51 protein-coding genes, 3 pseudogenes and 2 riboswitches (1 of these 56 running past the window's edge) are annotated in these 55,919 nt (G+C 70.6%); of the genes and pseudogenes, 20 read left to right on the top strand and 34 right to left on the bottom strand.

Annotated features, from left to right (window positions below; translation table 11 throughout):
- From ACWGI6_RS30925 to ACWGI6_RS30915, 3 genes are all read right to left on the bottom strand, one after another.
- Nucleotides 1–407 carry the 5' portion of a hypothetical protein gene (locus ACWGI6_RS30925; RefSeq protein ID WP_453270563.1) on the bottom strand. Its footprint begins 247 nt before the window's first position, so only the first 407 of its 654 coding nucleotides appear in the window; the start codon lies at nt 405–407; its stop codon lies off the left edge, out of view.
- 117 nt (nt 408–524) lie between these two features.
- Nucleotides 525–2,783 carry an MMPL family transporter gene (locus tag ACWGI6_RS30920; protein ID WP_453270562.1) on the bottom strand — a complete coding sequence of 753 codons (2,259 nt, stop codon included), beginning with the start codon at nt 2,781–2,783 and terminating at the stop codon, nt 525–527.
- Nucleotides 2,784–3,020: 237 nt separating this feature from the next.
- Nucleotides 3,021–5,132 (bottom strand): phosphocholine-specific phospholipase C, encoded by a 2,112-nt coding sequence (locus ACWGI6_RS30915; protein WP_453270561.1) that lies wholly within the window; start codon nt 5,130–5,132, stop codon nt 3,021–3,023.
- Nucleotides 5,133–5,272: 140 nt separating this feature from the next.
- Here ACWGI6_RS30915 and ACWGI6_RS30910 point away from each other — a divergent pair, with 140 nt between their 5' ends.
- On the top strand, nt 5,273–5,482 hold the full coding sequence (locus ACWGI6_RS30910; protein WP_453270560.1) for a hypothetical protein: 210 nt from the start codon (nt 5,273–5,275) through the stop codon (nt 5,480–5,482).
- An 80-nt stretch (nt 5,483–5,562) separates the two neighbouring features.
- Nucleotides 5,563–7,275, top strand: a complete 1,713-nt coding sequence (locus ACWGI6_RS30905) for a chitinase (RefSeq protein ID WP_453270559.1) — start codon at nt 5,563–5,565, stop codon at nt 7,273–7,275.
- Here ACWGI6_RS30905 and ACWGI6_RS30900 read toward each other — a convergent pair.
- On the bottom strand, nt 7,260–7,697 hold the full coding sequence (locus ACWGI6_RS30900; protein ID WP_453270558.1) for an ATP-binding protein: 438 nt from the start codon (nt 7,695–7,697) through the stop codon (nt 7,260–7,262). The two genes, ACWGI6_RS30905 and ACWGI6_RS30900, sit on opposite strands and share 16 nt — an antisense overlap.
- 113 nt (nt 7,698–7,810) lie before the next feature.
- Between ACWGI6_RS30900 and ACWGI6_RS30895 the strand changes: the two genes are divergently transcribed.
- From ACWGI6_RS30895 to ACWGI6_RS30885, 3 genes are read left to right on the top strand one after another with little or no spacing between them, the layout of a single operon-like run.
- Entirely contained in the window at nt 7,811–8,635 is an 825-nt protein-coding gene (locus ACWGI6_RS30895) for a helix-turn-helix domain-containing protein (RefSeq protein ID WP_453270557.1), read from the top strand.
- Entirely contained in the window at nt 8,632–8,895 is a 264-nt protein-coding gene (locus tag ACWGI6_RS30890; protein ID WP_453270556.1) for a DUF397 domain-containing protein, read from the top strand. Before ACWGI6_RS30895 ends, ACWGI6_RS30890 begins: the two co-directional genes overlap by 4 nt.
- A gap of 17 nt (nt 8,896–8,912) precedes the next feature.
- Nucleotides 8,913–9,917, top strand: coding sequence for an aldo/keto reductase (locus ACWGI6_RS30885; RefSeq protein ID WP_453270555.1), 1,005 nt, complete (start codon nt 8,913–8,915; stop codon nt 9,915–9,917).
- A 17-nt stretch (nt 9,918–9,934) separates the two neighbouring features.
- On the opposite strand, the gene ACWGI6_RS30880 is transcribed toward ACWGI6_RS30885, so the two are convergent.
- Nucleotides 9,935–10,099 carry a hypothetical protein gene (locus ACWGI6_RS30880; RefSeq protein ID WP_453270554.1) on the bottom strand — a complete coding sequence of 55 codons (165 nt, stop codon included), beginning with the start codon at nt 10,097–10,099 and terminating at the stop codon, nt 9,935–9,937.
- Nucleotides 10,100–10,334: 235 nt separating this feature from the next.
- Here ACWGI6_RS30880 and ACWGI6_RS30875 point away from each other — a divergent pair, with 235 nt between their 5' ends.
- Nucleotides 10,335–11,180: a COG4705 family protein gene (locus tag ACWGI6_RS30875; RefSeq protein WP_453270553.1), complete on the top strand. Its 846-nt coding sequence runs from the start codon at nt 10,335–10,337 to the stop codon at nt 11,178–11,180.
- A 61-nt stretch (nt 11,181–11,241) separates the two neighbouring features.
- Here the strand turns inward: ACWGI6_RS30875 and ACWGI6_RS30870 are convergent, their stop codons facing one another.
- From ACWGI6_RS30870 to ACWGI6_RS30825, 10 genes are all read right to left on the bottom strand, one after another.
- Nucleotides 11,242–12,144, bottom strand: coding sequence for an LLM class F420-dependent oxidoreductase (locus ACWGI6_RS30870; protein WP_453270552.1), 903 nt, complete (start codon nt 12,142–12,144; stop codon nt 11,242–11,244).
- 173 nt (nt 12,145–12,317) lie between these two features.
- Complete coding sequence (gene gatB, locus ACWGI6_RS30865; RefSeq protein WP_453270551.1) at nt 12,318–13,826, bottom strand: Asp-tRNA(Asn)/Glu-tRNA(Gln) amidotransferase subunit GatB; 1,509 nt, start codon at nt 13,824–13,826, stop codon at nt 12,318–12,320.
- A 16-nt stretch (nt 13,827–13,842) separates the two neighbouring features.
- The gene (locus tag ACWGI6_RS30860; RefSeq protein ID WP_030087700.1) at nt 13,843–14,076 is read right to left on the bottom strand and encodes a hypothetical protein; all 234 of its coding nucleotides are present in this window, start codon (nt 14,074–14,076) and stop codon (nt 13,843–13,845) included.
- A gap of 5 nt (nt 14,077–14,081) precedes the next feature.
- Nucleotides 14,082–15,575, bottom strand: a complete 1,494-nt coding sequence (gatA, locus tag ACWGI6_RS30855; protein ID WP_453270550.1) for an Asp-tRNA(Asn)/Glu-tRNA(Gln) amidotransferase subunit GatA — start codon at nt 15,573–15,575, stop codon at nt 14,082–14,084.
- A 98-nt stretch (nt 15,576–15,673) separates the two neighbouring features.
- Nucleotides 15,674–15,970 carry an Asp-tRNA(Asn)/Glu-tRNA(Gln) amidotransferase subunit GatC gene (gene gatC / locus ACWGI6_RS30850; protein WP_006602950.1) on the bottom strand — a complete coding sequence of 99 codons (297 nt, stop codon included), beginning with the start codon at nt 15,968–15,970 and terminating at the stop codon, nt 15,674–15,676.
- A gap of 197 nt (nt 15,971–16,167) precedes the next feature.
- On the bottom strand, nt 16,168–16,506 hold the full coding sequence (locus ACWGI6_RS30845) for a hypothetical protein (protein ID WP_453270549.1): 339 nt from the start codon (nt 16,504–16,506) through the stop codon (nt 16,168–16,170).
- 59 nt (nt 16,507–16,565) lie between these two features.
- Nucleotides 16,566–18,674 carry a putative bifunctional diguanylate cyclase/phosphodiesterase gene (locus tag ACWGI6_RS30840; protein ID WP_453270548.1) on the bottom strand — a complete coding sequence of 703 codons (2,109 nt, stop codon included), beginning with the start codon at nt 18,672–18,674 and terminating at the stop codon, nt 16,566–16,568.
- A 156-nt stretch (nt 18,675–18,830) separates the two neighbouring features.
- On the bottom strand, nt 18,831–21,047 hold the full coding sequence (gene ligA / locus ACWGI6_RS30835) for an NAD-dependent DNA ligase LigA (RefSeq protein WP_453270547.1): 2,217 nt from the start codon (nt 21,045–21,047) through the stop codon (nt 18,831–18,833).
- Nucleotides 21,048–21,078: 31 nt separating this feature from the next.
- Nucleotides 21,079–22,035, bottom strand: coding sequence for a methionine synthase (locus ACWGI6_RS30830; protein WP_453270581.1), 957 nt, complete (start codon nt 22,033–22,035; stop codon nt 21,079–21,081).
- Nucleotides 22,036–22,310: 275 nt separating this feature from the next.
- A complete protein-coding gene (locus ACWGI6_RS30825) occupies nt 22,311–23,732 on the bottom strand; it encodes an MFS transporter (RefSeq protein WP_453270546.1) in 1,422 nt (473 codons plus the stop codon).
- Nucleotides 23,733–24,242: 510 nt separating this feature from the next.
- Here ACWGI6_RS30825 and ACWGI6_RS30820 point away from each other — a divergent pair.
- From ACWGI6_RS30820 to ACWGI6_RS30800, 5 genes and pseudogenes are all read left to right on the top strand, one after another.
- Nucleotides 24,243–24,605, top strand: coding sequence for a MarR family winged helix-turn-helix transcriptional regulator (locus ACWGI6_RS30820; RefSeq protein ID WP_308407322.1), 363 nt, complete (start codon nt 24,243–24,245; stop codon nt 24,603–24,605).
- A complete protein-coding gene (locus tag ACWGI6_RS30815; protein ID WP_453270545.1) occupies nt 24,602–26,035 on the top strand; it encodes an MFS transporter in 1,434 nt (477 codons plus the stop codon). Before ACWGI6_RS30820 ends, ACWGI6_RS30815 begins: the two co-directional genes overlap by 4 nt.
- A 33-nt stretch (nt 26,036–26,068) precedes the next feature.
- Nucleotides 26,069–26,362 carry a DUF1330 domain-containing protein gene (locus ACWGI6_RS30810; protein WP_059130497.1) on the top strand — a complete coding sequence of 98 codons (294 nt, stop codon included), beginning with the start codon at nt 26,069–26,071 and terminating at the stop codon, nt 26,360–26,362.
- A gap of 123 nt (nt 26,363–26,485) precedes the next feature.
- Nucleotides 26,486–26,842 (top strand): annotated as a pseudogene (locus ACWGI6_RS30805) (transposase); the annotation flags it as partial.
- Between the two features lie 190 nt (nt 26,843–27,032).
- Nucleotides 27,033–27,736, top strand: a pseudogene (locus ACWGI6_RS30800) (Tn3 family transposase); the annotation flags it as partial.
- 19 nt (nt 27,737–27,755) lie between these two features.
- On the opposite strand, the gene ACWGI6_RS30795 reads toward ACWGI6_RS30800, so the two are convergent.
- The 6 genes from ACWGI6_RS30795 to ACWGI6_RS30770 all read right to left on the bottom strand — a co-directional run bounded on the left by ACWGI6_RS30795 (nt 27,756) and on the right by ACWGI6_RS30770 (nt 33,923).
- Nucleotides 27,756–28,481: a dienelactone hydrolase family protein gene (locus ACWGI6_RS30795; protein ID WP_453270544.1), complete on the bottom strand. Its 726-nt coding sequence runs from the start codon at nt 28,479–28,481 to the stop codon at nt 27,756–27,758.
- Nucleotides 28,482–29,225: 744 nt separating this feature from the next.
- Nucleotides 29,226–29,603: a MarR family winged helix-turn-helix transcriptional regulator gene (locus tag ACWGI6_RS30790; RefSeq protein ID WP_393907253.1), complete on the bottom strand. Its 378-nt coding sequence runs from the start codon at nt 29,601–29,603 to the stop codon at nt 29,226–29,228.
- Between the two features lie 148 nt (nt 29,604–29,751).
- A complete protein-coding gene (locus ACWGI6_RS30785; RefSeq protein WP_453270543.1) occupies nt 29,752–30,441 on the bottom strand; it encodes an SDR family oxidoreductase in 690 nt (229 codons plus the stop codon).
- Between the two features lie 46 nt (nt 30,442–30,487).
- A complete protein-coding gene (locus ACWGI6_RS30780) occupies nt 30,488–31,030 on the bottom strand; it encodes an LOG family protein (protein ID WP_393907131.1) in 543 nt (180 codons plus the stop codon).
- Between the two features lie 135 nt (nt 31,031–31,165).
- Nucleotides 31,166–32,542: an NADP-specific glutamate dehydrogenase gene (gdhA, locus tag ACWGI6_RS30775; RefSeq protein ID WP_453270542.1), complete on the bottom strand. Its 1,377-nt coding sequence runs from the start codon at nt 32,540–32,542 to the stop codon at nt 31,166–31,168.
- A 655-nt stretch (nt 32,543–33,197) separates the two neighbouring features.
- Nucleotides 33,198–33,923 carry a VC0807 family protein gene (locus ACWGI6_RS30770; RefSeq protein ID WP_453270580.1) on the bottom strand — a complete coding sequence of 242 codons (726 nt, stop codon included), beginning with the start codon at nt 33,921–33,923 and terminating at the stop codon, nt 33,198–33,200.
- Between the two features lie 381 nt (nt 33,924–34,304).
- On the opposite strand from ACWGI6_RS30770, the gene ACWGI6_RS30765 reads away from it, so the two are divergent.
- The 3 genes from ACWGI6_RS30765 (at nt 34,305) to ACWGI6_RS30755 (ending at nt 36,186) form a co-directional block, all read left to right on the top strand.
- Nucleotides 34,305–34,910, top strand: coding sequence for a TlpA family protein disulfide reductase (locus tag ACWGI6_RS30765; protein ID WP_453270541.1), 606 nt, complete (start codon nt 34,305–34,307; stop codon nt 34,908–34,910).
- A gap of 116 nt (nt 34,911–35,026) precedes the next feature.
- Nucleotides 35,027–35,599, top strand: a complete 573-nt coding sequence (locus ACWGI6_RS30760; protein WP_453270540.1) for a DUF3515 family protein — start codon at nt 35,027–35,029, stop codon at nt 35,597–35,599.
- 113 nt (nt 35,600–35,712) lie between these two features.
- Entirely contained in the window at nt 35,713–36,186 is a 474-nt protein-coding gene (locus tag ACWGI6_RS30755; RefSeq protein WP_453270539.1) for a carboxymuconolactone decarboxylase family protein, read from the top strand.
- A 57-nt stretch (nt 36,187–36,243) separates the two neighbouring features.
- On the opposite strand, the gene mnmA is transcribed toward ACWGI6_RS30755, so the two are convergent.
- A complete protein-coding gene (mnmA, locus tag ACWGI6_RS30750) occupies nt 36,244–37,419 on the bottom strand; it encodes a tRNA 2-thiouridine(34) synthase MnmA (protein WP_453270538.1) in 1,176 nt (391 codons plus the stop codon).
- Between the two features lie 45 nt (nt 37,420–37,464).
- Between mnmA and ACWGI6_RS30745 the strand changes: the two genes are divergently transcribed.
- On the top strand, nt 37,465–38,298 hold the full coding sequence (locus ACWGI6_RS30745; RefSeq protein WP_453270537.1) for an N-acetylmuramoyl-L-alanine amidase: 834 nt from the start codon (nt 37,465–37,467) through the stop codon (nt 38,296–38,298).
- On the opposite strand, the gene ACWGI6_RS30740 is transcribed toward ACWGI6_RS30745, so the two are convergent.
- Entirely contained in the window at nt 38,295–39,464 is a 1,170-nt protein-coding gene (locus ACWGI6_RS30740) for a cysteine desulfurase family protein (protein WP_453270579.1), read from the bottom strand. The genes ACWGI6_RS30745 and ACWGI6_RS30740 overlap by 4 nt on opposite strands.
- A gap of 271 nt (nt 39,465–39,735) precedes the next feature.
- On the opposite strand from ACWGI6_RS30740, the gene ACWGI6_RS30735 reads away from it, so the two are divergent.
- Complete coding sequence (locus ACWGI6_RS30735) at nt 39,736–40,545, top strand: alpha/beta fold hydrolase (protein WP_453270536.1); 810 nt, start codon at nt 39,736–39,738, stop codon at nt 40,543–40,545.
- Here ACWGI6_RS30735 and ACWGI6_RS30730 read toward each other — a convergent pair.
- The gene (locus ACWGI6_RS30730) at nt 40,542–41,345 is read right to left on the bottom strand and encodes a hypothetical protein (protein WP_453270535.1); all 804 of its coding nucleotides are present in this window, start codon (nt 41,343–41,345) and stop codon (nt 40,542–40,544) included. The genes ACWGI6_RS30735 and ACWGI6_RS30730 overlap by 4 nt on opposite strands.
- A 55-nt stretch (nt 41,346–41,400) precedes the next feature.
- Entirely contained in the window at nt 41,401–42,249 is an 849-nt protein-coding gene (locus ACWGI6_RS30725) for a thioesterase family protein (RefSeq protein ID WP_393907113.1), read from the bottom strand.
- Nucleotides 42,250–42,344: 95 nt separating this feature from the next.
- On the opposite strand from ACWGI6_RS30725, the gene ACWGI6_RS30720 reads away from it, so the two are divergent.
- Nucleotides 42,345–42,980, top strand: a complete 636-nt coding sequence (locus ACWGI6_RS30720) for a trimeric intracellular cation channel family protein (RefSeq protein ID WP_453270534.1) — start codon at nt 42,345–42,347, stop codon at nt 42,978–42,980.
- Between the two features lie 17 nt (nt 42,981–42,997).
- Here ACWGI6_RS30720 and ACWGI6_RS30715 read toward each other — a convergent pair whose 3' ends face one another.
- From ACWGI6_RS30715 to ACWGI6_RS30675, 9 genes are all read right to left on the bottom strand, one after another.
- Nucleotides 42,998–44,407, bottom strand: a complete 1,410-nt coding sequence (locus ACWGI6_RS30715; RefSeq protein ID WP_453270533.1) for a M1 family metallopeptidase — start codon at nt 44,405–44,407, stop codon at nt 42,998–43,000.
- A gap of 109 nt (nt 44,408–44,516) precedes the next feature.
- Nucleotides 44,517–45,620, bottom strand: coding sequence for an ABC transporter ATP-binding protein (locus ACWGI6_RS30710; protein WP_453270578.1), 1,104 nt, complete (start codon nt 45,618–45,620; stop codon nt 44,517–44,519).
- Between the two features lie 29 nt (nt 45,621–45,649).
- Nucleotides 45,650–46,756, bottom strand: coding sequence for an ABC transporter ATP-binding protein (locus ACWGI6_RS30705; RefSeq protein ID WP_453270532.1), 1,107 nt, complete (start codon nt 46,754–46,756; stop codon nt 45,650–45,652).
- Entirely contained in the window at nt 46,753–47,763 is a 1,011-nt protein-coding gene (locus ACWGI6_RS30700; RefSeq protein ID WP_453270531.1) for an ABC transporter permease, read from the bottom strand. Before ACWGI6_RS30700 ends, ACWGI6_RS30705 begins: the two co-directional genes overlap by 4 nt.
- Before the next feature lie 79 nt (nt 47,764–47,842).
- Nucleotides 47,843–49,594 (bottom strand): ABC transporter substrate-binding protein, encoded by a 1,752-nt coding sequence (locus tag ACWGI6_RS30695; RefSeq protein WP_453270530.1) that lies wholly within the window; start codon nt 49,592–49,594, stop codon nt 47,843–47,845.
- A gap of 117 nt (nt 49,595–49,711) precedes the next feature.
- Nucleotides 49,712–50,710, bottom strand: coding sequence for an ABC transporter permease (locus tag ACWGI6_RS30690; RefSeq protein WP_453270529.1), 999 nt, complete (start codon nt 50,708–50,710; stop codon nt 49,712–49,714).
- A 406-nt stretch (nt 50,711–51,116) separates the two neighbouring features.
- Nucleotides 51,117–51,917: an enhanced serine sensitivity protein SseB C-terminal domain-containing protein gene (locus tag ACWGI6_RS30685; RefSeq protein WP_453270528.1), complete on the bottom strand. Its 801-nt coding sequence runs from the start codon at nt 51,915–51,917 to the stop codon at nt 51,117–51,119.
- Between the two features lie 61 nt (nt 51,918–51,978).
- A complete protein-coding gene (locus ACWGI6_RS30680; protein WP_453270527.1) occupies nt 51,979–52,776 on the bottom strand; it encodes an enhanced serine sensitivity protein SseB in 798 nt (265 codons plus the stop codon).
- A 92-nt stretch (nt 52,777–52,868) separates the two neighbouring features.
- Nucleotides 52,869–53,555: an AAA family ATPase gene (locus tag ACWGI6_RS30675; protein ID WP_453270526.1), complete on the bottom strand. Its 687-nt coding sequence runs from the start codon at nt 53,553–53,555 to the stop codon at nt 52,869–52,871.
- 259 nt (nt 53,556–53,814) lie between these two features.
- A riboswitch (glycine riboswitch) is annotated at nt 53,815–53,910 on the top strand.
- Nucleotides 53,911–54,028: riboswitch (glycine riboswitch) on the top strand. It abuts the riboswitch before it with no gap.
- Between the two features lie 34 nt (nt 54,029–54,062).
- Here ACWGI6_RS30675 and gcvT point away from each other — a divergent pair.
- The 3 genes and pseudogenes from gcvT to ACWGI6_RS30660 form a co-directional block, all read left to right on the top strand.
- A complete protein-coding gene (gene gcvT / locus ACWGI6_RS30670; RefSeq protein ID WP_453270525.1) occupies nt 54,063–55,190 on the top strand; it encodes a glycine cleavage system aminomethyltransferase GcvT in 1,128 nt (375 codons plus the stop codon).
- Between the two features lie 127 nt (nt 55,191–55,317).
- Nucleotides 55,318–55,695 (top strand): glycine cleavage system protein GcvH, encoded by a 378-nt coding sequence (gene gcvH / locus ACWGI6_RS30665; protein ID WP_453270524.1) that lies wholly within the window; start codon nt 55,318–55,320, stop codon nt 55,693–55,695.
- Between the two features lie 98 nt (nt 55,696–55,793).
- Nucleotides 55,794–55,919 (top strand): annotated as a pseudogene (locus tag ACWGI6_RS30660) (serine hydroxymethyltransferase); the annotation flags it as partial.

Raw genomic sequence — 55,919 nt, 5'->3', positions numbered from 1 at the left:
GAGATCTGGTCGGCGGCCTGAGCCTTGCCCGACTGGACCTTGATCTGACCCATCAGGTTCGACCGCTCGGCCAGCGTGGTGCCGAGCCAGGTGCCGGTGACGGACGCGAGGCCGAGCCCCGCGGCGACGACGGCACCGGCGCCGGCGGCGATCCCGGCGGCGGAGTGGTCGGGGGTGTGTGCTTCGTGGTCGAGATCGTCGGCGCCGTCGTCCGCTTCGAGGTCACTGGCCTCGTCCTGCGCGGCGAGGGCGGCGTTGTCATCGGCCTGCTCGTCGACCTTGGCACCGGCCTTGCCGGCCGCCTCGGCCTCGGTCGTCTCCGGGATCGCAGCAGTCTCCTTGGCCCCCTGCGCCGGCACGGTCTTCTCGTCGTCGGTTCGGTTCTCGGTCGTCCTGGTCGTTCCCATGGTCGCGACCGTAGGGGCCCCGGATGAGAGTCGGATGAGAATCCCGGCGGCGGGCCTGCCGCAGTCGGCGACACGCCGACCTCGGGCACCCCGCGGGGGCCCGTCCGGCACCGGGTCCTACACCCCCACCAGCGGTTTCTCCCCGCCCTGCGGACCGGGCAGCTCCACCGCAGCGCCCGGCTCCGGCGGCGGCTCGATGCTGATCCGGGGCAGCCACCGGTCGAGCCAGGACGGCAGCCACCAGTTGGCGCCGCCCAGCAGATGCATCAGTGCGGGGACCAGGAGCGTACGGAGCACAAAGGCGTCCAGGGCGACGGCACAGGCCAGGCCGATGCCGAACATCGCGATGGTCCGGTCCCCGCTGAGGACGAAGGCCGCGAACACCGCGATCATGATGACCGCCGCCGAGTTGATCACCCGGCTGGTCTCGGCGAGGCCGACCCGTACCGCCCGGCAGTTGTTGTGCGTCAGCTGCCACTCCTCGTACATCCGGGAGACCAGGAACACCTGGTAGTCCATGGACAGGCCGAAGAGCACCGACACCATGATGACCGGCAGGAACGGTTCGATCGGGCCTGCGTTGCCCAGCCCCAGCAGCTCGCTGCCCCAGCCCCACTGGAAGACCGCGACGACTATCCCGAAGGACGAGGCGACGGCCGCGAGATTCATCAGTGCGGCCTTGAGCGGGATGCCGACGCTGCGGAAGGCGAGCAGCAGCAGGACCGAGCCGAGCGCGATGACGACGCCGATGAAGAGCGGCAGTTTGCCGACGATGACGGACGCGAAGTCGTCATAGCCGGCGGTGATGCCGCCGACCTGCACCCGCAGCGTGCTCGCGCCCCCGGCCGCGGGCAGCACGTCCGTACGCAGGTGTTCCACCAGGTCGGAGGTCTGCCGGGACTGCGGTGGGGTGGTGGGTACGACGGTGATCACGCCGATGCTGTGGCTGCCGTCGAACTCGGGGGCGCTGACCTGGGCGATGCCGGGCGTGTCCCGCAGCCGCTGCGGCAGCTTGTCGAAGGCGATCCGGTCCTTGGCGCCGTCCAGGGTGCCGACGAGCGTCAGCGGGCCGTTGAATCCGGGCCCGAATCCGCTTCCGCTTCCGTCGCCAGGCCCGCCGCCCGCCAGCAGGTCGTAGGCCTTGCGGGTGGTCGAGGTGGCCGGGTTGTTGCCCTGGTCGGAGGTGCCCAGATGCAGTCCGGAGGTCGGCAGTGCCAGGACGACCATGACGGCCGCCGCGGCCACCCCCAGCAGCTTGGGGTGCCGCTCGACGAACCCGGACCAGCGGGCGGCGACGCCGGTGGGCCGCTCGGGCCGGGGTCCGTGCTCGGCCAGCCGCCGGCGCTCGCGACGGCTCAGCGCCCGCATCCCGATCAGCCCGAGCAGCGCGGGCAGCAGGGTGACGGCGGCGGCCACGGTCAGGACGACGGTGAGCGAGGCGGCGAGGGCGACGCCGTTGAGGAAGCTCAGCCGCAGGACCAGCATGCCCAGCAGCGCGATACAGACGGTGGCCCCGGCGAAGACGACCGCGCGCCCGGACACCGAGACGGCGCGGACGGCGGCCTCGTCGACCGGCAGCCCCGCGCGCAGCCCCTTGCGGTGCCGGGTGACGATGAACAGCGCATAGTCGATGCCGACGCCGAGGCCGATCAGCATGCCGAGCATCGGGGCGAAGTCGGCGACGGTCATGGCGTGGCTGAGCAGGGTGATGCCGGCCGAGGCGGTGCCGACGGCGGCCAGCGCGGTGACGATCGGCAGGAAGGTCGCGGCGAGCGACCCGAAGGCGAGGAAGAGCACCACGGCCGCGGCGCCGAGCCCGATGATTTCCGGGAGCTGGGCGCGCGGCGCCTCGGTCAGCGCGATCCCCGCCCCGCCGAGCTCGACCTGGAGGCCGCCGCCGGAGGCGCGCTGCGCGGTGTCGACGACCTTGCGGACCTGGGCGGGGTCCAGCTCGTCGGTGGCGCGGTCGAAGAGCACGGAGGCGTAGGCGGTGTGCCCGTCCTTGCTGATCTGCCGCCCGCCCTGTCCACCGGACGGGCGCGCGCCGTGGCCACCGTAGGGGCTTTGCACCTCGGAGACGCCGGGCAGCTCGGCGATCTTCTCCAGGGTGTGCGTCATCGTCTTGCGGACCGCGGCGGAACGCGCCGTTCCGGAGTCCGTGTGCCACACGATGCTGTCGCTGTCCCCGGACTGTCCCGGAAAGGCCTGGGCGAGCAGGGCCGAGGCCCGCCCGGATTCGGTCCCGGGCACCTCGTAGTTGTTCGAGTACGCGGACCCCGTCACCCCCGCGGCGGTGGCGACCCCCGCGAACGCGGCGAGCCAGAGAACGATCACCACGATGCGGCGCCTGAGACACCACCGAGCCAGAGCGGTCACGGACCTCGTCTGCTTCCCGGGTTGTGCGTCGATATCTCCCGGGGGCGGGTGGTGCCGAGCGCGGATGTACGGGGGACGGACAGGCCCGCCGCATGCCCGTGAGGGAACGGCGGGCCCCCTTGTTGGGTGCAGGGTGTCAGCCCGGAGAGATCCTTTGAGGTGTTTGTGGACTTCCCCACAAAGAGTCGGGAATAGGGAACTCGTCCCTGGTCCCGGCCCCGCCCCGTGCGCCGTGTCTCAGCCGGTGACCGACTCCTTGCCGTTCTCCACATGTCCCATCAGCCGGCGGTGGAACGATGGGTCCTCGGCGACCGAGAGACCGAGGTCGTACCAGCCGTGCGCGTCCCCGGCCGGATGGGCGACGGTGCGGATGCCGCCGGCCTTCACCTTCAGCGTGCGCGGCGCGCCGTCCGCGTACGCCAGCGGCTCAAGGGTGAAGGTCAGCCCGGTGCGGCTGTGGTTGGTGACGGTCAGATGGAGCTCCTGCCGCCCGGCGTCGATCCGTGTGCTGATCCGGACGGCCGCGGCGGCGCCCCGCCCCGTCCCGGCGAACTCCCGCCGGAAGCCGTTCGGCCCGGTCACCGTGAAGCGGTATGCACCACCCTTGACCGGTACCTCCCACTCCCCCTTCCCCCGCACATCCCGGTGCTGCGGGACGTCGAACTCCTTCGCGTACGGGTAGAGCGCCAGGTGCGCGGAGGCCTTCCCGCCATTGCGTACGGCCATCCGGAAGACGGCGGCGCCCGGGTCGAAGCCGCCGTCGGCGTCCGGCTGGTACGGCAGCGCCCTGGCCGGCCGGCTGCCGCGCTCCGGCTGCGGCGGCGCCTGCTCGGCCGGTGGCAGCGGCGACCAGCGCCCGCTGAACGGCGGGATCGCGCCGGGCTGCCGCACCGACGGCTGCTTGCGCCCGCGGGAGAAGTCGAAGGCGGCGGTCAGATCGCCGCACACGGTGCGCCGCCAGGCGCTGATGTTGGGCTCCTCGATCCCCGTCCAGCGCTCCAGGAACCGGGTGATCGAGGTGTGGTCGAAGACCTGCGAGCAGGCGTAGCCGCCGACCGTCCACGGCGAGATGACCAGCATCGGCACCCGCATGCCCAGACCGGTCGGGCGCCCGTCCCAGTATTCGCCGTCCGTCCCGGGCGGCGGGACCGGCGGCGGCACATGGTCGAAGAACCCGTCGTTCTCGTCGTACGTCAGGAAGAGCGCGGTGTGCCGCCAGACGTCCGGGTGCTTGCCGAGCGCGTCCAGCACCTTGTAGACGATGGTGGCGCTCTCGGCCGGCGAGGACGAGCCGGGGTGCTCGGAGTCCGCCGCGGACGGCACGAGGTACGACACCTCGGGCAGCCTGCCGCTCGCCACGTCGGCGGCGAAGGCGGTCGCCGTGCTGTCCGGTTCACCGCGGCGCAGCGCCCGCTCGAACAGGCTGCGCTCAGCGCGGCTCAGGCCCCTGACGCCCTCCTCCAGCAGCCCCTGCAGCCGTCGGCGCCCGGCCTCGTCGGCGCCCGCCAGCTTCCCGTAGTAGCCGGTCATGTTCTGCACCCCGTCCACCTTGGCCAGGGCCTTCCTCGCCACCGCCTTGAAGCTCGCGTAGAACTCCAGGTTGTTGTCGGTGAAGTTGTCCCACTCCTGGTAGACCCGCCAACTGCGGCCGGCCTTCTCCAGCCGCTCGGCGTAGGTGGTCCAGGTGTAGCCGGTGTGGGTGTCCTCCTCGTACGCGTCGTTGCCGACGGCACGCTTGCCGTTGGGCTCATAGCCCGTCCAACCGCTCACCAGGTGGTTGCGGTTGGGGCTGGTGGAGGAGTGGATCGAGGAGTGGTAGGCATCGCAGACGGTGAAGGTGTCCGCGAGTTCGTAGTGCAGCGGGACGTCCTGCCGGTCGTAGTGCGCCATCGTGGCGGCGGTCTTGGCGGTGACCCAGCTGTTCATCCAGCCGCCGTTCCACGCCACGGCCCCGCCGAACCAGCTGTGGTCCAGCGCGCCGATGTACTGCAGGTCCTTCTTCTGCGTGGCGGCCGCCTCGCGCACCGGGAACGGCAGCACGGTCCCGGCGCCCAGCAGCCCCGGCTGCTCATAGACGCTCCGCCCGCCGGGCAGCTCGATCGCGTTGCGGTCGGCGTAGCCGCGTACGCCGCGCAGCATCCCGAAGTAGTGGTCGAAGGAGCGGTTCTCCTGCATCAGCACGACCACATGCCTGATGTCCCCGAGCCCGTCCCCGCCACGCGCCGGCCGTGCCGCGTCGGCCGCCAGCGCCTGCTGCAACGACCGTGGCAGCAGCGATCCGGCCGCCGCCGCGCCCACCGCCGCCGCGCCAACTCCCAGTACATGTCTACGAGATACCTCAGGTGCCACGCCCGACCTCCCAGTCGACGGTCCATCAGCCAGTCAATGGTCTGCACCCAACCCATGGCGATGGGGCGACGAGGACGCTAACGGAGGGTCGTGACGGGCGATAGGTATAGAAGTGACAACTCGGGGAGCGGTAAAAGCTGTTGCCCACGCCGTCGAGCCGTGACTCCGGCACCGGCCGCATCGTGCGCCAGGAGGCCGATCTGCTGCGGCTGCAGCAGATCCTGCTGATGCGGGAGTTGGACCTGGGGCTGCGCGAGATCCAGACGGTTCTGGACAGCCAGGCCGATCGGAACTCCCGGCACGCGCAAGTCCCCGTTGTGCCGGGCCTCTTGACCGCCCCATTGGTCTGAACCATTCTGTGGCCAGTAGCGGTGGCCACCGTCTTGCTGCAGTTCTCCCCGTGTTCCCCCCTTCGGCACTGGAGACAGCCATGCCTCGCACCGCACTCACCCGGCCGGCGCGCCACAGACGCCTGCTCGCGGCGGCACTGACGGCCCTCGCCGCCGCGGCGGCCACCCTTTCCGGCTCCACACCGGCCGCCGCGGCCGATGTCAACGTCGCCAGGAATGCGGGCTACGAATCCGGCCTGAGCAACTGGACGTGTTCGGCGGGCAGCGGCAGCACCGTCGGCACCCCCGTCCACAGCGGCACCGGCGCCCTCAAGGCCGCCCCCACCGCCTCCGACAACGCCACCTGCTCCCAGACCGTCGCCGTCAAGCCCGGCTCGACCTACCGGCTGAGCACATACGTCCAGGGCTCCTACGTCTATCTGGGCGCCTCCGGCACCGGCACCACGGACGTCTCCACCTGGACCCCGTCCGCCACCGGCTGGCAGCAGCTCACCACCACCTTCACCACCGGCCCCGCCACCACCTCGGTCACCGTCTACACCCACGGCTGGTACGGGCAACCGACCTACTACGCCGACGACTTCAGCGTGCTCGGCCCGGACGGCGGGGGCGGCACCGACCCCGGACCCGAGGTCCCGGCCGCACCCGGCGGGCTCACCGCCGGTGCGGTGACCGCGTCCTCCGTCGCCCTCTCCTGGAACCCGGTCTCCGGCGCCACCGGCTACACCGTCTACCGCGACGGCACCAAGTACCGGACGGCGAACGGCACTTCGGCGACGGTCTCCGACCTGGCACCCGCCACCGCCTACCGCTTCCAGGTCACGGCCACCAACGCGGCCGGTGAATCGGCCCGTTCGGCGGAGGTCACGGCCACCACAGCACCCTCCGGAGACGGCGGCAACCCCACCGTCCCCCAGCACGCGGTCACCGGCTACTGGCAGAACTTCAACAACGGCGCCACCGTCCAGAAGATCAGCGACGTACCGGGCCAGTACGACATCATCGCCGTCGCCTTCGCGGACGCCACCACCACACCCGGCGCCGTCACCTTCAACCTCGACTCGGCCGGTCTGGGCGGCTACACCGTCGACCGCTTCAAGGCCGACATCAAGGCCAAGCAGGCGGCCGGCAAGTCGGTCATCATCTCCGTCGGCGGCGAGAAGGGCACCGTCTCCGTCAACGACGCCGCCTCCGCGGACAACTTCGCCACCAGCCTCTACACCCTCATGCAGCAGTACGGCTTCGACGGCGTCGACATCGACCTCGAAAACGGCCTCAACCCGACCTATATGAGCCAGGCACTGCGCTCGCTCTCCCAGAAGGCGGGCGGCAAGCTCGTCCTCACCATGGCGCCCCAGACCCTCGACATGCAGTCCACCTCGGGCGGCTACTTCCAGACCGCACTGAACGTCAAGGACATCCTCACCGTCGTCAACATGCAGTACTACAACAGTGGTTCCATGCTCGGCTGTGACGGCAAGGTCTACTCCCAGGGCACCGTCGACTTCCTCACCGCGCTCGCCTGCATCCAGCTCGAAGGCGGCCTCACCCCCGCCCAGGTGGGCCTGGGCCTGCCCGCCTCCACCCGGGGCGCGGGCAGCGGCTATGTCGCTCCGAGCGTCGTCAATGCCGCCCTCGACTGCCTGGCCAGGGGCACCAACTGCGGCTCCTTCAAACCGGCCCGCACCTACCCCGGCATACGGGGCGCCATGACCTGGTCGACCAACTGGGACTCGACGAGCGGCAACGCCTGGTCGAACGCGGTCGGCCCGCACGTTCACGGCCTGCCGTAACCCTTGCCGTAGCCGGGCACCCCCCACCACACCACCTCCCCCGGCCCGCCCTCCCCGCCCCCCCACGCGTCGGCGAGCGCGGACACCAGCAGCAGCCCGCGTCCGGACTCGCCCTCGTCACCGTCACCGTCGTACGGCACCGGAGCCCGCGGCTCCCCGTCACCGCTGTCGTGCACCTCCACGCGCAGCAGTCCGTCCTCGGCCTGCGAGAGCCACAGCCGGTAGCCACGGCCGGGCGGGACGCCGTGCAGCAGGGCGTTGGTGGCCAGTTCACTCACGCAGAGCAGGACGTCGTCCGCGAGGTGGCCCAGCCCCCAGTCGGTGAGGGCAGTACGCGCGAACTGCCGTGCCAGCGGGACCGATCGGCGCTCGCGCCGGTAGAACGCCGTGCGGGCGCAGAGGGTCTGAATCTCCTTGTGCATAACCGCCACTGTCACAGTGCGTAACTATGCTGGACCACAGTGTCAGGTCGTACAGATCCGCTGTACGACTTCTGGCTGTGTCATGCCGTCGCGGGGAGGGGAAGGCAGAGCGCATGCACCCGGCGAACAAACCGAAGAGGATCACTTCCTGGCATGTGATCGGCGCCCAGCTGAGTCACTTCCGGAAGGCCGCCCGCATCACCCAGCCCGCGCTGGCCGAGCGGGTGGGGCTGCACGAGGACACGATCGGATCGATCGAGCAGGGCCGGAGACCACTGAAGATCGACCTTGCTGAGACCTTTGATGAACTCCTTGACACCAAGGGGGCGTTGGCGGTCGCGGTGGCGAAGGTCCCTGAGCGGGAGAAGCTGCCCGCGTTCGTCCAGGACCTGGTGGAGCACGAGGAGGAGGCGCTGACGCTGCTGTCGTACCAGAACCAGGTGGTGCCTGGGCTGTTACAGACGGAGCCTTATGCGCACGCGGTCTTCGACTGCCTCTATCCGCCGCTCGATGAAGATCAGGCGGACGAGTGGCTCTCCGCGCGGATCGACCGACAGAAGCTGCTGGAACGCAAGAAGCCTCGGCCGATGCTCAACTTCATTCTGGAGGAGGTGGTACTCCACCGGCCGTTAGGAGGAACGGACACCTGGCGTGAACAACTCCGCCATCTGCGTCGGTGCGCCGAACTGCCCTTCCTGGGGCTCCAGATCATGCCGACCGCTCGAACCACACACGCCTCACTGGATGGACCGCTCGTCCTCTTGGAGACACCCGAACACGAACACCTCGCATACATCGAGGCGCAACGGATCAGCTTCCTCATCGATGATCCGGACAAGGTCAGTGTGTACCAACAGGTGTATGGGATGCTGCGGTCGCAGGCCCTCACCCCTGAGGAGACCAGAGGCCTGCTGGACGACTTGCTAGGAGAGTCATGACCAGCACAGCAGCCCAGCCCTTCTCCAACGGCGTCACCTGGTTCAAGTCCAGTTACAGCGGCAGCGCGGGCGGCGACTGCATAGAGGTTGCTTACACCTGGCACAAGTCCACCTACAGCGGCAGTGAGGGCGGCGACTGCATCGAAGTCGCCACCTGCCCTTCCGCCATCCACGTCCGCGACTCCAAGAACCCCGACGGCCCGGCGCTCACGCTGAGCAGCGCCGCCTGGGCCGCCTTCATCGCGGACGTCTCCGTCTGACCGGCGCCGGGGCGACGATGAAGCACCGACGGCTCGGTACGCACGGGCCCACCGTCTCCGCGCTCGGCCTCGGCTGCATGGGGATGTCGACCTCGTACGGCGTCCCGGACGACGCGGAATCCGTACGGACCCTCGACCGCGCGGCCGAGCTCGGCATGACGCTGCTGGACACCGCGGACGCCTACGGGCGCGGCACCAACGAGGAGTTCCTCGGCCGCTGGCTGCGCAGCCGTACGGCTGCGCAGCGGGACGGACTGGTCATCGCCACCAAGTTCGGGCTCCGGCACGACGCCGCCACCGGGCGGGTGAACGAGGTCGACACCTCCGCCGCCTGGGTGCGGGAGGCATGCGACGCCTCCCTGCGCCGCCTCGGCACGGACCGCATCGACCTCTACTACATGCACCGCCGCGATCCGGCCGTCCCCATCGAGGAGACGGTCGGCGCGATGGCCGAGCTCGTCGCCGTCGGCGCCGTACGACACCTCGGCCTCAGCGAGGTGAGCCCGAGGACGCTGCGCCGGGCGCACGCCGTCCACCCCATCAGCGCCGTACAGCTGGAGTACTCCCTCTTCACGCGGGATGTCGTGGAGGGCGAGATGCTGGCGACCTGCCGGGAGCTCGGCATCGGCGTCGTGGCGTACTCCCCGCTCGGGCGCGGCATGCTGACGGGTGCGCTGGCCTCCCGTGACGACCTCACCTCCGAGGACGCCCGGCGCCGTTGGCCGCGGTTCTCCGACGAGAACATCGACCGCAATCTGCGCCTCGTCCAGGCCGTTCGCCGCACCGCCGACTCCCTCGGCTGCGCCCCGGCACAGGCCGTCCTCGCCTGGCTGCTCGCCCAGGGCGAGGACATCGTGCCGATCCCCGGCACCAAGCGCCGTGCCTACCTGGAGGAGAACGTGGCGGCGGCCGGCCTCGCGCTCGGTCCGGAGGACGCGGCCCGGCTGCGGGCGGCCGTGCCCGACGGCGCCGTGGCCGGGGAACGCTATCCGCTGGCCGCCCTGGAGCGGCTGGGTCACTGAGCCCGGTCGGGCGAGGCTCAGGTCCCGTACACGCGCGCCACGTTGTTCCGGGGCGCCGGCCGGATCTTCGCCGCGGGCGCCTCGGCGAAGGCATGGAGCAGATTCTCGGTGGTGCGTGTGACGAACGCTCGGGTCCGGCCGTCCATGCCGTGGTCGCGGCCGTCCTCGCGCGTGCCGGCCACGAGGGCCTCGACCCACCGCATCGTTCCGGACGACCACCCCAGGAGGCCCGAATGCGGGTACCGCGGGCCCCGGGGCCGCGGACCGGAGGCGGTCGCGGCTCGCCCCACCCCATCGTCTACAGTCTTGTAGACGAATGCCGGGCAGTGACCACCGAGCGCGCGTGGTCGCTGCCCGGCGCCCGACATGCAGAAGGTTGCCGACACGGCGCACCGCGCCGGGAGGGCGGACAGGACGATGGCACAGCCGAGCAGCGAGGCGCCGGCACGGCCCGTGGGCGGGAGGCGATACGGCACCCCCGTGACCGGCCGCGGACACGGACCGGGCTGGAGCAAGGTACCGCAGGTCACGGCCCTGTTCTGGGGAGTGAAGGTACTCACCACGGGTATGGGCGAGACGGCCTCGGACTACCTCGGCCGGACGCTCGGGCCGATACCGGCCGGCACCCTCGGGCTGGCCGGGCTGGTGGCCCTGCTGGTCCTCCAGTTCCGCACCACCCGCTACCGGCCCTGGGTCTACTGGTCCGCCATCGTCATGGTCAGCGTCTTCGGCACGATGGCCGCCGATGTCGTCCACGTCGTGGCCGGCATCCCCTACACGGTCTCGGTCATCGCCTTCTCCCTCGGGCTCGCCGCGCTCCTGACTGCCTGGTACGTGTCCGAGGGCACGCTGTCCATCCACAGCATCCGCACCCGCCGCCGCGAGACCTTCTACTGGGCGACCGTGCTCGCCACCTTCGCCCTCGGCACCGCCGTCGGCGACCTCACCGCGGGCACCCTGCGCTGGGGCTACCTCCCCTCCGGCATCCTGTTCACCGCCCTCATCGCGGTGCCCGCACTCTCCGGACGCTTCCTCGGCCTCAACGCCGTCGCCGCCTTCTGGTGGGCGTACGTCCTGACCCGCCCGCTCGGGGCCTCCTTCGCCGACTGGATGGGCGTCTCCACCTCCCGCGGCGGCCTCGGTTGGGGCACGGGGCCGGTCACGCTGACACTGATCGTGCCCATCGTCCTGCTCGTGGGCTACCTGGCGATCAGTCACAAGGACACCCCACCCGAGCAGCAGGCCACGGGTACTGCCGCCTGACCGGCGGAGCGGCGGGCGGCGGGCCACACCGCCCCCCGCCGCCCCCATCGGCCGCCGGCCGTCAGGTTCCGAGCAACACCGGCGCCAGTTCCCGCAGTTGATCGAGCCCCAGGCCCCGGTCCGCCGCCAACGGCTGGAGGGCCACATGGTCCGCCCCGGCGTCGTGGTGTTCCTGTACGCGACGCCGTACGGCGTCGGCGTCGCCCCATGCCACGATGGCGTCCACCAGCCGGTCGCTGCCGCCGCCCGCGAAGTCCTCGTCGCCGAAGCCGAGTCGGCGCAGGTTGCCGATGTAGTTCGGCAGCTGCAGGTAGAAGCGGGTGTGGTGTTCACGGGCCAGGGAGCGGGCCGTGGCGGGGTCGGACTCCAGGAGTACGGCCTGCTCGGGGGCGAGCAGCGGACCGGCGCCGAGGATCTCGCGGGCGCGGGCGGTGTGCTCGGGGGTGACGAAGTAGGGGTGAGCGCCGGCCGTACGGTCCCGCGCCAGCTCCAGCATCTTGGGGCCGAGCGCCGCCAGCACCCGGGCGGGCGGCGGGTCGGCCACCGGCCCGTCGTACGGCGTCGCGTCCATCGCGTCGAGGTACTCGCGCATCGCGGCGAGCGGCTTGGTGTAGGTGTGGCCGCGCTGGTTGACCAGCGGGGCATGGCTCGCGCCCAGGCCCAGCAGGAACCGGCTGTCGTACGCCTCGGCCAGGGTGTGCGCCGCGGCCGTCATGGCGGACGCGTCCCGTACCCAGATGTTGGCGATGCCGGTGGCGACGGTGATCCGCTCGGTGGCGGCCAGCAGCAGCCCGGCCTGGCTGACCGCTTCGGTGGCCTGCGCCTCCCCGAACCACAGGGCGCCGTACCCCCATTCCTCGATCTCGGCCGCCGCCTGACGCATGACGGCGGCCGGCACCATGCCGAGCCCGCCGTGCCAGACACCGACCCGGCCGATCCGCGAAGCGAGAGCCTGCTGCTGCACCGTTCCTCCACTGGCTGAGGGTGGCCCCGTCCGTGCGGAGGAGCCTCTTGTCGATCACAGCATGGCGGTGGGCCATGGCATTCCTCGGCGGGCCGATCGGGTGGGGGAACGGCGAAGCGGCCGCCCTTCCGGAGAAGGACGGCCGCTCACCGTCGTGCACCAGGAAAAGCGCGTCAGCCCTCGACGCCCAGCTTCTCCAGGATCAGTTCGCGCACGCGGGCCGCGTCGGCCTGGCCGCGGGTGGCCTTCATGACCGCGCCGACCAGGGCGCCGGCCGCGGCCACCTTGCCACCGCGGATCTTGTCGGCGATGGCGGCATTGGCGGCGATCGCCTCGTCGACGGCGGTGCCCAGGGCGCCCTCGTCGGAGACGACCTTCAGACCGCGCTTCTCGACGACCGTGTCGGGGTCACCCTCGCCGGCCAGCACGCCCTCGATGGTCTGGCGGGCCAGCTTGTCGTTGAGGGAGCCGTCGGCGACCAGCGCGGTGACCCGGGCGACCTGCTCGGGGGTGATCGGCAGGTCGGCCAGGTCCACGCCGTCCTCGTTGGCGCGGCGGGCCAGCTCGCCCATCCACCACTTACGGGCCGAGACGGAGTCCGCACCGGCGTCGACGGTGGCGGTGATCAGATCGACCGCGCCCGCGTTGAGGATCGACTGCATGTCGTGCTCGGAGATGCCCCACTCCTCGCGCAGCCGGTTGCGGCGGAGCCGCGGCAGCTCGGGGAGCGTGGCCCGCAGTTCCTCGACCCACTCGCGGGAGGGGGCCACCGGCACCAGGTCCGGCTCGGGGAAGTAGCGGTAGTCCTCGGCGTTGTCCTTGATGCGGCCGGCCGTGGTGGAGCCGTCCTCCTCGTGGAAGTGCCGGGTCTCCTGGACGATCGTGCCGCCCGAGGACAGCACCGCGGCGTGGCGCTGGATCTCGAAGCGCGCCGCGCGCTCCACGGAGCGCAGGGAGTTGACGTTCTTGGTCTCCGAGCGGGTACCCAGCTTCTCGGTGCCCTGGGGGCGCAGCGACAGGTTCACGTCGCAGCGCATCTGGCCCTGTTCCATCCGGGCCTCGGAGACGCCCAGCGCCTTGATGAGCTCACGCAGCTCGGCGACGTACGCCTTGGCGACCTCGGGGGCCCGCTCGCCCGCGCCCTCGATGGGCTTGGTGACGATCTCGATGAGCGGGATGCCGGCGCGGTTGTAGTCGAGGAGGGAGTGCCGGGCGCCGTGGATACGGCCGGTGGCGCCACCGATGTGGGTGGACTTGCCGGTGTCCTCCTCCATGTGGGCGCGCTCGATGTGGACCCGGAAGATCTCCCCGTCCTCCAGCTGTACGTCGAGGTAGCCGTCGAAGGCGATCGGCTCGTCGTACTGGGAGGTCTGGAAGTTCTTGGGCATGTCCGGATAGAAGTAGTTCTTCCGGGCGAAGCGGCACCACTCGGCGATGGAGCAGTTCAGCGCCAGGCCGATCTTGATCGCGGACTCGACGCCGATCGCGTTGACGACGGGCAGCGAGCCGGGCAGGCCCAGGCAGGTGGGGCAGGTCTGCGCGTTGGCGTCGGCCCCCAGGGTGGTGGAACACCCGCAGAACATCTTGGTCTTGGTGCCGAGCTCGACATGGACCTCCAGGCCCATGACGGGGTCGTACGTCGCGAGGGCGTCCTCGTACGACACCAGGTCAGTGACAGTCACGGTGAAACTTTCCCTCTCAGCCCAGCAGGACGTCGTCGTCGCCCAGGCGCTTCAGTTCGCGGTAGAGGATCGCCAGGCCGGTGACGATCGCCGCGGCCGAAACGGCGGCGTCGATCAGGCGGAGCGTGTCGTTCTCCTGACGGGCCAGCTTGGCCTGCTTCGCGACGCTGAGGGCGCCGAACGCGGTGCTGCCGATCGACAGATACAGGCCGCCCTTGGACTTCTTGAAGTTCTTGGCCTTCTTGGTCATGGCGCTCACAGTGCAGGTGCCTCCTCAAGCAGCGGGTGACCCCACTTGGCGGTGAACGCGGTCTCGACCGCGGCACCGACCTTGTAGAGCCGGTCGTCGGCCATGGCAGGAGCGATGATCTGCAGGCCCACCGGCATCCCGTCCTCGGGCGCCAGGCCGCAGGGCAGCGACATCGCCGCGTTGCCTGCCAGGTTGGTGGGGATCGTGCACAGGTCGGCGAGGTACATCGCCATCGGGTCGTCGGCGCGCTCGCCGATCGGGAAGGCGGTGGTCGGCGTGGTCGGCGAAACGATCACATCGACCTGTTCGAAGGCCTTCTCGAAGTCGCGGGTGATCAGCGTCCGCACCTTCTGGGCGGAGCCGTAGTACGCGTCGTAGTAGCCGGAGCTGAGCGCGTACGTGCCGAGGATGATGCGGCGCTTGACCTCGTCGCCGAAGCCGGCCTCACGGGTCAGCGCGGTGACGTCCTCGGCGGACTTCGTGCCGTCGTCGCCGACCCGCAGGCCGTAGCGCATGGCGTCGAAGCGGGCCAGGTTGGAGGAGCACTCCGAGGGCGCGATCAGGTAGTACGCGGACAGCGCCAGGTCGAAGGACGGGCAGTCCAGCTCGACGATCTCCGCGCCCAGCTCCTTCAGCAGCGCGACGGACTCGTCGAAGCGCTGGATGACACCGGCCTGGTAGCCCTCGCCGCGGAACTGCTTGACGACGCCGACGCGCATGCCCTCGACGCTGCCGTTGCGGGCCGCCTCGACGACCGGCGGTACGGGGGCGTCGATGGAGGTGGAGTCCAGCGGGTCGTGGCCGGCGATGGCCTCGTGCAGCAGGGCCGCGTCCAGGACCGTACGGGCGCAGGGGCCGCCCTGGTCCAGGGAGCTGGAGAAGGCCACCATGCCGTAGCGGGAGACGCCGCCGTAGGTGGGCTTGACGCCGACCGTGCCGGTGACGGACGCGGGCTGGCGGATGGAGCCGCCGGTGTCCGTGCCGATGGCGAGCGGGGCCTCGTAGGAGGCGAGCGCGGCGCTGGAGCCGCCGCCGGAGCCGCCGGGGATCTTGGTCAGGTCCCAGGGGTTGCCGGTCGGGCCGTAGGCGCTGTTCTCGGTGGAGGACCCCATGGCGAACTCGTCCATGTTGGTCTTGCCGAGGATGACGACGTCGGCGGCCTTGAGCTTCTTGGTGACCGTGGCGTCGTACGGCGGGATCCAGCCTTCGAGGATCTTCGAGCCGACGGTGGTGGGAATGCCCTCCGTCGTGAAGATGTCCTTGAGCGCGAGCGGGACGCCGGCCAGCGGGCCGAGCTTCTCGCCGCGGGCACGCTTCTCGTCCACGGCGCGGGCCTGGGCGAGCGCGCCCTCGCGGTCGACGTGCAGGAAGGCGTGCACCTTCTCGTCGACGGCCTCGATGCGCGCCAGGTGGGCCTCGGTCACCTCGACGGCGGTGAGCTCGCCGGAGGCGACCTTCGCCGCGATCTCGGCGGCGGTGAGCTTGATCAGGTCTGCCATGGCCCTAGCTTCTTCGTTCGCTTCTCCGCCCGCGCGGCGCAGAGGTGCGGCTTTCGCGGTCGGGTGCGGCCCGGCGGCCGCGGGTGCGTCGCTCACGGTCACTCCTCCCCCAGGATCTGCGGCACCTTGAAACGCTGCTGCTCCTGGGCCGGGGCGCCGGAGAGCGCCTGCTCGGGGGTCAGCGACGGACGGACCTCGTCCGGCCGCATGACGTTGGTCAGGGGCAGCGGGTGGGAGGTCGGCGGTACGTCTTGGTCGGCGACCTCGGAGACGCGGGCGACCGCGCCGATGATGTCGTCGAGCTGTCCGGCGAAGTGGTCGAGCTCTTCGGCCTTCAGCTCCAGACGTGCCAGCCGGGCGAGGTGGGCGACCTCCTCGCGCGTGATGCCAGGCATGCAGCGATCCTCTGGTGTTCTGGGCGGAGTGTTCCGGGCGGAGAGTCCAGGCGGAGTCTTCTCGGCGAATGCTCCGGTGAACTTTTCCGGCCCAATCCTATGGCGTACGGAAGAGCTGCCGCGAAACCGTTTCGCCGGGGGCGGCCGTGATCGTCGGGCGCGGAGCATTTCCAAGATCCACCGGAGGTGTCGCCGCCCTACGGATCCTCCGGCCCGGACGGCTCATCTGCCTCCTCTGCCTCCTCTGCCTCCTCTGCCTCCTGGGACGGGACGGGCTCGCCGGACGTGTCGGGGGCGGCGCTGTCGTCGGACGGGTCGGAGGCGGTGCCGGCGCCGGACGGGTCACCCTCGCCGGACACGTCGGAAGCGTCGCTCTCGCCCGACACGTCGGAGGCGTCGCTGTCGCCGGACACGTCGGAGGCGTCGCTGTCGCCGGACACGTCGGAGGCGTCGCTGTCGCCGGACACGTCGGAGGCGTCGCTGTCGCCGGTCGCGTCGCTGTTGTCGGTCGGCCCGTGATCACCGGACCGGTTCACTGCCGAGGGCGTCTGCGCGAGTTCTTCGGAGCGGGGACACGGGACGGCCGGAGGCCGGGTCAGTTCAAGACCTGTCCCGAAGGGCGCTCGGCGGCCTTCTCCGCCGCCAGGGCGGCCGTCTCCGATTCGCGCTGCCAGCCGCGCTCGCCGCGGGCTCTCAGCCATGCCGTGGTTTCGTCCGGTGGCATCGCGGCGGCCACCAGCCAGCCCTGTACGGCGTCACAGCCGAGGTCGCGCAGCCGCTCCCAGGTCTCGTCGTCCTCGACGCCCTCGGCGACGACCAGCAGGCCGAGGGAGTGGGCGAGGTCGAGGGTGCAGCGGACGATCTCGGCATCCTCGTTGTCGACGGCCAGCCGGGCCACGAAGGAGCGGTCGATCTTCAGCTCGCTCACCGGGAGCCGCCGCAGATGGACGAGGGAGGAGTAGCCGGTGCCGAAGTCGTCGAGCGACATCTTCACCCCGTGCGCGGTGAGCCCGGCGAGGGTGTCGGCGGCCCGCTGCGGATCCTCCAGGAGGACGTGCTCGGTTATCTCCAGTTGGAGGGCGCCCGGTGGGACGCGATGCCGGGCGAGCCGCGCGGCGACCGCTCCGGCGAAGCCCGGGGAGTGCACATCGCGCGGGGAGACATTGACGGCGACCGGCACCTCCAGTCCCATCGCGCGCCAGCGCGCCACCTGGGCGAGCGCCGTTTCGAGGACGTACTCCGTCAGCCGTGGCATCAGCCCGGAGGATTCGGCGATGGCGATGAATTCGTCCGGTGGCACCCGGCCGCGGTCCGGATGCACCCAGCGGACCAGCGCCTCCAGCCCGGCGACATGGCCGTCGAAGCCGACCTTGGGCTGGTAGTGCAGCTCGACGTCGCCGGCGTCCAGGGCGCGGCGCAGATCGCCCAACAGGCCGAGGCGATCAGGGGTGTTGCCGTCGCGCTTGGCCTCGTAGAGCTCGACGCCGCTGCGGTCCCGCTTGGCCTGGTACATGGCCACATCGGCGCGCCGCAGCAGCCCTTCGGCGTCGAGGGCGTGGTCGGGGAAGACGGCGACCCCCGCGCTGGCTTCGAGCACGAGGGTCAGACCGTCGAGGTCCAGCGGGGAGCCGAGGGCGGCGACGAGGGTGCGGGCCACCCGCTGGGAGCTGGTGAGGGAGTCGGTGGTGGGCAGCAGGACGGCGAACTCGTCGCCGCCGAGCCGGGCCGCCTCGGCGCCGCGCGGGAGGGCGTGCCGCAGGCGGTCGGCGATCTGCAGCAGCAGGCGGTCGCCGGCGAGGTGGCCGAGGGTGTCGTTGACGGAGCGGAAGCGGTCCAGGTCGATGAGGACCAGCGCCGCCCGGGAGCCGACGCGCTCGGCATCGTCCAGCGCGGTCCAGGTGCGCTCCAGCAGCCACTGGCGGTTGGGCAGGCCGGTGAGCGGGTCGCGCAGCTGCTCCTCGGCGCGGGCGCGGGCTATCCACAGGGTGGAGTCCAGCGCGATCAGCGGGACCGCGAATAGCGGCAGCAGCAGGGGGGCGTGGAGGGCGCAGACGGCGATCAGCGGGGAGATGCCGAGCAGTGCGGTGCCGACGAGTGCCTGGCGCAGTACGGCCGTTCGGGGGATGGCGGGCAACTGGCCGGTGCGCGGGGCGAGGCTGATCCATAGGAGGCCGCGGCTGACGAAGAGGTAGCCGGCGGCGGTCACGACGACTTCGGGGAGGACGGCGAGGTTCCAGGCCGGCGGGGCCCAGGGGTGGCGGACGCTGGAGACCACACCGAACGCGGCGAGGCCGAGCGCCGCGGCGCCGATGCCGAGAATGTCCACGGCACCGTGCACCACGGCCTGTCGCCAGCGGTGCCGCCGGGCGGCGCCGACGAGAACGACGACGGAGAGGCTGACGAGGGTGGCGGGCACCCAGCCGTACAACAGCAGGACGGCCAGGGCCAGGGCGGCGCCGGAGCCCGTGCCGCCCCACCAGCGGTCCCGGCCGAGGGCGACCAGATGGCCGACGATGATGCCGGTGAGGACCGCCAGCGACCAGCCTATGGACCCGCCGGGGAACAGTGCGTCACCTTCGCCGAGGGTCACGATGACGCCCGTGGCGAGCGCGAGGCCCGCCACGAGGACGATGGTTCCGGGCAGCGCGGGCACGACGAGCCGCCGGAGCCGCGACGCCGGAGCGGCGCTGTCGGTCGGTTTCATTCCGATCCCTCTCACAGCCGGCTGTGCCCGCGCCACGGCAGGCGCACTCCTCAACAGTAGGCCGAGGAAGGCCGCTACGGGCAGCGATCGGCGACGGTTGCCCGAATGCGACCCGGCGTCGCGGATCAATCTGGTATGCGCCGATGGGGTGACACCTCACTCCTCCTCAGGCGGAGTGACAGCTACCGCTCGCGCTGCGTCAGGACCCTGCTCCAGCAGCACCGCGAAGCCATCATCGTCCAGCACGGGGACCTTCAACTGCATGGCCTTGTCGTACTTCGAACCCGGGTTGTCACCCACCACTACGAATCCGGTCTTCTTCGAAACGGAACCGGTCACCTTCGCTCCGAGGTTCTGGAGGGCCTCTTTCGCGCCATCTCTGGTGTGTGACTGAAGTGTGCCCGTTACGACGACGGTGACGCCTTCGAGGGGACGCGGGCCCTCATCACCCGTTTGCTCCTCCTCCATTCGGACGCCGGCGGCCCGCCAGCTCTCGATGATCTGCTGGTGCCAGTCCACGGCGAACCACTGCTTCAACGAGGCGGCGATCGTGGCTCCCACGCCGTCGACGGCGGCCAGCTCCGTCTCGTCCGCGTCCCGGATGCGGTCGATCGAGCGGAACTCCCGCGCCAGTGCCTCGGCCGCCACCGGACCCACATGCCGGATCGACAGACCCGTGATGATCCGGGCCAGCGGGCGCTCCTTGGCCGCCTGGATGTTCTCCAGCATGGCCAGGGCGTTCTTCTTCGGCTCGCCCTTCTGGTTGGCGAAGAAGGTGACGACCTTCTCCTCGCCGGTCTTCGGGTCGCGCTTGGGCAGACCGGAGTCGGGGTCGAGGACATACGACTTGATGGGCAGCAGCTGCTCGATGGAGAGGCCGAAAAGGTCGCCCTCGTCCTTCAGCGGCGGCTCCGCGGGCTCCAGCGGCTGGCTGAGCGCCGTCGCGGCGACATAGCCGAAGTTCTCGATGTCCAGGCATTTGCGGCCGGCCAGGTAGAACAGCCGCTCACGGATCTGGGCGGGGCAGGCGCGGGCGTTGGGGCACCGCAGGTCGATATCGCCTTCCTTGGCGGGCTGCAGCGCCGTCCCACACTCGGGGCACTCGGCCGGCATCACGAACTCCCGCTCGCTGCCGTCCCGCAGATCGACGACCGGGCCCAGGATCTCCGGAATGACATCGCCGGCCTTGCGGATCACGACGGTGTCCCCGATGAACACGCCCTTGGCCTTGACCACGTCCTGGTTGTGCAGGGTGGCGAACTCCACCTCGGACCCGGCCACCGTCACCGGCTCGACCACGGCATACGGCGTGACCCGCCCCGTACGGCCGACGCCGACACGGATGTCGACGAGCTTGGTGTTGACCTCTTCCGGCGGGTACTTCCAGGCGATCGCCCAGCGTGGCGCCCGCGAGGTCGAGCCCAGCCGTCCCTGGAGCCGGATCTCGTCCAGCTTGACCACCACGCCGTCGATCTCGTGCTCGACGGCCGTACGGCGGGTGTCGGCGTCGCCGTAATGGGCGATGAACGCGCGCACCGCCTCCAGGGAGTCGACGACCTGGTTGTGCGTGGCCGTCGGCAGGCCCCACTCCTTGAGCAGGTCGTAGCCCTCCGACTGGCGGTCGATCTCCAGGCCTTCGCGGGCGCCGATGCCATGGACGACCATGTGCAGCGGGCGGCCGGCCGTGATCTTGGGGTCCTTCTGGCGCAGTGAACCGGCCGCGGCGTTACGGGGGTTGGCGAACGGCGGCTTGCCCTCGGCCACCAGCCGCTCGTTGAGCTCCAGGAACTTCTCCATCGGGAAGTAGACCTCCCCGCGCACCTCGACCAGATCCGGGATCCGGTCGCCCTTGAGGCGGTGCGGGATCTCGGCGATCGTACGGACGTTGGGCGTGATGTCCTCGCCCGTACGGCCGTCGCCGCGGGTGGCGGCGCGGGTCAGCCGGCCCTGCTCGTAGGTGAGGTTGACGGCGAGGCCGTCGACCTTCAGCTCGCACAGGAAGTGATACCCCGCGCTCTTGGGGTCGCCGCCCAGCTCACCGGCGATCCGCTCGGCCCAGGCCGCCAACTCCTCGTTGTCGAAGGCGTTGTCGAGCGAGAGCATCCGTTCGCGGTGCTCGACCTCGGTGAACTCCGTGGCATACGCCCCGGCGACCTTCTGGGTCGGGGAATCGGGGGTGCGCAGCTCGGGGTGCTCGTCCTCCAGGGCCTCCAGGGAGCGCAGCAGCCTGTCGAACTCCGCGTCGCTGACGACCGGGGCATCCTTCACGTAATACCGGAAGCGATGCTCCTCGATCTGCTCAGCGAGCTGCGCGTGCTTCTCCCGCGCCGCTGCGGGCACCTCGGATTCCGCTGCGTGCTGTTCGCCAGCCACCGTTTTGTCCTCCCGTGGTCCTTGAGTGTGGTCACTCAGGGTTGTCTGCGAGTGATCTCGCGGCCCGGACGCAGTGGGCGAGGGCCGAGCGGGCATAAGCGGGCGAAGCGCCCGCGAGTCCGCACGAGGGAGTGAGGACCACGGACTCGCTGAGAGTCCCTGGTGTCAGCCCCAGCCTGCGCCACAGCGTCCTGACACCCATGACGCTACCGGCAGGGTCTGACAATCGGCTGTCCACGCCCGGCACCACGCCTGCGAACAGCGTCGTACCGCTCTCGACGGCCTCCCCGATCGCTTCCTCCTCACGCTCGGTGAGCAGGGAGAAATCGAACGAGATGCCCGTGACACCGGCCCGCCGCAGCAGCCCGAACGGCACCTCGGGCGCGCACGAGTGGACGACCACGGGGCCGCCCTCCGCCACCGCGGCAAGATCGCGCAGCGCGCCCTCGACGACCGACCGGTCCACGGCCCGGTGGGTGCGGTAGCCGCTGGCGCTCTTCACCCGCCCCTGGAGCACCGCCGTCAGCGACGGCTCGTCGAGCTGCAGCACGACCCGGGCGCCCGGCATCCGCCGCCGTACGTCCGCGAGATGGCCGCGCAGCCCCTCCGCCAGGGACGCCGCGAGATCCCGGCAGGCGCCGGGATCACTGAGGGCCGCCTCCCCGTTCCGCAGCTCCAGAGCGGTGGCCAGCGTCCACGGTCCGACCGCGGAGACCTTCAGCGGCCCCTCATAGCCCTGGGCGAACTCCTCCAGGGCGTCGAGATCCTCCCCGAGCCAGGAGTGGGCGCGCCGGGTGTCGCGCCCCGGCCGGTCGCTGATCCGCCAGCCGCTGGGCTCCACATGGCCGTAGACCTCGACGAGCATCCCGAGGGTCCGCCCGATCATGTCGGCGCCCGGCCCCCGGGCCGGGAGCTCCGGCAGATACGGGAAGGTCTCCAGCGATCCGGTGACGGTCTTCGCCGCCTCGCGCGCATCACCGCCCGGCATCGAGCCGATCCCGGTCGCCGCGCCCGCGGCCCACTTCTGCCTGCTGTTCTCGCTCACCCAGGCAGGGTATGCGGCGGTGCGACGGGCGGGGTGCGCCAGGTCTGCGGAGCGGCCGGACATACCCGTGCGGGGGCGCAGGCGCCTCAGGTATACGGGCAAACCGGTCCGTCACGCGGTGGCCCGCCCCGCTCGGATGCGTACGGCGGTCACGCTCCGGTACGTAGACCCGGCACACCAGGCGGGGTAGGCCCGTCACGCCGGGCCGTGTACACCCCTCACCCCCGGGTGCGTATGCCCAGCCGGCCGACCACCGCCGCGACGGCCAGCGCGCCCGCCGTCAGCACGAAGGCGTAGGTGGCGCCCCGGTAGCCGCCGCCCGCCCCCGTCAGCACCGCGCCCATGCCCGCGATGCCGACCAGGGAGCCGATCTGGCGGTTGGCGTTGAGGGTCGCACTGCCGATATCGGCGTGCTCGCCGCCCGCGGCCGCCATCAGCACACCGGTCATGGCCGGGGCGCTGACCCCGCTGCCGAGATGGGTGACCGCGAACACCACCGCGAGCACCCAGTACGGCAGACCGGGCGAGAGGATCAGGAACAGCAGGCCATAGCCCGCGGCGGAGAGCGCCAGCGAGCCGGTGAGCGCGGTCCGGTTGCCGATCCGCGGCCCGATCCGGGCATAGAGGATATTGCCGAACGGGAGGACCAGCACGGCCGGCAGCATCTGCAGCCCCGCCGTCACCGGGCTCGCGCCGCGCGCGGTCTGCAGGAAGAGCCCGAGGACGAACAGCACTCCGTAGAAGGCGAAGTTGAAGAGGAAGCCGACCACATTGGCCGCGGTGAAGCTGTGGTCCGCGAAGAGCGCTACCGGCAGGACCGGGGTGCGGGCGGCCCGCTCGCGGACGAGGAATCCGGCCGCCGCGAGCGCCGCGACCGCGCACGCCGCCAGGACCGGCGGTGCGGACCAGCCCTTGTCGGGCCCTTCGATGAGCGCGTAGCTCAGCGACCCGAGGGCGAGCAGGCCCAGGACATGGCCGCTGCCGCCGAGCGCCGTGCCGCGGGCCGGGACGGCCGCGATGACCCGCCGGGTGAGCAGCAACCCCGCCACACCGATGGGGAGGTTGACCAGGAAAATGCTGCGCCAGCCAAGGGTGCCGACCAGGAGGCCGCCGAGGGTCGGCGCCAGCCCGACCGAGGTGGAGACGATCGCCGACCAGATGCCGAGGGTCTTCGCCCGGCGGGCCGGCTCCGGGAAGGCGTGCATCAGCAGCGACAGCGAGCTGGGCATGAAGAGCGCCGCGCCCGCTCCCTGGGTGAAGCGGGCGGCCACCAGGACGGCGCCGTTCGGTGCGACGGCGCCCAGCAGGGAGGCGCCGGTGAACACGGCGAGCCCGATGAGGTAGATCCGGCGGGCGCCGAACCGCTTCGCCAGCGAGCCGGCGAGCAGCAGCAGCGCGGCGAAGGCGAGGACATAGCCGTCGACGACCCAGGTGAGGCCGGACATGCTCAGTCCGAGCCGGGCCCGCAGGTCGTTGGCGGCGACATTCATGATGCCGGTGTCGAGGCTCGCCATCACGAACCCGAGGGCCAGGACGAGGAGTTGGACGCCGCTGCGGGCGTGTAACCGGGGAGCCGGAATGCCGTCACCGGCCTTCGCCGGGCTCGCCGTCCCGCCCGGCGCCGTTTTCTCAGTGATCATGCATTTAGTTAAAGCTGTACCTATCTGGCGACGCAATGATTACAGCTATAGCTTTACCGAACGCATACGAAGCCACATACGAACGAGGCCCCGGGAAGTCCCGGGGCCTCGGTGCGGCAGTACCGGCCTCGGGGAACATCGGTACAGCGGTTGGCGCTGAGATCGATCATGGTCGGCCAGGGGGTTGAGGAACATCGGAACGAAAACCGGCGCTAAGCCTCGATCGACCCTGGTGGACGGCTGACGGATCGTCGGCGGCCGGACCTGCCTGAAGTCTTCCCGTCGACGGGCGCGGCAGGTTCCGGCCGCGCACCGATCGCGATGGCCGGCCGCCGTCGCGGGTGCGGATCGAGGCCGCCCGCGCCAGTCCACCATTTACATAAACTATGAATATAAAAATGCTATGCTTCGAGCATGAGTCGCCAAGACACCGCTCCTGGCGCGTCCGCCGCCATCGGGGCAGCCCTCTACGGCCTGGCCACCAGGGCTGCGAGACGCCTGCCCCGGGACATGAGCCTGACGTCCGCCGCCACCCTGGCCACCCTGGACCGGACCGGCCCGCGGCGCATCACCGATCTGGCCGCGGTCGAGGGCGTCACCCAGCCCGCGATGACCGCCCTGGTCCGGGTGATGGAGGAGTCCGGCCTGGTCGAGCGGCGGGGCGACGCGTCCGACAAGCGGGTCACGCTGGTGTGCCTGACCGAGGCCGGCGCCTCCTATGTCCGGACGCGGCGCCAGGCGGGCGTCCACGCGTTCGAGCGGTTGATCGGCGAGCTCACCGGCGACGAGGTCGAGGCGCTGGCGGCGGCCCTTCCGGCGCTGAAGCATCTGGCAGAGCTCGAAAGCCAGGACCGCGAAGGGCCGAAGCAGTGACCGGGCAGCCGGTCGGCAGGGTCGCGGTGAAGGCGTTCCCGGTGGCGCGTTCCGAGGTGCGGCTGCTGGTCCCCGCCCTGATGTTCATCGCTCTGGTCGTGGCGGCGGTCGCCAGCCTCGGGACGCCGCTCATCACCAGCGTGGCGACCTCGTTCCACGTCTCGCTCGGCAGCGCGCAGTGGACGCTGACCGTCGCGCTGCTCAGCGGCGCCGTCGCCACGCCGGTCCTGGGCCGGCTCGGAGCCGGCCCGCACCGGCGGGCCACGATCCTCGCCACGCTGGCGGTCGTCGTCGCCGGCAGCGCGCTCACCGTGCTGCCGCTGCCGTTCGCGTGGCTGCTGGCCGGCAGGGCGGCCCAGGGCGTCGGGCTCGGGCTGACGGCGCTGATGATGGGCGTGGCCCGGGACCACCTCCCCGAGGAGCGCAGCGCGGCCGTGATCGCCCTGATCTCGGTGGTCTCGATCATCGGGGCCGGCGTCGGCTACCCGCTGGCCGCACTGCTCGCCGAGCTCGGCGGGGTACGGGCCGCCTACGGCCTCGGCCTGGCCGTCACCGCCGCCGCCCTCCTGACCGCGTGGCGCTCCATGCCCGAAGCCCCCGAAGGCCGCTCCGCCCACGTGGACGTGGCAGGCGCGGTCGTCCTGGCCGCTGCGCTGCTCCTGGTGCTGTTCCTCGCCGGCGAACGGAATCTGTGGAGCCGGCACCTCGCCGTGGCGGCGGGCCTCGCCGTCGTCGCGGTGGTGCTGCTCTGCGTCTGGGCCGTCATCGAGCTGCGCAGCACGACGCCCCTGGTCGATGTGCGGGCGGTGCGGCACCCGGCGGTCGCCGGGGCGAACCTCGCCATGTTCGTCGGCGGGATCGGCATGTACCTCCTGCTCACGCTCATCACCCGGTACGCGCAGACGCCGCACGGCGCCGGCTACGGCTTCGGGCTGACGACCTTCGTCGCCGGGCTGGTCCTCATCCCGTTCTCGGTGCTGGGGTTCGTCGCCGGCAAGCTCACGCCGCGGGTCCGGACGCGGATCGCCGACCCCCTGCTCCTGGCCGGCAGCGCCGTCGTGGTCGGCGGCGGGTTCGCCCTGTTCGCGGCGGCCCGGTCGGACCTGGCCGAACTGTTCGCGGCGATGGGCGTGCTCGGCTTCGGCGTCGGCGGCTTCTCGGCCGCGATGCCCGGCGTCATCCTGGCCGTCACCCCCAAGAGCGAGACGTCGAGCGCCATGAGCTTCAACTACGTCGTCCGCAGCGTCGGGTACTCCCTGGGCAGCGCCATCGGCGGCCTGATCCTCGCCGCGGGCACCGGCCCCGGCCACCTCTTCCCCGACGACAGCGCCTACACCACCGCGGCGCTGGTCGGCATCGGCGCCATGGCGATCACGACGCTGACAAGCCTCGCTCTCGCCCGCCGACGCTCGTCCGAGACCAACCCGTAAGTCAGATGCACTCATCCCAACACTGGAGGTTCCATGCCCAAGGGCTACTGGGTCAGCGCCTACCGCACCATTTCAGACCCCGAGAAGCTGGCTGCTTACAACAAGCTGGCCGGTCCGGCCGTCGAGGCCGGGGGCGGTCGGATCCTCGCCCGTGGCAGTCGGGTCGTGGCGCATGACGCCGGAATCGCCGAGCGCACCGTCCTGATCGAGTTCGACAGCTTCGAGCAGGCCGTCGCGGCGCACGAGAGTGCGGCCTACCAGGAGGCGCTGGTCGCCCTCTCCGACGGCGTCGAGCGCGACTTCCGCATCGTCGAAGGCATCGACTGACCGAGGTCCAGTCGGATCTTCGCTGAAGGACTCTGCCGGGAATCTTGAGGGCGGGCAGTTAACGATCGTGACGTTGCGTCAGGCTCGTAGGAACATGATGCCCATGTTCCCGGGGAGCCCGATATGTCCCTCCAGCCCCGGCCCGGAGCGGAGATCCCGCCGCTGACCGCGCGGGTCGCCCGCGCCGGCAACCCCCACCGCACTACCGCGATGTGGATCCGCGACCGCCTCGACGGCCTTTGGAACGACGAGGACTTCACCGCCTGGTACCCGCGCGATGGCCGCCCCGGGCTCTCCCCCGCCCAGCTCGCCACGGTCTGCGTGCTGCAGTACGTGCGGAACCTGTCGGACCGCCAGGCCGCCGAGGCGGTGCGCTGCCGCATCGACTTCAAGTACGCCCACGGCCTGCAGCTGGAAGACCCCGGCTTCCACCACAGCGCCCTGTCCGACTTCCGCGACCGGCTCGCCGAGGGCGACCGCGCCGACCGGCTGCTGGGCCTCGCGCTCACCCGGATCCGGCGGGCCGGCTTGCTCAAGGGCCGCGGCACCCAGCGCACCGACTCCACCCACATCCTGTCCGCCGCACGGGAGCTGACCCGCCTGGAGCTGGTGACCGAGGCGGTCCGCGCCGTCTTGGAGGCCATGGCCCACCACGCGCCGGAGGTGCTGCTACAACTTCAGCCCGCGGTTCCGCGACCTGGACGACCAGCGGTTCTGGCGGGCCACGATGCCCGGCGTCGAGACCGGCACGTACGGCGCGGTGGAGGACCTGGCGCGCAACCGCGTGAACTGAACAAGGTGGTCACGCACTGGCCGGACATGCTGAAGGTTGCCGGGTCCCTGGTCACCAACCAGGTCCGTGCCTACGACCTGTTGCGCATGTTCGGACGCGAGGGGCGCCCGACTCCGCTGGGTGCGGCGTTCGCGGAGTACGGGCGGATCGCGAAAATCGAGCACCTGCTGCGGGTGGTCGACCCGGTGGACGACACCTACCGGCGGCAGATGAACCGGCAGCTCACCGTGCAGGAGTCCCGCCACAAGCTGGCCCGGGATGTGTGCCACCGCAAGCGCGCGCGGCACCATCCACCAGGCGTACCGGGACGGGATGGAGGACCAGCTCGGTGCACTCGGCCTGGTCCTCAACGCCATCGTGCTCTGGACGACGAAGTACATCGACGCCGCCGTCGCCCAGCTTCGCGCCGAAGGCCACGAGATCCGAGACGAGGACATCGCCCGGCTCTCCCCGCTCAAGCACCGCAACCTGAACCTGCTCGGCCGCTACAGCTTCGCCGCCTCCACCCCGGCCGCCGGCGCCCGCTGCGCGACCCCGATGCCCCAGAGCTGGACGAAGACGACGACGGCGGGCAGGAGTGAGTATCAGGAGCCGATCGGATCAATCCGTGACGGGCAGGCACTCGGCGAGCAGGGCGACGATGTCACGCCAGGCTCGCTGTGCGTGCCGTGGGTGGTAGCCGACGCCGGGACGCACGGTGTGGTCGACCGGTGGGTGGTGGAAGGCGTGAAGGGCTCCTCCGTAGACCACGAGGCGCCAGTCGACGCCCGCGGCCTGCATCTCTGCGGTGAACGCGTCCCGTTGGGCGGGCGGCATGATCGGGTCTTCCGACCCGACCCCGGCCCATACCGGGCAGCGAATGCGTGCCGCCTCGCCCGGTCGGCCCGTGGTGAGTGCGTTGACTGTCCCAATCGCGCGCAGGTCGACACCATCGCGACCGAGTTCCAGTGCGACCGCGCCCCCGGTGCCGTAGCCGACGGCAGCGGTCCGGTCGGGGTCGGCCCGTGGTTCGGCACGCAACACGTCGAGCGCGGCGTGACCGATTCCTCGCATGCGGTCGGGGCCGGCGAGCAGCGGCATGCAACGGGCCAACATTTCCTCTGGGTCTTCCAAATAGCGTCCGCCGTGGAGGTCGAAGGCCAGCGCCACGTACCCCAGCTCGGCCAGAGCCTCGGCCCGTCGGCGCTCGACATCGCTGAGCCCCGTCCCCTCGGGTCCGATCAGGACTGCGGGCCGACGCTCGGCACCGGCCGGGAGCGCGAGGTATCCGATCATCGTCAGGTTGTCGGCCGGGTATTCGACCGTACGGGTTGTGACCGTCGTCATGCGACTGGACGGTAATGACCGTTGCGCCCGCTCGGGGTGGTGTTCACCGATGGCAGACAGCAGTCTGTCCCGACTACATCACCCGGACGCGTCGGCTGCCTGTCGTCAAACGATCGAATGACGACAGGCGCGGTGGCCGTCCAATGAACCCGGACTTTCCGGGGCCCGACGGCGGCGCCGATCCCATCAGACCCGATGGCGGCTGATGACAGGGTTTGCTGACAGCTAGGGTCGAATGCGACCGCCACAACGGGGAGCGACATGGCCAACCTGGTCTACAAGCGAGTGTCGACCGACCAGCAGTCGACCGACCGTCAGTACCTTGTCCGAACCTCACCGCCCGCCACCCGCGCACCGGAGAGCTGCTGTCCACCGTGAAGTTCATGGTGCAGACCCTCGCCGCCGCCGGCGAACTCCAGCGCGACCTCCGGCGCGAGCTGACCTACGACGGACTGCGCGCCGCCGAGGCCAAGGGCAGCAAGGGCGGCCGACGCCCCGCCGTGGCGGCGACGAAGACCAACGACGTCCGCACCGCCTATCTGGAGGGGCGGTCGATTGCCGCCCTCGCCCGCGACCACGGCGTCGCTGCCAGCCGCTCGACAGCGCCCAGGGCTCCCCGGCGGTCCCGGCCCAGCGCAAGGCCCGTCGCGAGTACGAGAACCGGGTCAGCGCGCTCGCCCCGATCGGACCATGATCAATCTCAGCGACAACCGATGTTCCCCAAGGCCGAGTACGGCGACGGGGTCAGTCGCCCCGCCCCAGCGCCTTCAGCAGGTCATCGCGCAACGCGGCCCGCTCCTCGTGCGAGAGGTGATCGAGCGGCGAGGCGGTCCCCATCCGCCGCAGCAGATCGAGCCGCAACTCCCGCCCCGCATCGGTGAGTACGAGCTGCTTGGCCCGCCCGTCCAAGGGGTGCGGCCGGCGCACGACCATGCCCTGCTTCTCCAGCTTGGAGATGACGTAGGTGACATTCGGCGGCTCACAGCACAGCACTCCGGCCAGCTCCCGCGCGGTCTTCGGCTCGCCGAGTTCCTCCAGCGCCTTGGCCTGCGTCGGCGTCAGGCCGAGCTCGCCGATCCGGCTGCGCTGGTGGGCGTCCAGCCGGCGGCTCAACTCCGTCACGAGCCCCCGGATCTCCCGGAACCCGCACCCCGCCGCCGCGGTCGACTTCGCTTCAGTGGTCACTCATGCAGCGTACGTCGCCGCGGCGGAAAGGCCTCCGGGGCGGCCGCCCGGATTCCGGAGCGGGTGGTGCAGCCCACGCACGCTCTCACCGACCGGGCCGCACCGATACGTCGTTGATCTCGGCATCCCGCGGCAGATCGATGGCCGTGATGATGGCCGTCGCGACCGACTCCGGGTCGATCCAGCGGGACGGGTCGTACTCCTTGCCCTCCTGGCGGTGGGTGCTCTCCTGCATCGGCGTGGCCGTACGCCCCGGGTAGACCGAGGTCACCCGGACGCCGTTCTCGTGCTCCTCCGCCCGCAGCGAGTCGGCCAGCGCCTTCAAGCCGTGCTTGCTCGCCGCGTACGCGCCCCACTGGGCGTTCGCGTTCAGCCCGGCGCCGGAGTTGATGAAGACGACGTGCCCCTGGGCGACCCGCACCAGCGGCAGCAGCAGCCGGGTGACCTCGGCGGGCGCGACCAGGTTGGCGGCGAGCTGCCGCTGCCAGGCCTTGGCCGGCAGATCGCCGACCGCGCCCAGCTCGATGACGCCCGCGCTGTGCATCAGGGAGTCGATACGGTCCGGCAGCGGCTGCTGCCCGAAGGCCCACGACAGCTTCTCGGGGTTGGCGAGATCACCCACGAGCGTGCGGGCACCGGGGAACTGCGCGGCCAGCTCCTTGGCCCGGACCGCGTTGCGCGCCAGCAGCCACAGCTCCTCCCCGCGCTCCGCGAGCCGCCGTGCGACCGCCGCTCCGATGCCCGACCCTGCGCCCGTGATCAAGTGCGTACCCATGGGGCCGATCCTAACGAGCGGGCGAGGGGACGCGGGGCCCGGCGGCTCAGGCCTGGATGCCCGCCTTCTCCTCCAGGTAGGCCAGCGCACCGACGCCGTCGGCCGCGAAGAAGACCAGGTCGGTGAGCGGAATCGGCAGGAACCCCTCCGACTCCATCCGCTGGAACTGCTCCTGCAACCCGTCGTAGAAACCGGCGGTGTTCAGCAGCACCACCGGCTTGGTGTGCATCCCGTGCTTGCGCAGCTCCAGGATCTCGGTGGCCTCGTCCAGCGTGCCCGTGCCGCCGACCATGACGACGATGGCGTCCGCGCGGGCGAGCATCTGCGCCTTCCGCTCGGCGAGGTCCTTGGTGACGACCATCTCATCGACACCCTCGCGCGCCTTGTGCGCCAGGAACTCCACGGAGACGCCGATCAGCTTCCCGCCGGCCTCCTCCACCCCGTCGGCCATGACCTTCATCAGGCCGGTGTCCGAGCCGCCCCAGACCAGCGCATGCCCGCCCTTGCCGATCAGCTCGGCGAACCGGCGGGCGGGCACGACGTAACGGTCGTCGAGGTCGGCGGCGGAGCAGAAGACGCAGATGTTCATGCGGTCACCTTACGAGCCGGGCGGCGGGCGGTGCCCGTACGGGAGAAGCCACGCACCGGGGCCGTGCCCGTACGGGGCGAGCCGGGCGGCGGGCGGTGCCCCCTGAGGGAGCGCCCCGCCGCCCGCGCCCTCCTGCTAGATCAGCCCCTGGTCCAGCATCGCTTCGGCGACCCGCTCGAAGCCGGCGATATTGGCGCCCGCGACATAGTCGCCGGGCAGCCCGAACCGTTCGGCGGTCTCGTAGCAGCGGTGGTGGATCCCGCGCATGATCGCCGCGAGCTCACCTTCCGTACGCTCGAAGGACCATGCCTCGCGCGAGGCGTTCTGCCGCATCTCCAGCGCGCTGGTCGCCACACCGCCCGCGTTGGCGGCCTTACCGGGGCCGAAGGCCACCCCGGCCTCCTTGAGCAGCGTCACCGCCGCCGGGGTGGTCGGCATGTTGGCCCCCTCGGAGACCGCCTTGACGCCGTTGCGGACCAGGATCCGGGCGGCGTCCGCGTCCAGCTCGTTCTGGGTCGCCGACGGCAGCGCCACATCGCATGCGACATCCCACACCCGCCCACCCGGCACATACCTGGCCGATACCCCGCGCCGCTCGGCGTACTCGCTGATCCGGCCGCGCTCGACCTCCTTGATCTGCCGCAGCAGTGTCAGATCGATGCCCTTCTCGTCCACGACATAGCCACCGGAGTCCGAGCAGGTCAGCACGTTGGCGCCGAGCGCCTGCGCCTTCTCGATGGTGTAGATCGCGACATTGCCGGACCCGGAGACCACCACCTGCTGCCCGTCCAGCTCCTCGCCGCGCTTCTTGAGCATCTCCTCGGTGAACAGCACATTGCCGTAACCGGTGGCCTCCGTGCGGGCCTTGGAGCCGCCCCAGGCCAGCCCCTTGCCGGTCAGCACACTGGCCTCCCAGCGGTTGGTGATCCGCCGGTACTGGCCGAAGAGATAGCCGATCTCCCGGCCGCCCACGCCGATGTCGCCCGCCGGTACGTCCGTGTGCTCGCCGAGATGACGGTGCAGCTCCGTCATGAAGGACTGGCAGAAGCGCATCACTTCGGCGTCCGACCTACCGTGCGGATCGAAGTCGCTGCCGCCCTTGCCGCCGCCGATGTTCAGCCCGGTCAGGGAATTCTTGAAGATCTGCTCGAAGCCGAGGAACTTCACGATCCCCAGATTCACGGACGAGTGGAAGCGCAGACCGCCCTTGTACGGGCCGAGCGCGCTGTTGAATTCCACCCGGAAGCCCCGGTTGACGTGAATCGCCCCGGAATCGTCCTGCCAGGGGACCCGGAACATGATCTGCCGTTCCGGCTCGCAGATCCGCTCCAGGATCTTCGCCTCGGCGAACTCAGGGCGGGCTCTCAGCACGGGGGCCAGCGTCTCCAGCACCTCAAGAGCCGCCTGGTGGAATTCGGGCTCCCCAGGATTCCGCCGGACCAGCTCGGCGTACAGGGAGGCCGGCCCGGCCGGATGAATGCCGGGATTGACCTCAGATTGAACAGTCGACATGACTTCCGTTCCCTTCGTGGCCGCGGAGAGGCCGTCTGTGGTCCGGACCCTGACGAGCCCTCACAAGCTCAACAACTCCTTGTGAGTCCTTATCGTCACCACTCCACGACCCGGCAACCTTTGACGTCCTGTCGCGTTGCCGACTTTATGGGCGGCACCCCGCCGATCGACTGTGGGATGCGCGACACGTCCTTCCCTTACGCAATCCCGCCAACCTCCTGACGCCCCCGGCGCGCCGCTCCCCCACCCCATGTCCGCAGGTCAGCGCGTCGGCAGCGCCCGTCTGGCGCCGCTCCCCGCACCGCGCACACCCCTTTCCGGCGGGCGCTGTGCAACACCTCACAGTTGACCGGCGGACACCTTTCCCGCACCTCACGGGCCCCGCGCGCACCGCCCGCCCCCTCCGCGGATGCCGCCCCCATGCCGATGCCCGTCATAACCGTCACGAGCCTCTTTTTCCCAAGTCGCCGTGCGTGGCCCCCACACACCGGGCCCGCGGCGCCCGGTTCTCCGGCCAGGCACCCGAGGCCTTCGTCGCCGCTTCTGCTCCCGCTGGTCCCCGGCCGGTCCCGGATGACCGGCCGGGACCAGCCCACCCCCGTGGCGGCTGGTCCCGGCCGGCCCGTCCCTGGGGACGCCTCGGCACCTGGCCCCGTCAGCTTCCCGTCACGGTCGGCACGGCCGCGGTCGCACCCGCCCCCGCCTCACCGGAGTGATGGTCGCCGACGCGCTCCACCTCGGCACCCACCATCTTCTCCATCGGCTCGGCGCAGCCACCCCCCGCCACGACCATCGCCAGCAGGATCGCGGCCACCATCAGCACCGGTCCCAGCCAGACCATCGTGTGCACCGGAACGGTGTAGGCGCCGATCACCCGCGCCACGCACTCGACCAGCAGCACGGTCCCCCATATCAGCGAGAACCTCCGCTCGGCTCGTCGGAACGGTGCGGACCCGGCCGCCAGCCGGTCCCAGGCGGCGCTCCTCGCCGCGTTCCCCTTCGTCACGAACGGCTTGAGGCCGGCAGTCATCAGGGGCTTCCCCATGAACACGGAGACGATCATCGATATGCCGATGACACTGCTCACCCCGCTGTCCTTGGCGAGCATCAGCCGCGGATCGCCGGTCATCGTGCTCATGGCCAGACCCACGACGTTGACGACGAGGATGAGCAGCGCAAGACCGTTGACGCCGGCGCCCCGCACCAGGCTCCAGACCGTACGCAACGCCGGCACCACGCTGCTCCAGCCCAGCGCCGCGACGTCGCTCAGCCCGAACGCGTTGCTCAGGAGGTAGTACGACGCCAGCGGAACCCCTGCGTCCAGGACCAGCGGCAGCAGGCTCTGCGCCAGCGGACGAGGGCTCTTGCCGTCCGCGGTCACCTCGCTCCGCGTCCGGCGCTGACTTCGGCTCTCGCTCTCGCTCCGGTTCACGGCGGTTCCCCCAAGTTGCTCTCTGCAGGACGGCTGTCCTCGACGCCTTCAGCTTCGGGCACGGCCGCGCCGCGCAACAGTTTCGCCTGTCCTCGGTTCCCCATGACATTTGTCAGTTGCGGGCGGCCCGCAGCGCGTCGGCCAGCGCGTCGGCCGGCCATCGCGCGAGCGCGTACGGCGGCATCGAGCAGCCCGACAGACACCGGCCGGAAGCCCCCTGCCCACGCGCGGGCCCCGGCCGCCCCTCCCGTCGAGGCCCGCGCGCAGCCCTTTCCCGGGCGGTTGAGATCCTCGAGTGACCCAACCGGCAGACCGCACCGAGGACTTCCCGTGAAAACCCCGCCCCGGATCATCGTCCTGTCTCTGGCCGCGCTCACGGTCGTTGCCGTCGCCGCCGGCCTGATCGCCGCCAACGACGGCACCGACCCGCGAGAGGGCTACCACCAGGGCAAGGACGGCGTACTGACCATCGAGTCCCCCCACCGGCCGCAAGCCCCCGACTTCACCGGCAGCGACCTGGACGGCAAACCCCTCAGCCTGTCCGCCTACAAGGGCAGGACGATCCTGGTCAACGGCTGGGCATCGTGGTGCGGGCCCTGCCGCGCGGAGACCCCCCTCCTGGTCAAGATCCACGAGAAGCTGCGGGCGCGCGGGGTCGTCATCGTCGGTCTGGACCAGGACAACTCGGCCGCCAACGGCCGCGCCTTCGCCAGTGAGTTCCACATGAGCTACCCCAGCCTCCTGGACTCCGACGGCAAGCAGGCCCTCAAGCTCCCCAACGGCGTCCTGAACACCCAGGGCCTCCCGTTCACCTTCGCCATCGACCCGCACGGGAAGGTCGCCGCCGCCTCCTCCGGCCAGCTCGACGAAACCAGGATCGACGCATTGGTGAAGGCCGCTCAGGACGGTACGGCCGCTTCCACCCACACCTCCTGACGTCCTCTCGGGGGCTGCCCAGCTCCTCCTTCACGACGTCCCGGAGGGCAACGCACCCGTCGGACACCGTCCACTTGGACATCACACCCGCCCCCAAGGAACCAAGGCCACTCACCATGCCCCCGTCCACCCGACTCCTCCGACGCACCCCCGTCCTCCTCAGCGCTGCCGCCGTCATCGTCGCCGCCGCCTCCCTGATGGCCTACGAGAGCGTCACCTCACCCGCCTTCGGCCTCGAAGCCGCACCTCGCGCCGGATCCGCCGCGTGCACCCGCCTCACCGCCGCCTACCCCGACGAGGTCGCCGGCGCCGACCGCACTCCCGCCGACGTGAAGGGCGCCGCCGTATGGGGAGACGGCGCGGTCATCGCCCGCTGCGGCCTGGCCACGCCGCTGCCCACCAACGACCCCTGCGCACAGATCGACGGCGTGGACTGGGTCTGGCGCGCCCCCCAGGACGACGACGGCCGCAAACTCCTGATCACCTACGGCCGCGCCCCGGCCGTCGAAGTACGCATCGACACCCGCCGCGCGGCCCCTGACGCGGTCCTGGTCGACCTGAGCCGCCTCGTCAAGCCCATCCGCCAGAGCCACAGGTGCATCAGCACAAGCGACGTTCCGGCGCCGTCACACCCCGGTTCAACTCCCGGTCCCACCAGGTCAGTACCGCGTCAGGGACCGCGCGGCTAATGGAGATCGATGCCACGCGCTCTCTGACTCCGGCGTCACATTCGTCGATGTCACATCTCGCCGAGCTGTCCCGTCCAAGGGGTTAACCAGCAACAACGACACAGGAGTGCACCATGAATGCTCGGTTGAACCTCATGGCCAGCCCGGTCGCCGCCAAGGCCATGAAGCACATCATCTCGGCGAGCAAGGCGCTCGCGGACTCGACGCTGCCGTTCGCGACGCAGGAACTGGTGAAGCTCCGCGCCAGCCAGATCAACGGCTGCGCCGGCTGCATCGACATGCACACCAAGGACGCCGCCGCCGCCGGGGAGACCTCGGTGCGCCTCAACCTGGTCGCGGCCTGGCGGGAGGCCACGGTGTTCACCGATGCCGAGCGCGCCGCTCTGGAGCTGGCGGAGCAGGGCACCCGCATCGCCGACGCGGCCGGTGGCGTCACGGACGAGGCCTGGGCGAATGCCGCCAAGCACTACGACGAGGACCAGCTCGCCGCCCTGGTGTGCGCCATCGCCCTCATCAACGCCTTCAACCGCGGGAACGTCATCCTCCAGCAGCCCGCCGGCGACTACCAGGTCGGCCAGTTCGACTGAGAGGAGAGGCCGGCCGGGGCCGCAAGGCGGGCGGCCTGCCGCCTCGGCCGCCTCGCCTCAGCCCGTGGGACCGCTGGTCGGCCGGGACTCCGAAGACAGGCCCTGGGCGCCCGCCCGCACCCGCCGCTCCGTGGTGGCAATGGTCGCCGAGCCGACCACCCGGCTGCCGTCGTAGAGGACGATCGCCTGGCCGGGGGCGACGCCGCGGACCGGTTCCGTGAAAGAGACCCGCAGTTCGGTGCCGTCCACCAGCTCGGCCGTGACCTCGGTCTCGCCGCCGTGGGCGCGGAGCTGGGCGGTGTACGTGGCGGGGCCGGCCGTCGGGGGGCGGCCGCACCAGCGGGGGCGGATGGCGGTCAGGGCCGTGACGTCGAGGGAGTCGACGGGCCCGACCGTGACGGTGTTGTCGACCGGAGAGATGTCGAGGACGTAGCGCGGCTTGCCGTCGGAGGCCGGGTGGCCGATGCGCAGGCCCTTGCGCTGGCCGATCGTGAAGCCGTAGGCGCCCTCATGGGAGCCCAGGACCGCGCCGGACTCGTCGACGATGTCGCCCGGGGCCGTGCCGAGGCGCTTGGCGAGGAAGCCCTGGGTGTCGCCGTCGGCGATGAAGCAGATGTCGTGGCTGTCCGGCTTCTTGGCGACGAACAGGCCGCGGCGGGCGGCCTCTTCGCGGATCTCCGCCTTGGTGGTGAGGGTGTCGCCGAGCGGGAACATGGCGTGCGCCAGCTGGCGGTCGTCGAGGACGCCGAGGACGTACGACTGGTCCTTGGCCATGTCGGAGGCGCGGTGCAGCTCGCGGGTGCCGTCCTCGCGCAGGACGACCGTGGCGTAGTGGCCCGTGCAGACGGCGTCGAAGCCCAGCGCCAGGGCCTTGTCCAGGAGCGCGGCGAACTTGATCTTCTCGTTGCAGCGCAGGCAGGGGTTCGGGGTGCGCCCGGCCTCGTACTCGGCGATGAAGTCGTCGACGACATCCTCGCGGAAGCGTTCGGCGAGGTCCCAGACGTAGAAGGGGATGCCGATGACGTCGGCGGCGCGGCGGGCGTCGTGCGAATCCTCGATCGTGCAGCAGCCGCGGGCGCCGGTGCGGAACGACTTCGGGTTCTCGGAGAGCGCGAGGTGCACGCCCGTCACGTCATGGCCGGCCTCGGCGGCGCGGGCCGCGGCAACGGCGGAGTCGACACCGCCGGACATGGCGGCGAGTACGCGGAGGCGGCGGGGTGCGTCATCAGTCATAGCGAGTCCAGGGTAGACGGAACCGCCGACCGGGCCGAAAGCGTTATGCAGCGCATGGGGAAAAGGGACGGGGAAAGCGCCGGGGAACGCTCCGGCGAAAGCGGCGGGGAGCAGGGCGAAGGCCAGGGGGCCGCGCGTGGCATCACGCGGCGGCGGGCGTTGTGGATCGGGGGCGGCGGGGCGGTGGCCGCCGGGGTCGCGGCGCTCGCGGCGGGGGGTGAGCTGGCGCGCTGGTGGTGGCGGCTGCCGGGGAACGAGCGGCCGCGTACGGCGGGTGCGGTGGACTTCCGGGGCGCGCAGTGGGTCGCGGCGTCCTCGGAGAACTACCGGCGGGCGGACCGGCCCGCGGATTACGAGATCGACCGGGTGGTCATCCATGTCGTCCAGGGCAGCTATGCGACCGCGCTGGATGTCTTCCAGGACCCGTTTCACGAGGCCGCCGCCCATTACGTGGTCCGCAAGGACGGGCATATCGCCCAGACGGTCCGCGAGCTGGATGTGGCGTTCCATGCGGGGAACCGCGGCTACAACGAGCGGAGCGTCGGGATCGAGCACGAGGGGTACGTGGACCGGCCGGAGTCGTTCACGCAGGCCATGTACGCGTCGTCGGCACGGCTGACCGCCGGCATATGCCGGCGGTACGACTTCCCGGCCGACCGGGAGCACATCGTGGGGCATGTGGAGGTGCCGGGGACGGATCACACCGATCCGGGGAAGCACTGGGACTGGGACCGGTATCTGGGGCTCGTACGGGCCGAGCTGCGCAAGCCCGTACAAAAACCGCAGCGGGCCGCCGGTGACGGGAGCGTCGCCACGCAGGGCCCCACGCGAGCTCCGGCGCGCTCGGCCGCACCGGAGCGCCGCGGGGACGCCGGCTAGCTCAGCCCCGCGCTCCGCGCCCGTTCCACGACCGGGCCGATGGCCTGCGCCAGTGCCGCCACGTCCTCCGCGGTGGAGGTGTGGCCGAGCGAGAAGCGCAGGGTGCCGCGGGCGAGCTCCGGGGACATGCCGGTGGCCAGCAGGACGTGGCTGGGCTGGGCGACGCCGGCGGTGCAGGCGGAACCCGTGGAGCAGGCGATGCCCTGGGCGTCCAGGAGGAGCAGCAGGGAGTCGCCCTCGCAGCCGGGGAAGGAGAAGTGGGCGTTGGCGGGGAGACGGCCCGCGGGGTCCGGGTCGCCGCCGAGGACGGCGTCGGGGGCGGCGGCGTGTACGGCCTTGATCAGATCGTCGCGCAGCGCGCCGATGTCGCGGGCGAAGTCCTCGCGGTGGGCGACGGCATGCCGGCCGGCGGCGGCGAAGGCGGCGATGGCGGGGGTGTCGAGGGTGCCGGAGCGGACGTGCCGCTCCTGGCCGCCGCCGTGCAGCACCGGCACCGGGGCGTACTCACGGCCGAGCAGCAGCGCGCCGATGCCGTACGGGCCGCCGATCTTGTGGCCGGAGACCGTCATCGCGGCGAGTCCGGAGGCGGCGAAGTCGACCTCCAGCTGGCCGAACGCCTGCACCGCGTCCGCATGCAGCGGGATGTCGAACTCCCGGGCCACCTCGGCCAGTTCACGGACCGGCTGGATGGTGCCGATCTCGTTGTTGGCCCACATGACCGTGGCGAGTGCGACATCGGCGGGGTTGCGGACGATGGCCTCGCGCAGCGCGTCGGCGTGCACCCGGCCGTGGGTGTCGACCGGCAGCCACTCGACGCGGGCGCCTTCGTGCTCGGCGAGCCACTCCACGGCGTCGAGGACCGCGTGGTGCTCGACGGGGCTGGCGAGGACGCGGATACGGGCCGGGTCGGCGGCCCGGCGCGACCAGTACAGGCCCTTGACCGCGAGGTTGTCGGCCTCGGTGCCGCCCGCGGTGAAGACGATTTCGCTGGGGCGTGCCCCGAGGGAGACGGCGAGGGACTCGCGCGCCTCCTCGACGGTACGCCGGGCCCGCCGGCCGTCGGCGTGCAGCGAGGACGCATTGCCGGTGACGGTCAGCTGGGCGGTCATCGCCTGCACCGCCTCGGGGAGCATCGGGGTGGTGGCGGCGTGGTCGAGGTAAACCATGGTGCGCACGATTCTACGAGCTGGCGCTGCGGGCTCCGGGGGCGCATGCGCAGCGCGCGGGTGCGCCGTGCCCGGGGGAGCCGCCGGCCACTCACTCCGGACACCTGTGGGTGGCTCGACGGGCACCCCGCGGGCCCGTCACCGATACCCGTAACCGGGCGCCTCCCCTTTCCCCCCGCGCCCTCGACTTCCCCCGCGCCCTCGACACCCCGGTAAGGAGTCACTAGCCTGACGGTCATGACACAGTGGCTTCTGTACGTCGGGCGACCAGGTGCGCTGGGCCCGGCTCGGCGAGGGGCAGGGGGATGCGCCCGCGGTGGTCCTGCTGCACGGGACGCCGTTCTCGTCGTATGTCTGGCGGGGTGTGGCGCGGGCCCTCGCCGGGCGGCACCGGGTGTACGTCTGGGACATGCCGGGGTACGGCGCCTCGGAGATGAGGGAAGGCCAGGACGTCTCCCTCGGCGCGCAGGCCCGGGTGTTCGCAGAACTGCTGGCGCACTGGGAGCTGGACGGGGAGGGCGCCCGGCCGGCGGTGGTGGCGCACGACTTCGGCGGCTGTGTCGCGTTGCGGGCGCATCTGCTCCACGGTGCGCGCTACGAGCGGCTGGCGCTCGTCGACCCGGTGGCGCTGGCGCCCTGGGGCTCACCCACGTACCGGCTGCTGGGCGCGCACCCCGAGGTGTTCGGGCAGCTGCCGCACGGGCTTCACCGGGCGCTGGTGCGGGAATATGTGTCCTCCGCGAGCCATCCGGGCCTGCACCCCGCCGTCCTCGACCGGCTGGTCGAGCCCTGGTGCACGGCCGAGGGGCAGCCGGCGTTCTACCGGCAGATCGCGCAGAACGACCAGCGGTTCACGGACGACATCCAGGGGCGTTACGGCGAGATCGAGCTGCCGGCACTCATCTGCTGGGGCGCGCAGGACACGTGGATTCCCGTCGCGAAGGGGCACGAGCTGGCCTCCCGCATTCCGGGTTCCCGCCTCCAGGTGATCGAGGAGGCGGGACATCTGGTGCAGGAGGATGCACCGGGGGAACTGACGGCGGCGTTGGCGGAGTTCCTGCGGACGGGACGGCGGGCCTAGGGCGGGAGGCGGCGGCTGAGGTTGCGGACCGCGGTGGCCGCCCCGGGCGTCGGCTCCGACAGTGCTGCGGACGAGGTGAGCGTCTCCAGGGAAGCGCGGTAGCGGCTCAGATCGGTACGCGGGGGCCGGCCCGTACGTGTGAAGTCGGCCAGCAAACCGGCGAGTTCGGCCTCGATGACGTCGAGGGTGTTGAGGTGGGCGGTCAACTCTGCTGCCATTCCGCCGCTCTCCTCCCCCGTTCTCCGAAGCCGTAGCTGATCGCTCAGGGTGCGGACGGCCGCCGTCAGGTCGCGCAGGACGGTGCCGGTGCGCGCGGTCTCCGCGGTGCGCGAGACGCCGGATCGGTCCTGGCCGGTCGGCGGCTCCCCCTCCTCGCCCCGTAGCAGCGTGCGGATGTCACGGGCCTCCGGGGCGCCGAACGCCTCGTGGACGGCGAGGGCCTCCCGCCAGTGCGCCTGGGCGCCCTGTTTGTGGCCCAGGGCGGTCTCGGCGTGCCCCAGTGCGGTCAGCGCGGCGGCGCGCCATCGCTCCCCGCCCGGCACCAGCAGCCGCTTCGCCGCGTCCTCGGCGGCGCTCACCGCGTCGCCGGGGCGGATCAGGGCCACCATCGCCTCGGCCATCCGGCAGCGGGTACGCCCCGCCCAGAGGCGCTGGCCGTCCTCCTCGAACAGGGGCAGTGCCTGGAAGAGTTCACGGAGCGCATCGGCGTGCCGGCCGGCCGCCGACAGCGCTTCGGACAGCGCATACCGGCCGTGCGCGAGCCGTGGGGAGCCGCCGCCGACCCGCCGGTGGATGCCCACGCTCCGCTCGGCGAACAGGACGGCATCACTGCTGTTGCCGGCCGCCGCGCCCGCGCTACCCCTCCAGCAACGCCCGCGCCAACTGCCGCGACTGGGCGACCAGTCGGTCCTCGGAGTCCCAGACCTCCGCGTCCTCCTCCAGGAAGCCGCCCGCCAGATTGCGGGTGGTGATGGCGACCCGCAGCGGGCCGGGCGCCGGACGCCGGCGGATGTGGGCGGTCAGCTCGACCGTGGGCACCCAGCCGGACAGGCCCATCTCGAAGGCGGTGGGCGGCAGGGCGTCGACGGTCAGCAGGAGGGAGAGCGGGTCGGGCTCGCGGCCGTCGGCGAGGCCGAACCAGGCGCGCATCTCGCCCTTGCCGGACGGGGCACCGACGGCCCAGCCGGCGGTCGCCGGGTCCAGGCGGAGCGCCAGCCGGTCGGTGATGGCCGTGCTGCCGGAGATGGCGGGGCGGCCGCCGGGGGCGCTGTCGGTGCCCAGGCAGTGCTCGTAGGGGGGAATGGCCGGCGGCTTGGCGGTGGTACGGACGTCTTCGGGCAGCGCACCGAGGTCGCCGTACGCGGCGAGCACCCGCAGCCGCTCGATCTCGCTGCCGTCCTCCGCGAACTGGACGAGGCTCGCGGTACCGGTCGACATCGTGCGGCCGGTGCGGACCACCTCGGTGCGGATGACGGCGGGGCCGGGGACCGAGGCCGTCAGATAGTGCGCGGTGACGGAGAGCGGGTCGGGGTGCGGGAGGGCATCACCCAGGGCGCGGCCCATGAGGGCCAGGAGGTAGCCGCCGTTGACCGCCTGGATGATGGTCCAGCCGGCGGAGAGGTGCGCGTCGTAGACGCCGGGGGCGCGGCGGGTGACCGCCGTATCGCGGTCGAACTCGCTGTTGCCTTGGGTCACCAGAGCCATGGGTTGCACGCTACACCGGATAGTTACTGACCGGTAGTGTCAGTTTCAACGGGCTCCCACGGAAGCATTCCTTCCGGGCCTGCCATGATGGCGCCATGCTTCACGTGCTCTATCTGGTCGGCGTCGCCGCCTTCGCCACGAGCGGGGTACTGGCCGCCTATCGCGCCAACATGGACCCCTTCGGCGGCCTGGTGCTCGCCTTCGCCGCGTCCATCTCCGGCGGCACGCTGCGCGATCTCATCCTCGACCGGCGACCGCTGTACTGGACGCACGACTGGGTACTGCTGACCGTGATCATCTGTGCCGGCCTGGGCACCATGATCTATCTGCGGTTCTGGCAGCTGCCGCACAAGGCGCTGCTGGTGGCCGACGCGATCGGGCTGTCCGTGGTCACGGTGATCGGGGCCCGCGCCGCGATCGACGCGGGCGCCACCCCGCTCGCGGTGATCATCCTGGCGGTACTGACCGGGGTCGCCGGTGAGGTCATCCGCGATGTGCTGTGCGGGGAGTTCCCGCCGCTGCTGCTGCGGGAGGACGTCTACGCGATCGCCGCGCTGGCCGGCGGCTGCTGCTATCTGCTGCTGTACCTGCTCGGCACGGGGGCCACCCCCGCCGCGGCGATCTCGGCGGGGGTGGTGTTCGCACTGCGGATGGGAGCGGTCTACCTCGGGCTGCATCTGCCGCGCCCGCAGCAGCTCCGCAGCCGCCGCGGGCAGCAGGACTCCGGCTGACCGAGGCGGCCGGACCCTCAGTTCGCCGGCAGCGACGGCTTGCTGTCCGTGTTCAGCCAGGTGTCGAAGAGGCCGTCCAGCTGCTGTCCCGAGATCTTCTCGGCGAGCGCGATGAACTGGGCGGTGTCCGCGTTGCCGTAGCGGTGCGCGGAGGTCCAGGCCGGCAGCAGCTTGAAGAAGGCCTTGTCGCCGATCCGCTCGCGCAGCGTCTGCAGCGTCATCGCACCCCGGGTGTAGACCGCCTGGGCGAACATGGTGTCCCGCTGCGGGTCGCCGACCTTCACCTTCCAGAAGTCGTCGCCCGCCGGCCGGGAGTCGTACGCCTTGCGGAAGGCGTCATGGGCGCTCAGGGTGCCGCGGTGCTCGGCCCACAGCCACTGCGCATAGCTGGCGAAGCCCTCGTTGAGCCAGATGTTCTTCCACTGCCGGACGGAGACCGAGTCGCCGAACCACTGGTGCGCCAGCTCGTGGACGATGGTCGTCTCGTTGCGCACGGCCGAGTAGGCGGGCTTGGACTGCACCTCCAGCGAGAAGCCGGCCTGCGGCATGTCGTCGACGATCGCCCCGGTCTCCTCGAAGGGGTACGGGCCGAAGACCTTCGACCAGTAGTCGGTGGCCTCGGCGGTGACGCCGTAGACATCGACGTTGCCCGCGGGCAGGGTCGGGTCGGTGGCCACATAGATGGGCGTGCCGCCGGGGGTGGTGCCCGTACGGACGTCGAACTTGCCGATGGTGGCGGTGGCCAGGTACGTCGCCATCGGGCGGCGCTCGCGCCAGTGGGCGTACGAGCGGCCGTGCGCCTCCCCGGAGCTGATCAGGCGCCCGTTGGAGACACCCGTGAGGCCCTTGGGGGCGTCGATGCGGATGTCATAGGTCGCCTTGTCGCCGGGGTGGTCACTGGAGGGGAACCACGTGGAGGCGGCATTCGGCTCGCAGGCGACGAAGACGCCGTCCTTGGTCTTCATCCAGCCGTAGTCGGAGCCGAAGACGATCGGACCGGTCAGCGGCTTGGGGACACCGTGGTAGGCGAGGGTGACGGCGAACTTCTTGCCGCGGCGCAGCGGGTAGTCGGGGCGTACGGATATCTCGTCGCCGGATCTGGTGAAGTGCGCCCGCCGGCCGTTCACCCGCACCGAGTCGACCGTCAGCTTCTGCAGGTCGAGGTCGAAGGCGGAGAGGTTCTTGGTGGCTCTCGCGGTGAGCGTGGTGCGGCCGTCGAGGCGGCCGCTGCCGGGTTCGTAGCTGACGCCGAGGTCGTAGTGCAGGGCGTCGAAGCCGCCGTTGCCCAGCTTGGGGAAGTACGGGTCACCGATGCCCGGGGCGCCGGGGGACGCGCCGGGTGCGGCGGCGATGGTGGCGGCCGAGGCCACCGCGGTGGCCAGCGCGAGCCAGCGGGAGGTGCGACGCGCAGAACGGGAGAGTGCCATGAGTCATCCCTTCGGACACACGGATGAAGTTCGCCTCAAGATCGAACAACCGTGCTGACTCTGCACTCTCCCGTCGCGTTTTACCCAGGACTTTGCCAAGTCCTCAGTGTTACTCGTCGGTTGCTTCCTTACCGGGCGCCAGGGCTGCGCTCTCCGCGGTCCCGGCGTGCCCGGCGTGCTCCGCGTTCTCCGGGTGATGGCAGGCCACCTGGTGCCCCGTCCGCAGCGCGACCAGCGGCGGCTCGGTGGTGGCGCACACCTCGGTCGCCTTCCAGCAACGGGTGCGGAACCGGCAGCCGGAGGGCGGGTTGATCGGCGAGGGCACATCGCCCTTGAGCAGGATCCGGTCGCGCTGGGTGCGCCGCTTGGGGTCGGGCACCGGCACGGCGGACAGCAGCGCCTTGGTGTACGGGTGCATCGGCGACTCGTAGAGCCCCTGGCGGTCGCTCAACTCCACGATCTTGCCGAGGTACATGACCGCGATCCGGTCCGACACATGCCGGATGACCGAAAGGTCGTGGGCGATGATGACGTACGTCAGGCCCAGCTCGTCCTGCAGGTCGTCCATGAGGTTGACGACCTGGGCCTGGATGGAGACGTCGAGGGCCGAGACCGGCTCGTCGGCGACCACCAGCTTGGGCTTGAGCGCCAGCGCACGGGCGATACCGATGCGCTGCCGCTGGCCGCCGGAGAACTCGTGCGGATAGCGGTTGTAGTGCTCCGGGCTCAGGCCCACCAGCTCCAGCAGCCGCTGTACCTCCTTCTTCAGCCCGCCCTCGGGCTCGACGCCCTGGAGGCGGAAGGGGGTGGAGACGATCCCGCCGATGGTGTGCCGCGGGTTCAGCGAACCGTACGGGTCCTGGAAGATCATCTGGACGTCCCGGCGCATCGGCCGCAGCTTGCCCGGGGACAGATGGGTGATGTCCCTGCCCTGGAACTCGATGGAGCCGCCGGTCGGTTCGTCGAGGCGGGTGATCAGCCGGCCCATCGTCGACTTGCCGCAGCCGGACTCGCCGACGATGCCGAGGGTTTCGCCCGGCCGTACGTCGAAGTCGATGCCGTCGACCGCCTGCACCGCCCCGACCTGCCGCTTGAGCAGGCCCTTGGTGATCGGGAAGTGCCGGACCAGACCGCGGACCCTGAGCAGCGGCTCGGCATCGGAGGCGCTCTCCGCGGACTTCGCCGAGGCCTCCGCCGTCTTCTGGAGCGGAATCTTCTTGTTCTGGTCGTCAGTCGTCTCGGTCACAGCTTCGGCGCAATCTCTTCGGTCCAGATACGCTCCCGCTCCTCCTGCGACATATGGCAGGCGGAGAAGTGCTCGCCGCCGGCCTCGCGCAGTTCGGGGCGGACCGTACGGGTGAGGTTGTCCTTGGGCACATCCGCGTACGGGCAGCGGGGGTTGAAGGCGCAGCCGGGCGGGACGTTGATCAGGCTGGGCGGAGATCCCTTGACCGGGATCAGCCGGTCCGTCTGGTCCCGGTCGATGCGCGGCATGGAGCCGAGCAGTCCCCAGGTGTAGGGGTGCTGGGGCTCGTAGAAGACCTTCTCGGCCGGGCCGCGCTCGATGCACCGTCCGCCGTACATCACCAGCAGGTTGTCGGCGAGTTCGGCGACCACCCCGAGGTCGTGGGTGATGATGATGACCGCCGAGCCGAACTCCTTCTGCAGATCGCGGATCAGGTCCAGGATCTGCGCCTGGACGGTGACGTCCAGTGCGGTGGTCGGCTCGTCCGCGATCAGCAGCTCCGGGTTGTTGACCAGCGCCATCGCGATCATGGCGCGCTGGCGCATACCGCCGGAGAACTGGTGCGGATGGTCGTCCACCCGCTTGTCGGGCTGCGGGATGCCGACCCGGTCGAGCATCTCGACGGCCCGCTTGCGTGCGGTCTTCTTGTCCACGTCGTTGTGGACGCGGTACGCCTCCACGATCTGGCTGCCGACCGAGTAGAAGGGGTGCAGTGCGGACAGCGGGTCCTGGAAGATCATCGCCATCTCGCGGCCGCGCAGCCGGCGCACCTCGTCCGGTTCGGCGGAGACCAGCTCCTTGCCGTCCAGCCAGATCTCGCCGGACATGTTCACCTTGCTGCGCTGCTGGCGCGAGGCGCGGTGCAGTCCCATCACGGCGAGCGAGGTCACGGACTTGCCGGAGCCGGACTCGCCGACGATGCCGAGCGTCTTGCCCTTCTCCAGGGTGAAGTTCAGGCCGTCGACCGACTTCACCAGCCCGTCGTCGGTGTTGAAGTGCACCTTCAGGTCCCGCACTTCGAGGAAGGCGGAGGGGGGCCGGGAGCCGGCCGCGGTGGGTTCACCCACGACGGCCTCGGTCTTGTCCTCGGAGGAGTCGGTCACGAGAGCCTCACCCGCGGGTCGACGGCGGCGTACAGAACGTCCACCACCAGATTGCACATGACGATGAAGAACGCGGCGAGCAAGGTGACGCCGAGGATGTTCGGGAGGTCGTTGGCGTTGATCGCCTCGACGGCGAAGGCGCCGACTCCCTTGAGCGAGAAGACCTGTTCGGTGATCAGGGCACCGCCGAGCAACAGGCCCAGGTCCATGCCGAAGACCGTGATGATCGGGGTGAGCGCGGCCCGCAGACCGTGCCGTACGACCACCTTGCGCTCGCGCAGACCCTTGGCGCGGGCCGTACGGATGTAGTCCTCACTCAGCGTCTCCAGCATGCCAGCTCTGGTGAGCCGGGCGTAGAGCGCGGAGTAGAGGAAGGCCAGGGTGACCCAGGGCAGGACCAGGGTCCGTGCCCACAGGAACGGATCGTCCATCAGCGGCACATAGTCGCTGCGTTCGAAGATCGGCCACTGGTAGGTGAACAGGGCCAGCGCCAGGGCGCCGGTGAAGAACATCGGGAGGGAGACGCCGGCCAGTGCGACGCCCATGGCCACCCGGTCGAAGAACGAGCCGGGGCGCAGCGCGGACAGCACGCCGGTGGCGACACCGGAGACGACCCACAGCACGGCCGCACCGGCGGCCAGCGAGAGAGTCACCGGAAGCCGGGTCTGGATCTCCGGCCAGACCTCGATATGGGTTTTGAAGGAGTAGCCGAAGCACGGCACGTGGCACTTGGCCACTTCCGGACCGAATTTGTAGTCGACGCCGACGAAAATGCCCTTGAGGAATTCCCAGTACTGCTCGTACACGGGCTTGTCCAGGCCGAGATTCTTCTTGACCGCGGCGATGTCCGCGGGCGTGGGGGCCTTTCCGATGTACTGCTGGGCAAGCTGGTCGGTGCTCTGCCCGGCCAGCTTCGGCAGCAGGAAGAAGATGCCGAAAGTGACCGCGCTGACGATCAGCAGCAGGACCACTGCGCTGATCAACCTGCGGATTATGTACGAGAACACGGGGATGCGGCGTCGGCGCCGCGAGCCGGTTTACCGCCGGCCCGCGGACACCAATGCCTTCACCTGCCTTCCAGGGCTGCTACTTCTTGACGCCGATGTTGAGGTAGTCGTACTGACCGCTGAAGGCCGAGGTGGACACCAGGTTGGTGGCCTTGGGCGAGCGGTACATCAGAACCTTGAAGTAGGTGAGCGGGACCATCGCCGCCTGCTCCATCGCCTTCTTGTCGATCTCGGCGTAGGCCTTTTCGCGGGCCGCCTTGTCGGTGTTGGCGATGGCGCTGTCGAGCAGCTTGTTGATGGCCGGGTCGTCCAGCTCCGAGAGGTTGGTGTTACCGGACTGGCTGATCGCCTTGCCGTTCAGGATCTGCTGGAGGTAGCCGTAGCCGGTCGGGAAGTCCGAGCCCCACTGCATCATGATCAGGCCGACGTTGTTCTTCTTGTTGAACTTCGGCACACCGGCGTAGTCCGAGAAGTACTTGCTGGTCGGGTACGACTGGATCTTGGCGGTGACGCCGATCTTCTTCAGCGAGTCGATGATCGAGGTGGCCGCGTCGACCTCGTCCTGGCGGTCGTTGCGGGCCAGGATCGTGGTCGTGGTCTTGCCGGCGCCGCACTTGGCCCAGTGCTTCTTGGCCTCGGTCAGGTCCAGCTTGTCGCCGTCGTACTTCTGCGGGTACTGGTCGTACTTCTGGTAGCCGTCGATGTCGGTCGGCAGGACCGTGGAGGCCAGCTCACCGCGGATCGGGCCGCCGAGCGAGGTCTGTACGGCCTTCTTGTCGATGGCGTACTCGACGGCCTTGCGGCACTCGATGTTGTCGAACGGCTTCACCTTGGTGTTCAGCGCCGTGTAGACCAGGCGCTGGCCAAGAGTGTTGTCGGTGTTGCCCTTCTCCTTGGAGTCCGTCAGGAGCTGGGCCTGCGTCTGCCCGTCGACACCACGGCCGGCCAGGTCCACCAGGGTGTTACCGGACTGGAGGTCCTTGTCGATGGTCGACTGGGCGACCTTCAGGTTCAGGACGATCTTGTCCGGAAGCTGCTTGCGCAGCGGGTCCGTCTTCGCGGACCACTGCGGGTTGCGGACCAGGGTGAGCTTCTTGCCCTCTTCGTAGCTCTCGAACTTGTACGAGCCGGTGGACAGCACGGACTTGGTGTAGTCCGCGCCCTTGTCCTTGGCCTGCGGGACCGGGGCGGTCTGCGGGGCGCTCACCAGGTAGTCGAACTCGGCGAACGGCCTCTTGAGGTGGAAGACGATCGTCTGGGCGTCCGGGGTCTCGATGGACTTCAGACCGGCCTTGCTCTTGTCCTTGTAGGGACCCTTGTAGCCGCCGTCGTTGTCCTTGAGGAACTGCTGGAAGTAGTTCGGGCCCAGCGAGAGGGTGTCACGCGCGAAGTTGCTGCGCTCGACGGCGTACTTGACGTCCTGCGAGGTGACCTCGGAGCCGTCGTCGTACTTGACGCCCTTGCGGAGCTTGTACGTCCAGGTCTTGCCCCCGTCGCTGGGCTTGCCCATCGACTCGGCGAGGTCCGGGGTCAGCTCGTTGCCCTTGGTGCCGGGGCCCGGCTTGAAGGTGGTGAGCGGGCGCGCGTAGAGCCGGCTGAAGTTGTAGATGAAGGCGTAGTACGTGTTGCCCGGGTCGAACGACTCGGGGGCGTCGCTCATCGCGTAGGTGACCGTGCCGCCCTTCGCGTCCGAGGCGTTGACGACGCCCTTGGTGGCGGCGTTCGCCTTGCCCGAGCCCTCCGAGGAGCCCTTGCCCCCGCTGCAGCCGGCCAGCAAAAGGCCCGCACTGGTGATGGCCGCGACAGCCGCGACCGGAACTGACCTTCGCATGATGGTCGGTGTCCCCTTCGTTCGTCGAGAAACGTCAAACCTCAAAATGCGGAAAAGCAGTAACGCGGAAATGCAGTAACGCAGTTGGGGCGTCTGAGCGGGCGCCCGGTACAGCCGTCAGCGGCTGCGCGGGTCCAGCGCGTCCCTCAGTCCGTCACCGAGCAGGTTGAACGCGAGCACGGTGACGAAGATCGCGAGGCCGGGGACGATCATGTACTGGGGATCGACCTCGTAGTACTTGACCGCCTGGTTGAGCATGCCGCCCCAGGACGCCTGGGGCGGTTGGATGCCGACGCCCAGGAAGCTCAGCGCCGCCTCGAAGAGGATGTTGGAGGGGATCAGCAGGGTCGAGTAGACGATGATCGGCCCCACCAGGTTGGGCAGCAGCTCCCGGAAGAGGATGAACGGCCCGCGTGCGCCCATGCCGCGCGCTGCGTCCACGAATTCACGCTCGCGCAGCGACAGGGTCTGCGCGCGCACGATCCGCCCCATGTAGGGCCAGTTGAAGAAGCCGATCACGAAGATCAGCACCGAGATGTGCAGCGGCAGGCCCTCCAGGCCGAAGGCACCGCCCTGCAGCGAGGCGGAGATCGCGATGGCGAACAGCAGTAGCGGGAAGGCCAGGAAGACATCCATCATCCGGCTGATGACGGCGTCCACCCGCCCGCGGTAGAAGCCGGCGATCACACCGAGAACCGTGCCGATGGCGACCGACAGCAGCGTCGCGCCGAACGCCACGATCAGCGACACCCAGGAGCCCTCCAGGATCCGGGCGAGCAGATCACGGCCGAACTTCGGGTCCACGCCCAGGGGATGGTCCGCGCTCATGCCACCGAGATCGCCCTTGGGGAGCGTGGTGTTGGGGTCGATCAGCGACTGGTTGGGACTGTTCGGGTCCAGCCCCAGCAGGGACTGGATCGGACGGGAGAGGGCGGCGATGGCGATGAGCAGGATGACAACGATGGCACCGGCCACCGCGACCTTGTCCCGCCGGAAGCGCAACCATGCGATCTGACCGAGCGAACGCCCCTCGATCCGCTTTCCTTCGACGCCCTTCAGCACCGCTTCCGGCTGCGCCTCAGCAGCCGCCCCGGTGGTCTCGATCGGTGCCGTCACAGTGCCTTTGACCCCTCTCGGCCGACGGTGGCCGGCCCCTGCGCGCCGCGGACAGCGGCCTGGTTCACATCACTGGTGCAAGTTCGGTGCAAGTCATGCGGGCATCGCGGAAGTTCGCACTATGGAAGTCAGAGGCTCACGCGACGCCGTACGGGATGACGCTCGTACAAAGGACCGAGGCCCTGTTGTTTCCGGAGTCTTCATCCCTTTCTCGATCAGTCACCAGCCCTGACGGGGAAAGGATGCGCAACTGTGATGTGCTCCACGACGTTCCGTTATACGGACAGCAGTTCGGGCTCAGCGGAGCGATCACCCGCAGGAGAGGGCCTCAACCGCAGGGCATACAGGGAGCATTCACCACAAGACCGGCGCCCGGCCGGCACTCCCGGGCGCCGGAGACGCGCTGTCAGTAAGGGCGCGGGGAGCCGTAGCCGTACGACGGTGCGGGGGCCGGCTGACCCGGCGGCTGGGCGTAGCCGTCACGGTCGAAGAAGGGGCGCGCGGAGGCCCGCATCCACATGCCGACCGGGTCGTACTCGTCGTTCATCGCGACCGTGGAGACGGGCAGACCGTCCGGAACCGCGCCGATCGACTGCTGGATCATCAACCGCGCCGAATCCACCGCTTGTTGGCCGGTGTCGTACAGATCCAGACCGATCGCCAGATAAGGGGCACCGAGCGCCGGCTGCACCCAGGCCCGGCGCAGCGACCGCACGGCGGGCGTCCGGTGGGCGTTCTGGGCGAGCAGCGCGTAGAACTGCGGGATGTCGATGACCGGCTCCGAGATCCGCAGCGGACCGGCGGGCAGCCGGTCCAGACCACCGGCGACACGGCGCAGATCCAGCCACGGGATGCCGACACCACCGCCGGGGGCATGCGGGTTCAGCCACAGGCCCCAGCGGTCGGGGAACAGCGCGGCGGCGATCTCCGGGCCGGTGACGACCTCGTGGTCACGGTTCCAGCCGGAGGCGGCGAGCTCGGGCGCCGAGGTCACACACGGCGCATAACCGAGGCCCTCGACCTCCATGTTTCCGTACTGCGCATCGGGCATACCGGCCCGGCCGTGCCAGAGCAGCATCCAGACCTGGCTCGCGGCGAGCGCGTGCAGCAGTGCCTCATAGGCGTCGTAACGGCCGGGCGAGACCTGCTGGAGCAGCTGCTCCAGCTGTCCGGCCGCCGCCGGCCCCTGATGCGCACCCGCGCTCACGTGGTCCGTCCCTTCTGTCAGCAGGGCACGTGTGGGTGCGCCCGCCCGTCATCCAACCAGCTTACGAGTGGTCCCGAGAGTAGAAGGGCCGCACACGCTCCAGCATCCAGTCGGCGACCGGGTCGCCCTGGGCGAGGTCGAGCATGACGAGCTGTACGGACCAGGGCAGCGGTACTGCGCCGAGCGCACGTCCGAGGGCTGACAGTACCGTCTCGCGGGCGGTGCCGTCGTGCAGGGCCGAGGCGTCCGTCCCGATCTGCACACCGACGAAGAGCGCGGGCGTGTCGCCCTCGACACTTGCCAGGGCACGCCGGGCAGTCAGGACAATTCCGGCGGCGGAGAACTCCAGTCCGGCGGCGGCCAGGAAGTCCACCGGCTCGTCCTGCCAGTCCGGCTCGAAGAGCCGCACCCGGCCACCGCTGGGCAGACCGGCCAACTCATGGCGCCCCTCCCGGCACAGTTCGGCCACCGCGGGCGGCGGCAGCGGGACGCCGATCATGCCGTCGGGGTTGACCGCCATGCCGATGTGCGGCGGCAGCCCGCGGGCGAACTCCCGGGCCGGGGCGACGGTGAAGGGCATGTGTGCGCCGACCACCCGCAGGAACTCCTGCTCGGAGCTGTAGACCGGGACATAGGCCGCACCGTCGAACTCGACGGTGGGCAGATCGAGGCCGCGGGCGCCGGGGCCCGCGCTCTCCGGGCCGCCGCCGTTGGGCAGCGGCACCCACACCCGGCTCCGGCCCAGTACCTCGACGATCCGGCCACCGGCGCCCGGGTGCCCGACCGAAGCGGCCAGCACCTCTTCGAGCTCATTCGCCGGCCACGCCAGCTGGGGTATCCCCTGCTCCGCAAATGTCATCTGTATCCACCCGTTCCCAACCGCGCCATCTGGCCAAAGACCCTAGACGAGAAGGCGTGCGGCGGGACCTGCGGGGCGGGGTGCCCGTCCGCTCAGCCGAAGCCGACCGTCTCCAGGGCGCTCGCCGCCCGCCGGTCGAGGAGCACGGCCGAGCCGAACCCCTTCGGCAGCCGGGCCGACTCCGCCGCGCCGACCAGCCGGCCCACCGCCCTGCGGTGCCGCGCGAAGGCGTACCCCGACACCCCGCGCCCCCGCGCCTCCTGGCCGGACCGCGCCGCCTCGGGCGACACATCGAGCAGCACCAGATGCAGCCCACGGCCGCCGCGCACCGCCGACCGCGCGATCCAGCCACGCACCCACGCGAGGGTGCCGCAGTCGTGCACCACCACGCTGTCGCCGGAGCGCAGCACACGGCCCAGCGTCAGATAGTGGGCGGCCCGGACCAGCGGGCGGTAGAGGGCGTACGGCAGCCGGCGCAGTCTGCCGTGCTCCCAGCGCTCGCGTACGTCCTGCGAATCGATGCGGTGCACCGCGGCGCCGTGTGCGTCCAGCGGCGGCACGACCCGATGCATGAGGGTGCTCTTGCCGCTGCCCGGCAGGCCCGAGACCACCACCAGGTCGCCGGCCGGAAACCGCAGCTCGGCGGCGTTCCTCGCGCGTCCCGCGCCCCGGAGGTCCACGATCTCGGCACCGCGGCCCGGCCGGACGACGGACCGCGGCGTCCGGCCGGTCCGGGACACGGCGACGGGCGGCACCGCCGGCACGACAGCCGACGGCACGACCCCTGAAGTGGCCCCGAATGCCGCTTCGCTGTGCACGCGATCGTCCTCCCCGTCCGGTTCTGCTCCGGTTCGAGCCCGTCCCCTACCCGCAGAGTGTCAAGAAAAGGTAATGCCCATCAAGGCGATTGTTCGATCTGCCCACGTCATGGGCGGGGCGCCGACCAGGGCTCCTGTATCCGGCGATCCCGTGCAATGATGTGGCCGCCACGTGCACATCTCAGCTCAGCCGTGCACCGCCAACTCCATACCGGCCGCTTGAACCCGTGCGGGAGAGTCCCCGGCCGCCAAGGCGGGGCGCCGAAGGAGCAAGTCCTCCCTTGAATCTCTCAGGCCCCTATACCGCGCGGGCGAGGCAGATCTGAAAAGCGAGCCACTGCCAGGTTGACGGGGCGGCTCCACCCAAGGTGCAAACCGGGTCCGTTCGCGGGATCCCGGTGAACCTCTCAGGTTCCGATGACAGATGGGGAGACCGTCTTGTCACCCATGCCTGGGAGCCCAGAACCCATGACTGATGCCCCCCGCCGCACCGCGCTGGATGCCACCCATCGCGCGCTCGGCGCCACCATGACCGACTTCGCCGGCTGGGACATGCCGCTCCGCTACAGCAGCGAGCGCGACGAACATGTCGCCGTCCGCACCCGCGCCGGCCTCTTCGACCTCTCCCACATGGGCGAGATCACCGTCACCGGCCCGCGGGCCGCCGATCTCCTCGACTATGCGCTGGTCGGCAACATCGGCGGGGTGAAGACCGGCCGCGCCCGCTACACCATGATCTGCGAGGCCGAGGGCGGCATCCTCGACGACCTGATCGTCTACCGCCTCGCCGACCAGGAGTACATGGTCGTCGCCAATGCCTCCAACGCCCAGGTGGTGCTGGACGCGCTGACCGCGCGGGCGGGCGGTTTCGACGCCGCGATCCGCGACGACCGCGACGCCTACGCACTGCTCGCGGTGCAGGGCCCGGAGTCCCCCGGCATCCTCAAGGCGCTGACGGACGCCGATCTGGACGGCCTCAAGTACTACGCGGGTCTGCCCGGCACCGTCGCCGGTGTCGAGGCGCTGATCGCCCGCACCGGATACACCGGTGAGGACGGCTTCGAGCTGTTCGTCCGGCCCGCCGACGCGGTCGCCCTCTGGGAGGCGCTGACCGAGGCCGGCAAGGACGCCGGTCTGGTGCCCTGCGGCCTGTCCTGCCGGGACACCCTGCGCCTGGAGGCGGGCATGCCGCTGTACGGGCATGAGCTGACCACCTCGACCACGCCGTTCGACGCGGGCCTGGGCCGGGTCGTGAAGTTCGAGAAGACCTCCAACGGCGGTGACTTCGTGGGCCGCGACGCGCTGGCGGCGGCCGCCGAGCGCGCCGAGACCCAGCCGCCGCGCAAGCTGGTCGGTCTGATCGCCGAGGGCCGCCGGATCCCGCGCGCCGGATACCCGGTCGTCACGGCCGACGGCACGGTCATCGGCGAGGTCACCTCCGGGGCCCCCTCCCCCACCCTCGGCAAGCCGGTCGCGATCGCCTACGTCGACGCCGCCTACGCCACACCGGGCACCGAGGGTGTCTGCGTGGACATCCGTGGAAGCCATGAGCCGTACGAGGTCACCGCTCTGCCGTTCTACAAGCGGCAGAAGTAACGGTTCACGCGCGGCGGACGCGGGCAGCGGTGCGCCCGTGCGTCTCACTGTGCAAGACCCTCCCCTTGGCTGCGCCAGGGGGCGACCCCCTTCACGATCACACCCTCGCGTACAGGAGAATCGAGTCATGAGCAACCCCCAGCAGCTGCGCTACAGCAAGGAGCACGAGTGGCTGTCGGGCGCCGAGGAAGGCGTCTCGACGGTCGGCATCACCGAGCACGCGGCCAACGCGCTCGGCGACGTCGTCTACGTGCAGCTCCCTGAGGTCGGTACCACGGTCGCGGCGGGCGAGACCTGCGGCGAGCTGGAGTCGACCAAGTCGGTCAGCGATCTCTACTCGCCCGTCGACGGTGAGATCACCGAGATCAACGAGGATGTCGTCAACGACCCCTCGCTGGTGAACTCCGCCCCGTTCGAGGGTGGTTGGCTGTTCAAGGTGAAGATCAGCGGCGAGCCGGGCGAACTGCTCTCGGCCGACGCGTACGCCGCCTTCATCCAGAGCTGAGCCGCCCGACTCCTCCTCCGCCACCGCCCGCGTGGAAGCTCCCCCGGACCCTGGTCCGGGGGGCCCACATCGCGCCCCTGACTCCCCCAGGAAGACTCATGTCGCTTCTGAACAGCTCCCTCCATGAGGTCGACCCCGACGTCGCCGCCGCCGTCGACGCCGAACTCCACCGCCAGCAGTCCACCCTCGAAATGATCGCCTCGGAGAACTTCGCCCCCGTCGCC

Source organism: Streptomyces sp. NPDC054786 (assembly GCF_053611685.1).
This window is presented reverse-complemented; position numbering and strand designations above follow the sequence as displayed.

Bases quoted from the DNA above. Each gene is read 5' to 3' on its own strand.
- ACWGI6_RS30885 (WP_453270555.1), top strand. From the start codon at position 8,913: ATGAAGCACCGACGGCTCGGTACGCACGGGCCCACCGTCTCCGCGCTC.
- ACWGI6_RS30780 (WP_393907131.1), bottom strand. From the start codon at position 31,030: ATGAACATCTGCGTCTTCTGCTCCGCCGCCGACCTCGACGACCGTTAC.
- ACWGI6_RS30830 (WP_453270581.1), bottom strand. From the start codon at position 22,035: ATGCCGGGCGGTGATGCGCGCGAGGCGGCGAAGACCGTCACCGGATCG.
- mnmA (WP_453270538.1), bottom strand. From the start codon at position 37,419: ATGACTGATGACGCACCCCGCCGCCTCCGCGTACTCGCCGCCATGTCC.
- ACWGI6_RS30860 (WP_030087700.1), bottom strand. From the start codon at position 14,076: ATGACCAAGAAGGCCAAGAACTTCAAGAAGTCCAAGGGCGGCCTGTAT.
- ACWGI6_RS30740 (WP_453270579.1), bottom strand. From the start codon at position 39,464: ATGGTTTACCTCGACCACGCCGCCACCACCCCGATGCTCCCCGAGGCG.
- ACWGI6_RS30895 (WP_453270557.1), top strand. From the start codon at position 7,811: ATGCACCCGGCGAACAAACCGAAGAGGATCACTTCCTGGCATGTGATC.
- gatA (WP_453270550.1), bottom strand. From the start codon at position 15,575: ATGGCAGACCTGATCAAGCTCACCGCCGCCGAGATCGCGGCGAAGGTC.
- ACWGI6_RS30695 (WP_453270530.1), bottom strand. From the start codon at position 49,594: ATGCGAAGGTCAGTTCCGGTCGCGGCTGTCGCGGCCATCACCAGTGCG.
- ACWGI6_RS30890 (WP_453270556.1), top strand. From the start codon at position 8,632: ATGACCAGCACAGCAGCCCAGCCCTTCTCCAACGGCGTCACCTGGTTC.
- ACWGI6_RS30820 (WP_308407322.1), top strand. From the start codon at position 24,243: ATGAGCCTGACGTCCGCCGCCACCCTGGCCACCCTGGACCGGACCGGC.
- ACWGI6_RS30785 (WP_453270543.1), bottom strand. From the start codon at position 30,441: ATGGGTACGCACTTGATCACGGGCGCAGGGTCGGGCATCGGAGCGGCG.
- ACWGI6_RS30720 (WP_453270534.1), top strand. From the start codon at position 42,345: ATGCTTCACGTGCTCTATCTGGTCGGCGTCGCCGCCTTCGCCACGAGC.
- ACWGI6_RS30840 (WP_453270548.1), bottom strand. From the start codon at position 18,674: ATGAAACCGACCGACAGCGCCGCTCCGGCGTCGCGGCTCCGGCGGCTC.
- ACWGI6_RS30795 (WP_453270544.1), bottom strand. From the start codon at position 28,481: ATGACGACGGTCACAACCCGTACGGTCGAATACCCGGCCGACAACCTG.
- gatC (WP_006602950.1), bottom strand. From the start codon at position 15,970: ATGCCTGGCATCACGCGCGAGGAGGTCGCCCACCTCGCCCGGCTGGCA.
- ACWGI6_RS30755 (WP_453270539.1), top strand. From the start codon at position 35,713: ATGAATGCTCGGTTGAACCTCATGGCCAGCCCGGTCGCCGCCAAGGCC.
- gcvH (WP_453270524.1), top strand. From the start codon at position 55,318: ATGAGCAACCCCCAGCAGCTGCGCTACAGCAAGGAGCACGAGTGGCTG.
- ACWGI6_RS30680 (WP_453270527.1), bottom strand. From the start codon at position 52,776: ATGACATTTGCGGAGCAGGGGATACCCCAGCTGGCGTGGCCGGCGAAT.
- gdhA (WP_453270542.1), bottom strand. From the start codon at position 32,542: ATGTCGACTGTTCAATCTGAGGTCAATCCCGGCATTCATCCGGCCGGG.
- ACWGI6_RS30900 (WP_453270558.1), bottom strand. From the start codon at position 7,697: ATGCACAAGGAGATTCAGACCCTCTGCGCCCGCACGGCGTTCTACCGG.
- ACWGI6_RS30715 (WP_453270533.1), bottom strand. From the start codon at position 44,407: ATGGCACTCTCCCGTTCTGCGCGTCGCACCTCCCGCTGGCTCGCGCTG.
- ACWGI6_RS30760 (WP_453270540.1), top strand. From the start codon at position 35,027: ATGCCCCCGTCCACCCGACTCCTCCGACGCACCCCCGTCCTCCTCAGC.
- ACWGI6_RS30825 (WP_453270546.1), bottom strand. From the start codon at position 23,732: ATGATCACTGAGAAAACGGCGCCGGGCGGGACGGCGAGCCCGGCGAAG.
- ACWGI6_RS30725 (WP_393907113.1), bottom strand. From the start codon at position 42,249: ATGGCTCTGGTGACCCAAGGCAACAGCGAGTTCGACCGCGATACGGCG.
- gcvT (WP_453270525.1), top strand. From the start codon at position 54,063: ATGACTGATGCCCCCCGCCGCACCGCGCTGGATGCCACCCATCGCGCG.
- ACWGI6_RS30810 (WP_059130497.1), top strand. From the start codon at position 26,069: ATGCCCAAGGGCTACTGGGTCAGCGCCTACCGCACCATTTCAGACCCC.
- ACWGI6_RS30905 (WP_453270559.1), top strand. From the start codon at position 5,563: ATGCCTCGCACCGCACTCACCCGGCCGGCGCGCCACAGACGCCTGCTC.
- ACWGI6_RS30875 (WP_453270553.1), top strand. From the start codon at position 10,335: ATGGCACAGCCGAGCAGCGAGGCGCCGGCACGGCCCGTGGGCGGGAGG.
- ACWGI6_RS30745 (WP_453270537.1), top strand. From the start codon at position 37,465: ATGCAGCGCATGGGGAAAAGGGACGGGGAAAGCGCCGGGGAACGCTCC.